The 57,671-nt window shown below is 70.7% G+C and carries 49 protein-coding genes (2 of these 49 only partly in view); 33 read left to right on the top strand and 16 right to left on the bottom strand.

The genetic code is table 11. The features are described from left to right. The 3 genes in view from ACWCPF_RS13030 to ACWCPF_RS13020 are tightly spaced (each overlapping or abutting the next) and all read left to right on the top strand, a layout consistent with a single transcriptional unit that may run on beyond the window. On the top strand, nt 1-113 hold the final stretch of the coding sequence (locus ACWCPF_RS13030; RefSeq protein ID WP_451045054.1) for an aromatic ring-hydroxylating dioxygenase subunit alpha. Its footprint begins 955 nt before the window's first position; 113 of the gene's 1,068 nt are visible here — the last part of the coding sequence; the start codon falls outside the window, past its left edge; it ends in the stop codon at nt 111-113. Next, nucleotides 110-325 carry a hypothetical protein gene (locus ACWCPF_RS13025; protein ID WP_451045053.1) on the top strand — a complete coding sequence of 72 codons (216 nt, stop codon included), beginning with the start codon at nt 110-112 and terminating at the stop codon, nt 323-325. Before ACWCPF_RS13030 ends, ACWCPF_RS13025 begins: the two co-directional genes overlap by 4 nt. Then, complete coding sequence (locus ACWCPF_RS13020) at nt 322-1,260, top strand: PDR/VanB family oxidoreductase (RefSeq protein ID WP_451045052.1); 939 nt, start codon at nt 322-324, stop codon at nt 1,258-1,260. Before ACWCPF_RS13025 ends, ACWCPF_RS13020 begins: the two co-directional genes overlap by 4 nt. Here the strand turns inward: ACWCPF_RS13020 and ACWCPF_RS13015 are convergent. Then, on the bottom strand, nt 1,175-2,026 hold the full coding sequence (locus ACWCPF_RS13015; protein ID WP_451045051.1) for an IclR family transcriptional regulator domain-containing protein: 852 nt from the start codon (nt 2,024-2,026) through the stop codon (nt 1,175-1,177). The two genes, ACWCPF_RS13020 and ACWCPF_RS13015, sit on opposite strands and share 86 nt — an antisense overlap. A gap of 146 nt (nt 2,027-2,172) precedes the next feature. Between ACWCPF_RS13015 and ACWCPF_RS13010 the strand changes: the two genes are divergently transcribed. From ACWCPF_RS13010 to ACWCPF_RS12995, 4 genes are read left to right on the top strand one after another with little or no spacing between them, the layout of a single operon-like run. Then, nucleotides 2,173-3,144, top strand: a complete 972-nt coding sequence (locus ACWCPF_RS13010; RefSeq protein WP_451045050.1) for an ABC transporter substrate-binding protein — start codon at nt 2,173-2,175, stop codon at nt 3,142-3,144. Further along, entirely contained in the window at nt 3,141-3,914 is a 774-nt protein-coding gene (locus tag ACWCPF_RS13005; protein ID WP_451045049.1) for an ABC transporter permease, read from the top strand. Before ACWCPF_RS13010 ends, ACWCPF_RS13005 begins: the two co-directional genes overlap by 4 nt. A gap of 20 nt (nt 3,915-3,934) precedes the next feature. Continuing rightward, on the top strand, nt 3,935-4,714 hold the full coding sequence (locus tag ACWCPF_RS13000; protein WP_451045048.1) for an ABC transporter permease: 780 nt from the start codon (nt 3,935-3,937) through the stop codon (nt 4,712-4,714). Nucleotides 4,715-4,743: 29 nt separating this feature from the next. Beyond that, the gene (locus tag ACWCPF_RS12995) at nt 4,744-5,556 is read left to right on the top strand and encodes an ABC transporter ATP-binding protein (protein WP_451045167.1); all 813 of its coding nucleotides are present in this window, start codon (nt 4,744-4,746) and stop codon (nt 5,554-5,556) included. Between the two features lie 129 nt (nt 5,557-5,685). On the opposite strand, the gene ACWCPF_RS12990 is transcribed toward ACWCPF_RS12995, so the two are convergent. Beyond that, a complete protein-coding gene (locus tag ACWCPF_RS12990) occupies nt 5,686-6,354 on the bottom strand; it encodes an MmyB family transcriptional regulator (protein ID WP_451045047.1) in 669 nt (222 codons plus the stop codon). A 244-nt stretch (nt 6,355-6,598) separates the two neighbouring features. Here ACWCPF_RS12990 and ACWCPF_RS12985 point away from each other — a divergent pair, with 244 nt between their 5' ends. Both ACWCPF_RS12985 and ACWCPF_RS12980 read left to right on the top strand, forming a co-directional pair. Continuing rightward, nucleotides 6,599-7,252, top strand: a complete 654-nt coding sequence (locus ACWCPF_RS12985) for a helix-turn-helix domain-containing protein (RefSeq protein WP_451045046.1) — start codon at nt 6,599-6,601, stop codon at nt 7,250-7,252. 32 nt (nt 7,253-7,284) lie between these two features. Further along, nucleotides 7,285-7,815 carry a toxin-antitoxin system, toxin component gene (locus tag ACWCPF_RS12980; RefSeq protein ID WP_451045166.1) on the top strand — a complete coding sequence of 177 codons (531 nt, stop codon included), beginning with the start codon at nt 7,285-7,287 and terminating at the stop codon, nt 7,813-7,815. A gap of 118 nt (nt 7,816-7,933) precedes the next feature. On the opposite strand, the gene ACWCPF_RS12975 is transcribed toward ACWCPF_RS12980, so the two are convergent. Next, nucleotides 7,934-8,965 (bottom strand): alpha/beta fold hydrolase, encoded by a 1,032-nt coding sequence (locus tag ACWCPF_RS12975; RefSeq protein ID WP_451045045.1) that lies wholly within the window; start codon nt 8,963-8,965, stop codon nt 7,934-7,936. A gap of 240 nt (nt 8,966-9,205) precedes the next feature. On the opposite strand from ACWCPF_RS12975, the gene ACWCPF_RS12970 reads away from it, so the two are divergent. Further along, on the top strand, nt 9,206-9,466 hold the full coding sequence (locus ACWCPF_RS12970) for a hypothetical protein (RefSeq protein WP_451045044.1): 261 nt from the start codon (nt 9,206-9,208) through the stop codon (nt 9,464-9,466). A 726-nt stretch (nt 9,467-10,192) separates the two neighbouring features. Here the strand turns inward: ACWCPF_RS12970 and ACWCPF_RS12965 are convergent. Together ACWCPF_RS12965 and ACWCPF_RS12960 are read right to left on the bottom strand one after the other, a co-directional pair. Continuing rightward, entirely contained in the window at nt 10,193-10,891 is a 699-nt protein-coding gene (locus ACWCPF_RS12965) for a 4'-phosphopantetheinyl transferase family protein (protein WP_451045043.1), read from the bottom strand. Further along, a complete protein-coding gene (locus ACWCPF_RS12960; protein ID WP_451045042.1) occupies nt 10,888-11,772 on the bottom strand; it encodes a metallophosphoesterase family protein in 885 nt (294 codons plus the stop codon). Before ACWCPF_RS12960 ends, ACWCPF_RS12965 begins: the two co-directional genes overlap by 4 nt. Before the next feature lie 352 nt (nt 11,773-12,124). On the opposite strand from ACWCPF_RS12960, the gene ACWCPF_RS12955 reads away from it, so the two are divergent. Then, the gene (locus ACWCPF_RS12955; RefSeq protein ID WP_451045041.1) at nt 12,125-13,264 is read left to right on the top strand and encodes an ATP-grasp domain-containing protein; all 1,140 of its coding nucleotides are present in this window, start codon (nt 12,125-12,127) and stop codon (nt 13,262-13,264) included. Nucleotides 13,265-13,458: 194 nt separating this feature from the next. Next, on the top strand, nt 13,459-15,147 hold the full coding sequence (locus ACWCPF_RS12950; protein WP_451045165.1) for a fibronectin type III domain-containing protein: 1,689 nt from the start codon (nt 13,459-13,461) through the stop codon (nt 15,145-15,147). A gap of 332 nt (nt 15,148-15,479) precedes the next feature. On the opposite strand, the gene ACWCPF_RS12945 is transcribed toward ACWCPF_RS12950, so the two are convergent. From ACWCPF_RS12945 to ACWCPF_RS12930, 4 genes are all read right to left on the bottom strand, one after another. Continuing rightward, nucleotides 15,480-16,730 carry an alpha-L-fucosidase gene (locus ACWCPF_RS12945; RefSeq protein WP_451045040.1) on the bottom strand — a complete coding sequence of 417 codons (1,251 nt, stop codon included), beginning with the start codon at nt 16,728-16,730 and terminating at the stop codon, nt 15,480-15,482. A 93-nt stretch (nt 16,731-16,823) separates the two neighbouring features. Beyond that, a complete protein-coding gene (locus tag ACWCPF_RS12940) occupies nt 16,824-19,940 on the bottom strand; it encodes an alpha-mannosidase (protein WP_451045039.1) in 3,117 nt (1,038 codons plus the stop codon). Nucleotides 19,941-20,184: 244 nt separating this feature from the next. Further along, nucleotides 20,185-21,522, bottom strand: a complete 1,338-nt coding sequence (locus ACWCPF_RS12935) for a 6-phospho-beta-glucosidase (RefSeq protein ID WP_451045038.1) — start codon at nt 21,520-21,522, stop codon at nt 20,185-20,187. Beyond that, complete coding sequence (locus ACWCPF_RS12930) at nt 21,519-22,283, bottom strand: DeoR/GlpR family DNA-binding transcription regulator (RefSeq protein ID WP_451045164.1); 765 nt, start codon at nt 22,281-22,283, stop codon at nt 21,519-21,521. The genes ACWCPF_RS12935 and ACWCPF_RS12930 overlap by 4 nt, the downstream gene beginning before the upstream one ends. Before the next feature lie 165 nt (nt 22,284-22,448). Between ACWCPF_RS12930 and ACWCPF_RS12925 the strand changes: the two genes are divergently transcribed. From ACWCPF_RS12925 to ACWCPF_RS12895, 7 genes are all read left to right on the top strand, one after another. Continuing rightward, on the top strand, nt 22,449-23,468 hold the full coding sequence (locus ACWCPF_RS12925) for a carbohydrate kinase family protein (RefSeq protein ID WP_451045037.1): 1,020 nt from the start codon (nt 22,449-22,451) through the stop codon (nt 23,466-23,468). Between the two features lie 91 nt (nt 23,469-23,559). Then, nucleotides 23,560-24,846 carry an ABC transporter substrate-binding protein gene (locus ACWCPF_RS12920; RefSeq protein WP_451045036.1) on the top strand — a complete coding sequence of 429 codons (1,287 nt, stop codon included), beginning with the start codon at nt 23,560-23,562 and terminating at the stop codon, nt 24,844-24,846. A 1-nt stretch (nt 24,847) separates the two neighbouring features. Beyond that, complete coding sequence (locus tag ACWCPF_RS12915; RefSeq protein ID WP_451045035.1) at nt 24,848-25,810, top strand: carbohydrate ABC transporter permease; 963 nt, start codon at nt 24,848-24,850, stop codon at nt 25,808-25,810. Nucleotides 25,811-25,822: 12 nt separating this feature from the next. Beyond that, on the top strand, nt 25,823-26,659 hold the full coding sequence (locus tag ACWCPF_RS12910) for a carbohydrate ABC transporter permease (RefSeq protein WP_451045034.1): 837 nt from the start codon (nt 25,823-25,825) through the stop codon (nt 26,657-26,659). Then, nucleotides 26,656-29,613, top strand: a complete 2,958-nt coding sequence (locus ACWCPF_RS12905) for a glycoside hydrolase family 2 TIM barrel-domain containing protein (RefSeq protein ID WP_451045033.1) — start codon at nt 26,656-26,658, stop codon at nt 29,611-29,613. The genes ACWCPF_RS12910 and ACWCPF_RS12905 overlap by 4 nt, the downstream gene beginning before the upstream one ends. A 37-nt stretch (nt 29,614-29,650) precedes the next feature. Next, nucleotides 29,651-31,504 (top strand): LamG-like jellyroll fold domain-containing protein, encoded by a 1,854-nt coding sequence (locus tag ACWCPF_RS12900; protein WP_451045032.1) that lies wholly within the window; start codon nt 29,651-29,653, stop codon nt 31,502-31,504. Between the two features lie 21 nt (nt 31,505-31,525). After that, nucleotides 31,526-33,196, top strand: coding sequence for a PHP domain-containing protein (locus tag ACWCPF_RS12895; protein WP_451045031.1), 1,671 nt, complete (start codon nt 31,526-31,528; stop codon nt 33,194-33,196). Between the two features lie 115 nt (nt 33,197-33,311). On the opposite strand, the gene ACWCPF_RS12890 is transcribed toward ACWCPF_RS12895, so the two are convergent. The 4 genes from ACWCPF_RS12890 to ACWCPF_RS12875 all read right to left on the bottom strand — a co-directional run bounded on the left by ACWCPF_RS12890 (nt 33,312) and on the right by ACWCPF_RS12875 (nt 37,200). Beyond that, the gene (locus ACWCPF_RS12890; protein WP_451045030.1) at nt 33,312-33,767 is read right to left on the bottom strand and encodes a MaoC family dehydratase; all 456 of its coding nucleotides are present in this window, start codon (nt 33,765-33,767) and stop codon (nt 33,312-33,314) included. After that, nucleotides 33,764-35,299: an acyl-CoA synthetase gene (locus ACWCPF_RS12885; protein ID WP_451045029.1), complete on the bottom strand. Its 1,536-nt coding sequence runs from the start codon at nt 35,297-35,299 to the stop codon at nt 33,764-33,766. The genes ACWCPF_RS12890 and ACWCPF_RS12885 overlap by 4 nt, the downstream gene beginning before the upstream one ends. A 12-nt stretch (nt 35,300-35,311) precedes the next feature. Continuing rightward, complete coding sequence (locus ACWCPF_RS12880; RefSeq protein ID WP_451045028.1) at nt 35,312-36,187, bottom strand: amidohydrolase family protein; 876 nt, start codon at nt 36,185-36,187, stop codon at nt 35,312-35,314. Nucleotides 36,188-36,282: 95 nt separating this feature from the next. Continuing rightward, nucleotides 36,283-37,200 (bottom strand): SDR family NAD(P)-dependent oxidoreductase, encoded by a 918-nt coding sequence (locus tag ACWCPF_RS12875; protein WP_451045027.1) that lies wholly within the window; start codon nt 37,198-37,200, stop codon nt 36,283-36,285. A gap of 315 nt (nt 37,201-37,515) precedes the next feature. Between ACWCPF_RS12875 and ACWCPF_RS12870 the strand changes: the two genes are divergently transcribed. The 5 genes from ACWCPF_RS12870 to ACWCPF_RS12850 all read left to right on the top strand — a co-directional run bounded on the left by ACWCPF_RS12870 (nt 37,516) and on the right by ACWCPF_RS12850 (nt 42,498). Next, on the top strand, nt 37,516-37,941 hold the full coding sequence (locus tag ACWCPF_RS12870; RefSeq protein WP_451045163.1) for a MarR family winged helix-turn-helix transcriptional regulator: 426 nt from the start codon (nt 37,516-37,518) through the stop codon (nt 37,939-37,941). A gap of 18 nt (nt 37,942-37,959) precedes the next feature. Beyond that, nucleotides 37,960-38,757, top strand: coding sequence for an IclR family transcriptional regulator (locus tag ACWCPF_RS12865; protein ID WP_451045026.1), 798 nt, complete (start codon nt 37,960-37,962; stop codon nt 38,755-38,757). Nucleotides 38,758-38,866: 109 nt separating this feature from the next. After that, on the top strand, nt 38,867-39,304 hold the full coding sequence (locus ACWCPF_RS12860; RefSeq protein ID WP_451045025.1) for an N-acetyltransferase family protein: 438 nt from the start codon (nt 38,867-38,869) through the stop codon (nt 39,302-39,304). A 380-nt stretch (nt 39,305-39,684) separates the two neighbouring features. Then, entirely contained in the window at nt 39,685-40,932 is a 1,248-nt protein-coding gene (locus tag ACWCPF_RS12855) for a L,D-transpeptidase (protein ID WP_451045024.1), read from the top strand. A gap of 171 nt (nt 40,933-41,103) precedes the next feature. Next, nucleotides 41,104-42,498, top strand: a complete 1,395-nt coding sequence (locus tag ACWCPF_RS12850) for a glycoside hydrolase family 16 protein (protein WP_451045023.1) — start codon at nt 41,104-41,106, stop codon at nt 42,496-42,498. A 184-nt stretch (nt 42,499-42,682) separates the two neighbouring features. Here the strand turns inward: ACWCPF_RS12850 and ACWCPF_RS12845 are convergent, their stop codons facing one another. Beyond that, nucleotides 42,683-43,603, bottom strand: coding sequence for a helix-turn-helix domain-containing protein (locus ACWCPF_RS12845; protein ID WP_451045162.1), 921 nt, complete (start codon nt 43,601-43,603; stop codon nt 42,683-42,685). A gap of 188 nt (nt 43,604-43,791) precedes the next feature. Between ACWCPF_RS12845 and tkt the strand changes: the two genes are divergently transcribed. The 8 genes from tkt to ACWCPF_RS12805 are packed head-to-tail and all read left to right on the top strand — an operon-like array spanning nt 43,792 to nt 54,155. Next, entirely contained in the window at nt 43,792-45,867 is a 2,076-nt protein-coding gene (gene tkt, locus ACWCPF_RS12840; protein ID WP_451045022.1) for a transketolase, read from the top strand. Between the two features lie 19 nt (nt 45,868-45,886). Continuing rightward, nucleotides 45,887-47,068: a transaldolase gene (gene tal, locus ACWCPF_RS12835; RefSeq protein ID WP_451045021.1), complete on the top strand. Its 1,182-nt coding sequence runs from the start codon at nt 45,887-45,889 to the stop codon at nt 47,066-47,068. Further along, entirely contained in the window at nt 47,065-48,609 is a 1,545-nt protein-coding gene (gene zwf, locus ACWCPF_RS12830; RefSeq protein WP_451045020.1) for a glucose-6-phosphate dehydrogenase, read from the top strand. The genes tal and zwf overlap by 4 nt, the downstream gene beginning before the upstream one ends. Continuing rightward, a complete protein-coding gene (gene opcA, locus ACWCPF_RS12825; RefSeq protein ID WP_451045019.1) occupies nt 48,606-49,541 on the top strand; it encodes a glucose-6-phosphate dehydrogenase assembly protein OpcA in 936 nt (311 codons plus the stop codon). The genes zwf and opcA overlap by 4 nt, the downstream gene beginning before the upstream one ends. Beyond that, nucleotides 49,534-51,180 carry a glucose-6-phosphate isomerase gene (gene pgi / locus ACWCPF_RS12820; protein ID WP_451045018.1) on the top strand — a complete coding sequence of 549 codons (1,647 nt, stop codon included), beginning with the start codon at nt 49,534-49,536 and terminating at the stop codon, nt 51,178-51,180. Before opcA ends, pgi begins: the two co-directional genes overlap by 8 nt. Before the next feature lie 10 nt (nt 51,181-51,190). Continuing rightward, the gene (gnd, locus tag ACWCPF_RS12815) at nt 51,191-52,072 is read left to right on the top strand and encodes a phosphogluconate dehydrogenase (NAD(+)-dependent, decarboxylating) (RefSeq protein WP_451045161.1); all 882 of its coding nucleotides are present in this window, start codon (nt 51,191-51,193) and stop codon (nt 52,070-52,072) included. Between the two features lie 7 nt (nt 52,073-52,079). Further along, nucleotides 52,080-52,673, top strand: a complete 594-nt coding sequence (locus ACWCPF_RS12810) for a histidine phosphatase family protein (RefSeq protein WP_451045017.1) — start codon at nt 52,080-52,082, stop codon at nt 52,671-52,673. A gap of 42 nt (nt 52,674-52,715) precedes the next feature. Next, nucleotides 52,716-54,155, top strand: a complete 1,440-nt coding sequence (locus tag ACWCPF_RS12805; RefSeq protein WP_451045016.1) for a membrane-associated oxidoreductase — start codon at nt 52,716-52,718, stop codon at nt 54,153-54,155. A gap of 7 nt (nt 54,156-54,162) precedes the next feature. On the opposite strand, the gene ACWCPF_RS12800 is transcribed toward ACWCPF_RS12805, so the two are convergent. Continuing rightward, nucleotides 54,163-55,992, bottom strand: a complete 1,830-nt coding sequence (locus ACWCPF_RS12800) for a bifunctional sugar phosphate isomerase/epimerase/4-hydroxyphenylpyruvate dioxygenase family protein (RefSeq protein WP_451045015.1) — start codon at nt 55,990-55,992, stop codon at nt 54,163-54,165. A gap of 156 nt (nt 55,993-56,148) precedes the next feature. After that, on the bottom strand, nt 56,149-57,033 hold the full coding sequence (locus ACWCPF_RS12795) for a shikimate dehydrogenase (protein WP_451045014.1): 885 nt from the start codon (nt 57,031-57,033) through the stop codon (nt 56,149-56,151). A gap of 201 nt (nt 57,034-57,234) precedes the next feature. Here ACWCPF_RS12795 and ACWCPF_RS12790 point away from each other — a divergent pair, with 201 nt between their 5' ends. Next, nucleotides 57,235-57,671: the 5' portion of a TetR family transcriptional regulator gene (locus tag ACWCPF_RS12790; protein WP_451045013.1), read on the top strand. 235 nt of this gene lie beyond the right edge of the window; the window shows 437 of its 672 coding nt (coding positions 1-437); its start codon is at nt 57,235-57,237; its stop codon lies off the right edge, out of view.

Below are 57,671 nucleotides of genomic sequence, written 5' to 3'. Positions count from 1 at the left end.
GGTCCGGCTACCAGGAGCTGAGCATCAACATCGACACCGGGGGCCTCGCCGCCCGCCGTATCCTCGCCCGGCTGGTGGAGGAGGGCGACAAGCCGATGGAGAAGGTCGGATGAGCTCCCCGACGGGCGAGATCTACCGCGTCGACTGGCTGCCGGGCACCGATGTCCTGCACGGCACCTGTCACTGCGGCGCCGAGCACGCCTCGCAGGACCCGATCGAGATGTGGGAGTGGATGCTCGGCCACCCCGAAGGACACGAGCCCCAAGGGCACGAGTCGCAAGAACATGAGCCGCAAGGAACCGAACCGCGAGGAAGCACGCCATGAGTGACGTGTACGAAGCCGAACTCGTCGTTGAGTGGCGGGAGTTCGCGGCCGACGGCGTGCTCGCCCTCACCCTGCGCCATCCGCTGGGCGAGCCGCTCCCGGCCTGGGAGCCGGGCGCCCACATCGACGTGGTCCTCGGCCCGGGTCTGGAGCGGCAGTACTCGCTGTGCGGCGACCCGGCCGACCGTGCCGCCTGGCGGATCGCGGTGCTGCGCGAGCCGGCCGGGCGGGGCGGCTCCGCGCAGGTGCACGAGCAGGTGCGGCAGGGGGACAAGGTCCGGGTGCGCGGCCCGCGCAACCACTTCGCGCTGCGTCCGGCGCCCGGCTACCGCTTCGTCGCGGGCGGGATCGGGATCACCCCCGTGCTGCCGATGCTGGCGGCGGCCGAGGCGGCGGGCGCCGAGTGGAGCCTGCTCTACGGCGGTCGCAGCCGCGCCTCCATGGCGTTCACCGGGGAGTTGGCGGGCTACGGCGACCGGGTCACCGTAGCCCCGCAGGACGAGAGCGGCCTGCTCGACCTCGGTTCGGTGCTCGACACGCTACCGGAGGGGACCCTCGTCTACGCCTGCGGTCCCGGGCCGCTGCTGGACGCCGTCGAGGAGCGCTGCCCGGCCGGCGCGCTGCATGTGGAGCGGTTCCAGGCAAAGGAGCAACCAGCGGGCCAGGACGGCGAGTTCGAGGTCGAGCTCGCGCAGAGCGGCCACACGCTGACGGTCGCGCCGGGCGTCTCCGTGCTGGACACCGTGCGCGCGGCCGGTGTCGAGGTGCTCTACTCCTGCACGGAGGGCACCTGCGGCACCTGCGAGACCGACGTCCTGGAGGGCGAGCCGGAGCACCGGGACTCCGTCCTCAGCCCGGAGGAACGGGAGGCCGGGGAGACGATGATGATCTGTGTGTCCCGGTGTCGGGGGAAGCGGCTCGTGCTGGATCTGTGACCCGCAGATCGGCCTCGATCCGTGCCACGGCCGCCAGCAGCGGCGGGAGCAGCTCGCGGCGGGCCGAGGCCGCCGAGGTCCGGCCGGCGTGGACGGCTATGTTCACGCCGGCCACCACCGTGCCCTCCCGGCCGCGCACCGGGGCGCCGACCGACCGCAGCCCCTCCTCCAACTCCTGGTCGACGAGGGCGTATCCCTGCCGTCGCACCCGGACCAGTTCCGCCCGCAAAGCGTCCGGCGTGACGAGCGTCCGCGCGGTGAGCGGGCGCAACTGCGTGCGGGCGAGCCGGACTTCGAGCTCCGCCTCCGGCAGGGCGGCGAGCATGACCCGGCCCACCGAGGTGACGTGCGCGGGGAAACGGGTGCCGACGGTGATGACCGCGGACATGATGCGGGCGGTCGGCACCCTGGCCACGTAGACGATGTCGTCGCCGTCGAGGACGCACAGCGACGACGACTCCTTCACCTGTGCGACGAGTTGCTCCAGGTGCGGCTCTGCGACCTGAGGAAGCGTCAGGCCCGCCAGGTAGGCGTAGCCGAGTTCCAGCACGCGCGGGGTCAGCCGGAACAGCCTGCCGTCGCTGTGCACATAGCCCAGGTCGGCGAGGGTGAGCAGGAGGCGGCGGGCGGCCGCCCTGGTCAGGTCGCAGGCGCGGGCCACCTCGCTGAGCGTGCGCTCGGGATGCTCGGCGTCGAAGGATCGGATGACCGCGAGACCCCGCTCGAAGGACCTCACGAAGTGCGGTTCTCGGGCCGTTCCGGACATGCCGCCCCCCAACTGTCAACAATTTCGTCAGCCAAGCCCATTGACCCCGTCGGACGGCGGGCTCTACGTTCCCTGCACGCCAATTGAGCACTACTGTGCGGTGTGCGCACAGCCTGTCGGAACCCGTTGTCTGCACAGGAGGAGCCTTGCGTCGTCTGCTCGCCGGTCTCGCGACCGGCACCATCCTGCTCGCCACGGCGGCCTGTGGCTCGTCCGACGACTCCGGTACGTCCACCGGGAGTTCGTCGTCCGGAGGCGTCACGACCGTCAAACTCGGCCTCATCCCCATCGTCGACGTGGCGCCCGTCTATCTGGGCGTCAAACAGGGGTTCTACGAGAAGCACGGCCTGAAACTGTCGATCACCACCGCGCAGGGCGGCGCGGCCATCGTGCCCGGAGTCGTCAGCGGGCAGTTCCAGTTCGGGTTCAGCAACATGACCTCGCTCATGGTCGCCCAGTCCAACAGCGTTCCCGTGCAGGCCGTTTCGAACGGCATCGCGTCAACGGGCGTGCAGGGCAAGGACTTCGGGGCGATCACCGTGAAGAAGGACAGCCCGATCAAGTCCGCGAAGGACCTGGAGGGCAAGAAGGTCGCCATCAACACCCTGAAGAACATCAACGAGACCGCGGTGCGCGAGTCCGTGCGCAAGGCGGGCGGCGACCCGGACAAGGTGGACTTCGTCGAGCTGGCCTTCGACCAGATGGCCGCCGCCCTGGACGGCGGGCAGATCGACGCCGCGATGGTGGTGGAGCCGGCGCTCGCCACCGTCAAGAGCCAGGGCGGTGTGGAGATCGCCTCGCCGCTGGTGGACGTGGCCCCGAACCTCACCGTCGCCATGTACTTCACCTCCACCCAGTACGCGCAGCAGAACCCGGAGGTGGTGAAGAAGTTCCAGGAGGCCACCGCCGAGTCCCTCGCCTACGCCGACTCCCACCCCGACGAGGTCCGGCAGATCGTCACCACGTACACCAAGATCCCGGCGGCGGTCCTGGCCCAGGTGACGCTGCCCAAGTGGCCCGCCGAGGCGAACCGTTCGTCGATCGAGGCGCTGGAGAAGCTGGGCGAGCAGGACAAGCTCTTCAAGACGACCCCGGACCTGGACAAGCTGCTGCCGTGAAGGGAGCGAATCTCGCACTCGGTGCGACCGGGCTCGCGGCCTTCCTCGCCCTGGGCGAGGCGGTGCCGCGGCTCGGCCTGGTCAAAGAGGCCTACTTCCCGCCGACGAGCCGTATCGCCGGCGCCCTCGCCGACGAACTCGCCGAACCCGCGTTCTGGACCGCGCTCGGCGACACCCTCACCGGCTGGGCGCTGGGCCTGACGATCGCGGTGTGCGCCGGGATCCTGACCGGCGTGACCGTCTCGGTCGTCCCGCATCTGCGCGCGGCGACGGCCTCGACGATCGAGTTCCTGCGCCCGATCCCGTCGGTCGCCCTGATCCCCCTCGCTGTGCTGCTGTACGGCACCGAACTGCGCTCGGTCCTCCTGCTGGTCGTCTACGCCTCCTTCTGGCAGATACTGATCCAGGTCCTGTACGGCGTCCAGGACGTCGACCCGGTCGCCGAGGAAACCGCCCGCTCCTACGGGCTCGGCCCGTGGGCGCGCGTGAGGTACGTGCTGTGGCCGACCGCGCTGCCGTACGTCATGACCGGCGTGCGGCTCGCGGCGGCCGTCGCGCTGATCCTGACCATCACCACCGAACTCGTCATCGGCGCCCCGGGGTTGGGGGCGCGCATCGCCGTCGCACAGACCTCGCAGGCGGTGCCCGAGATGTACGCGCTGGTCGTCGTCACCGGAGTGCTCGGGCTGCTGATCAACGTGGGCGCCCGGACGGTGGAGCGGCAGGCGCTGGCCTGGCATCAGTCGGTGCGCGGGGAGGTGGCGGTGTGAGGTCGCGGGGAGGTGTCGGTGTGCGGCGGTTCCTGCTGCGGCTGCTGCTCACGCTCGGTCTGCCGGCCGTCCTGGTCACGGCGTGGTGGCTGGCGTCCGACGGCAGCACGAACGTGTACTGGCCGCCGCTGCGCACGATCCTGGAGGCGTTCCCCGACGTGTGGACGCGCGAGCGGCTGCGCACGGACGTCCGGCCCAGCGTGCTGCGGCTGGCGGGCGGTTACGCGACGGCGGCCGTCGTCGGGATCGGGCTGGGCACGGTCATCGGCTCCTACCGGCGGGTGCGGGCGGTGTGCGAGCCGGTCCTGGAGTTCCTGCGGGCCGTGCCGCCGCCGGTCCTGGTGCCGATCATCATGCTGTTCGCGGGCATCGGCGACACCATGAAGGTCGTCGTGATCGCGAGCGGCTGTGTGTGGCCGGTGCTGCTCAACACGGTCGAGGGCGTGCGGGCGGTGGACCCGGTGATGGCGGAGACGGCCCGCAGCTACGGCATCACGGGCGTCGCCCGGCTGCGCCACGTGATCCTGCCGTCGGCGAGTCCGCAGATCTTCGCGGGGCTGCGCCAGGCGCTGTCGATCGGGATCATCCTGATGGTCATCAGCGAGATGTTCGCCGCCAGCAACGGGCTCGGCTTCACCATCGTGCAGTTCCAACGGGGGTTCGCCATCCCCGACATGTGGACCGGGATCCTGGTGCTCGGTCTGCTGGGCTTCGTGCTGTCGGTGCTGTTCCAGGTCGTCGAGCGTCGGGTGCTCGGCTGGTACCACGGTCTGCGCGCCTCCACCCGGCGGTCCCCGTGACCGACGTGAACCTCGCGAAAGGGCGGTCCATGCTCGACGTACGCGGCTTGCGGAAGGTCTACGAGGGGTCCGGGCGCCGGGTCGAGGCGGTGCGCGACCTGACCTTCACGGTCGAAGCGGGCGAACTCGTGTGCCTGGTGGGCCCGTCGGGCTGCGGCAAGACGACCCTGCTGAAATGCATGAGCGGACTGCTCGCGCCGTCCGGCGGCGAAGTGCTCCTGGCGGGACGGCCGGTGACCGGACCGCCGCCCGGCATGGCGTTCGTCTTCCAGGAGTACGGGCGGAGCCTCTTCCCCTGGATGCGGGTCGGCGAGAACATCGAACTCCCCTTGAAACAGAAGAAGTTGGCGATGTCACGGCGGCGGGAGCTGGTCGCCGACGCCCTGGAGTCGGTGGGGCTGGCGGACGCGGCCCACGCCTATCCGTGGCAGTTGTCCGGCGGCATGCAGCAACGGGTGGCGATCGCCCGGGCGCTCGCGTACGAGCCCCAAGTCCTGCTGATGGACGAGCCGTTCGCGGCGGTCGACGCGCAGACCCGGGCCGACCTGGAGGACCTCGTACGGGGCCTGTGGCGCGAGCGCGGGATCACCATCCTGTTCGTCACGCACGACATCGACGAGGCCGTCTACCTCGGCGAGCGGGTCGTCGTCCTGTCCGCCTCCCCGACGGTCGTCCAGGAGCAGCTGAAGGTCGATCTCCCGCCGGAGCGCGACCAGTTGCACACCCGGGTGGCCCCGCGCTTCGCCGAACTGCGCACCCATGTGTACGAGCAGATCCAGGCGGCGAAGCGAGGGACTCCCGTGGACCGCGTCACGAAGACGGACGCGCCCCCGCCGCACTGAACCCGCGCGCGCTGAGCTTGGGCGCGCCGGGCGGGGGTCGCCGAGCGTGAGCCCGCCGGGCGGGGGTCGCCGACCAGGCGCCGTCGGCGACCTGAACGCCGACGGTGCCCGGTCGGGCCTCGGGGGACGTCAGGCCTCGGGAGCCGGCACCACGCTGAGGTGGGTCGCGATGCGCCGCGCGGAGCGCGTTCTGCGCGGCGCGAGCGCCGGCCGGTTGTCGCGCAGGACCATGGTCAGCCGGGTGTACCCCATGTCCTGAAGGGTCCGCGGCGTGTCGCCCACGATGCGGCACTCGGTGGCGCCCCAGCGCGGGTCCGGGTGCTGCACCAGGCGCACCGCCCCGTCGTGCTCGACGGCCGTCTCGCCGACCGCGCGGATCCAGTGCGGAAGCCCGTGCCGGTAGGCGGCCTCCATGATCGGGTCCTGTGCGATGTCGCGGCGGATCGCCTGGAGCCCGTGGTCGTGGCCGTTGCGCTCCACCGCCGCCGCGAAACCGGCGAGCATCGGCAGGCACCAGCCGGCCTCGTGGTCGCCGAGGACCGAGGACGCGTCGGGATGGAAGAGGACGAACCGCAGGAAGTTCTCGCCCGGCAGAGCCGTCGGATGCGGGCTGACGTCGCGGAAAAGTGACGCGAAAGCGGTGTTGGAGAGCACGACGTCCCAGCGGTGGTCGAGGACCACGGACGGGAAGGGGACGGCTTCCAGATATGTGGCGTAGTCCTGCAGATACGCCTGAGCCTCGAGACTCTCGGGGACGGGCCGCGGTACGGACCGCTGCCTTCCTGCCTGATATGCCATCGGGAGGTCACCCCTCTTGCCTATGCGGCCTTCACGCGGCGCCCCGATCCTGCTGCCCGGACGCTCGGCGTGTCAACTATCGTGGCATTCCGTGCTCGTTGACGGCTGAAATTGGCCACAGTTGTGGCGAGACCTGGATGTGAGTTCGAAATAACCGTTACTCTCCACGCAGTTCACCGCGACCGTCTGTACGGTGAGCGAGTGCCTGTGTGAGAGGGACGTGAGAGACCTAGGAGACCTGACGGTGTCGGAGGATGGCTTCGAGGTTCCGGGCGCCACGGCGACGGTGCTGCTGTCGGCCGTCGTCGCCCGTGTCGCCGCGCTCGCCGACCGGCTCGGCGTACCGCACGCGGAGGTCTTCGGCACCGGGCGGCTGTCCGTCGCCTCCGGCGTCCCGGAGTCCGTGGTCAAGGCCCTGCTGAGCGGCCGCGCCGCCGGCGAGCCCGATGTACAGGCCCGCTTCCTGCAGCGCCTCGACCTGCTGCGCCGCACCCGGCTCAAGCCGAACGGCCGCAAGTACACCCAGCAGGAGATCGCCGACGGCGCCGGCATGTCGCGTCAGCAGGCGGGCGCCCTCATCAACGGCGACCGGCGTCCCACGATGGAGCACTGCGACGCCCTGCAGCGGTTCTTCCGCGTCCACGCGGGGTTTCTGACGGCCGAGGACCCGGAGGCGCTCGCGGGGGCCCTGCAGCACACCGAGCAGGAGCTGCTGCAGAAGCTCGCCGCACGCGAGGCGGCCGCGGCGGCCGAGGACCCGCTGGAGCGGCTGCTCCAGGACCACGGCGTCCGCGGCATCGCGTGGCGGGCCGCTCAGCTGCCCACCGACCAGCACCGCGACAAGGTCGCCGAGTGGCTGGACATGCTCCTGGAGAGCGTGAAGCGGCCCGAGTCGTGATCGGGGGGAGAAGGGTGAACATCGCCAAGGAAATGCGCCGTCTCAGCGGCGAACTGGTTGCGGAACTGGCCCTCGCGGCCCCGGCCGCGCCCGCCGAGCTGTACACCGCCCTGTGCGACGGGATGAGCAGACGGCGCGGTCGCCCCGTCCACTTCCGGATGGCCCCCTTCCCCGCCGACACGGCCAGCGGGCTGTGGCTGGACATGGCCGACCAGGACCTGGTCGTCATCGAGGAACGCACCGCACCCGACCACCAGTTGGTCATCCTGGGCCACGAACTGTGGCACATGAAGGCGGGGCACTGCGGTCATCACGTCAAGGGCGCCGCGGTCGCGGCCCGGTTGCTCACCGACGGCGCGGACCTCCAGGCGACGGTGCGCAGCGTCGCCGCGCGCACCCGGTTCGACCTGGCCGACGAGAGGGAGGCCGAGAGCTTCGGCCTGCTGCTGGCCAGCAAGTGCCGTACCTGGCTGCCGGGTTCGTCTCCGCGGGGGCGCGGGCAGCGCGATCACCTGGCGGGCCGGATCGGGACGTCGCTGGGCTACCTGGGGCCGCAGAACTGACCTCCCGGCGGGTCGGATCCCCGACGCGGTGTCCCCGACGCGGATCGTCGAAGCGGGTCGCCGAAGGGGATCGCCGAAGGGGATCGCCGAAGGGGATCGCCGACGCAGGTTCGCCCGGTCAGGTCGCGCTGCGCTCGCTCGCCTCGCGCAGGTCCTGTCCCGCGCCGTCCGGCAGGCCCGTCGGCCCCGTCCCCGGACGGCCCTCGCGCAGAAGTTCGCGCCAGCGGTCGCGGCTCCAGTCGGCCGGGGCCGTCGTACGGGTGAACTCCTCGACGAGGGCGCGGAATCGGGCCGGGTCGCTGTGGAACGGGAAGTGGCCGGCGCCCTCGAAGATCTCCAGTCGGCTGCCCGGCATCGCCTCGTGGGCGCGGTACGCGTGCCGCACGGGCACCACGCTGTCCCGGTCCCCCCACAGCAGCATCGTCGGCATGCCGGCCGTCAGATAGCAGCGGTCGAGCATGGTCACGACCTGGCCGCGCCAGTCGACGACCGCGCGCAGAGTGCGGATGAAGGCGCTGCGGGAGGTTTCGTCCGGCAAGGCATCTACCAGGTGGAGCAAGTCGGGGGCGTCCTGGCCGAGATCGGTGTCCAACAACTCCATCAGCTTGACGACGAGACCGACTTGGAGTCGGGCACCGGGCAATCGCAGGGCGGACAGCGCCAGTTGCGCGCCCGGCAGTGAGACCAGCCGTAGCGCGGGGTTGACCTCGCGACCGACTCCGCCCGCGCTGACGAGGATCAGCCGCTCGGTGCGCTCGGGGAACTGGTAGGCGAACTGCATCGCCACTCCCCCGCCCAGCGAGTGCCCGACCAGGGTCGCCGACTCCACGCCGAGCGCGGACAGCAGATCGCGCAGGCCGTTGGCGTACGCGGCCACCGAGTAGTCGGCACGCGGCTTGTCGGACGCACCGTGGCCGAGGAGGTCGGGGGCGATGACGGTGTGCGTTCGCGCCAGATCGGGAATCAGCTCGGCCCAGGTCGCCGAGGAGTCGCCGATGCCGTGGATGAGGACCAGCGCCGGTCCCTGGCCGGCCATCCGGAAGGCACGTCGGTAGCCGTGCACCACCCGGTGGCGCAGCTCCAGTTCTCCGTCGCCCACCGGGCGCAGCCGTGCGGCGCGCGCCGGGCGCCACTGCGGGACGTCGACCACCCGCTCGCCTCCTGTTCCACCGGCCTGCGGCGGTCCGCCGAAGGCCCTTCCGATCAGCGTAGGACGCCTTTCCCCCAGGGGATTTCGGACAGGTTTCGCCTCCGCTAAGCGGGCGAACCGACGTGGAGGACGGCCGGATTGTCAGTGGTGCCCGGCAAGCTGGGGAGTGCGCCGCCGCACGGGGGCGTACGCGCCGTCGGGGCGCGTGGGAGACGACGCCGACGCGGGGAGAGCCGACCGATGCCCACTGCCGTACTGACCGACCGCGAGCGCACCGCCGTACAGGCCTACCTGCGGCTGCTGCACACCGTACGGGCCGCCTTCGGGGACGAGGGAGCCGACCAGGGCGTCGGCGCCGCCGGGCCCCCGCACGACCGGCTGCCGCCCGTGGTCCCGCCCGCCGTCCTGGCCGAGGCGGAACAGGCCCTGGCGGAGGCGGGCCTGGCCGGAAACGAGCAGGAGTTCTTCCACCTGCTGCACCACTGGTGCCCCGGCCCATGACGCCTCGGCCCATGACACCCCGGGCCGTCGCCGCGGGCCTGACAGATCGTGCCTGCCCCGGCCCGTGACGCCGTCGTGCACCCGCCCTCGTGCGTGGTGGACCGTACCGCCCTGGCTCGGTCCACCACCCGCGCAGCCCCGGCCGAGGCATCGCCACGGCCGACGACGACCGGCGGTCTTTCCCGCTGCCGCGCCGTGACACCGCCGGGCGCGCCTCCGGCGTGAGGGACCGTCGCCGACGAGCCTGGGCCCGCCGCGGCGTCCGGCCGGTCGCCTCCCGGCCCGGGCAGGCCAGCAGGTGGTCGCCGCAGGTGTGTGTGGACGACGGCCGCGCCCAGATCCGTCGGGGCTGGGCCGAACGCCGAACGCCGCCCCAACCCGACCCGGGCCGCTACGGCGGCCGACCGGCGGTCGCCCCCCGGCCGAGGCCCGGCAGCCTGCGGGAGGTCGCCGCAGGCATGGGGCTGCGACGGGCCGCGCCCAGATCCGTCGGGGTGCGGCCGGACGCCGCTCACCGCCCCGCCCCGACCCGGGCCGCTGCGGCGGCCGACCGGCGGTCGCCCTCCCGGCCGAGGCCCGGCAGCCTGCGGGTGGTCGCCGCAGGCGTGGGGCTGCGACGGCCGCGCCCAGGTACGTCGGGGCTCGGCCGAACGCCGCCCCGCCCCGCCCCGCCCCGGGCCGCCCCGGCCGGGGGCCGGGCGGGCTGACAGGCGGTGGTCGGGCTCCTCAGGCGTGGTGGATGGTGACCGCCGTGGCCACCAGGCCGTGGCGGACGGTCCAGCGGCCGTCGAAGTGGCCGAGCCGGCGGTCGCCGACCACGGGTCCGGGCACGAGGAGCCGGGCCCGGAAGGCACCCTGCGAGAGGCCGGCGGGGCCGGCGGCCTCGGCGGTGATGTCGATGTCGGCCTCGCTGAAGTCCAGCCACTTGCGGGTGAGGGGGAACCACGCCTTGTAGACGGACTCCTTGGCGCTGAACAGCAGCCGGTCCCAGTGCACCGCGGGACGCTCCGCGGCCAGCCGGCCGAGCCGCTCCGCCTCCGCGGGCAGGGCGACGGCGGACAGCACGCCCTCCGGCAGCGGTGCGTGGGGCTCGGCGTCGATGCCGAGGGAGGCCAGATCGTCGGCCCGGACGAGCGCCGCGCCGCAGTAGCCCTCGCAGTGGGTCATGCTGCCGGTCAGGCCGTCCGGCCACTGCGGGGCGCCGCGCTCGCCGGGCAGCACGGGCTGCGGTGGCACGCCGAGCTTCTCCATGGCGCGCCGGGCGCAGGCGCGCACGACGGTGAACTCGCGCCGCCGCTTGTCGACCGCCCGCGCCACCAGCGCCTCCTCCTGCGGGTACAGCGGGCTGTCCCCGAACTCCCGGACGCCCTCCTCGCCGAAGGCCTCCACCGCCACCGCCGACGCCGGCAACAGTTCCTCGATCACTTCGCCTCGGCCTCCCTGGGCAGGATGCGCCGCAGCCGGCCCGGAGGCCGCGACCGCTTGCGCCATTCGCGGGGGTAGCCCACCGACACCTCCTCGAAGCGGACGCCCTCGTGCCAGGTGGTCCGCGGAATGTGGAGGTGGCCGTAGACCATGGTCTCGATGCGGAACCGGCGGTGCCAGTCCGCGGTCAGTTCGGTGCCGCACCACATGGCGAACTCGGGGTGCCACAGCACGTCCATCGGATGCCGGTGCAGCGGGTAGTGGTTGACCGGGACGACGGGCAGGTCGTCCGGGAGTTCGGCGAGCCGGCGTTCGGTCTCGGCGACCCGCGCCCGGCACCACGCCTCGCGGGTGGGATACGGGTCGGGGTGCAGCAGATACTCGTCGTTGCAGACGATCCCGGTGCCCTCCGCGTACGCGAGCCCCTCCGCCTTGGTCGTGCAGCCGGCCGGCAGGAACGAGTAGTCGTAGAGCAGGAACAGCGGTGCGACGACCACCGGGCCGCCGGGCCCCTCCCACACCGGGTAGGGGTCCTCGGGCGTCGTCACGCCCAGGTCGCGGCAGACCTCGACGAGGTGCTCGTAGCGGGCGACCCCGCGCAGGGCGACCGGATCCTTCGGATGGGTCCACAGCTCGTGGTTGCCGGGCGCCCAGACGACCTTGCGGAACCGGCTCGCGAGCGTCTTCAGCGCCCAGCGGATGTCGGCCACGTTCTCCGAGACGTCGCCGGCGACGAGCAGCCAGTCCTCGTCCGACTCCGGGGCCATCGCCTCGACCAGAGCGCGGTTCTCGGGATATCCGATGTGCAGATCGCTGATGGCCAACAGTTGTCCGCCGGATGGTCCGGCTCGTCGCTCTGCGTCACCGGCCGTCGTCTTCACCCTGCGCCCCCGCTCACGTCGCCCACGCTCCGCATCCTCACGAACACACCAGTGTCACCACGAGAACACATTCACGCCTGCGGTTCAAGGTCGGATCGGACCGCCCGCCCGGCCCGCACCGGCCGCCACCTGCGCCGGAGCACGTCACTACCCGACGGGACGCCCCACGTGAACAAGATCGGAAAATCCGTAACACGCGCGTTGCACGCCGCACCCCCGAGACACCGTATGATCGCCCCAACACCACCGCCATGGACGTCCCTTCCGCAGGGCGGTTTTGGTGACCCACCATTCCCCCTGCCCGGGCCGGGCCTGCTTCGCCCTGCCCGCGAACCGTGAAAGGCGGCCTCGCATGGTCTCTCGCGTACGCGTCTGGCTCAACCGCACGTACGCGGAGAACGTGTTCTTCACGGATCAGCTGCGACGAAATCCCAGCGATCGAGCCGTCGAGATCCATGCCACGCACGGTGACGCCGACTCTCCCGTGCTGGCCGCCGCCGACACCGCCGAGCTGGAGCCGGAGGGCCTCTCCCCGGCCGCGTACGTCGAGTACGCGCTCGCCCAGTGCAAGCGCCGCCGCATCGACGTGTTCGTGCCCCGGCTGAACCAGTCGGCCGTCGTGGCGCACCGCGCCGACTTCGAGGCGATCGGCACCGCGCTGCTGGCCCCGCCGCCGGAGGCCGTCGCCGTCTTCCACGACAAGGTGATCGCGTACGAGGCCGTGCAGGCGATCGGCGTGCCCGTGCCGCCGTGGTACCGGGCCCGCTCGGCGGACGAACTCGTCGCCGCCGTCGAGGAGTTGGAGGGGGCCGGACACAAGCCCTGCTTCAAGCCGGCGTCCGGCGCGGGCGGCGTGGGCTTCCGCATGATCACCCGGGCCCCGTTCTCGCTCATGCACCTCAACGGGTTCCCGAGCGCGTACGTCCAACTGGACATGGTGGTCGAGGCGTTGAAGCAGTCCGACGAGCCGGTCGACCTGCTGGTCATGCCCCGTCTGGAGCAGCCGGAGGTGTCCGTGGACTGCCTCACCGGCCCCGACAACGTCCTGCGGATGGCCATCGGCCGGACGAAGAACGGCCGTCGCCGCGGCTTCACGCTGCACGAGCAGTGGCTGGAGCCCGCGCGTCTGATCGCCGAGGGCTTCGGGCTGCACTACCTGTCCAACATCCAGTTCCGGATGTTCGGCGACCGGCCGGTGCTGATGGACGTCAACACCCGTCCGGCCGGCGGGCTCCACCAGCTGTCGCTGTGCGGCGTCAACGCGCCCTGGGCGGCCGTGCAGTTGGCGCTCGGCGAGGACCCGGGCGAGATCGTGCCGCCGTTCCTGGGGCAGGACTACACGGTGGTGTCGGGCCCGCGGCCGCTGCGCGCGGTCTCGCTTCCGCACCAGCGGATGGACGAGACCCCCGAGCCGCGGCTGCCCGCCATGCCCGCGCCTGCCGACTCCGTCGAGGTGACGACCGCGGGCGCGGCGGAGGCCCTGCAGCACTAGGCAACACGCCTCAGCACTAGGCAAACGCCTCAGTACCAGGCAGCACGCCTCAGAGAACTGAATCTCCTCTCACCGGTATGGACCAATTCCGTCTGTCGTCTTGACAGGCGGATTGGTCCATACCAACTTTGTTGCGCACCCTCCTGCACACTCCCCTGCACTCCCGAACACCCCCATACCTTCAGGGAGATCGCCTGCGCACCACATCTCTCGGACGCCCCTGGCGTCGATTCCTCGCCCTGCTCGGCACCGCCGGACTCGCCCTCGCCGGGGCCGTCGCCCTGCCGGGCACCGCTCAGGCCGCGAACGTGCTCACCAACCCCGGCTTCGAGTCGGGCGCCGTCTCGCCCTGGTCCTGTACCGGCAACCTGGGTTCGATCGTCTCCACGCCCGTGCACGGCGGCTCCAAGGCCCTCGCGGGCGCGGTGAGTTCGAGCGACCTCGCCAAGTGCAGCCAGACCGTCGCCGTCCGGCCGAACACCGCCTACGCGCTGACCGGCTGGGTGCGCGGCTCCTACGTCTACCTCGGCGTCGACGGCGGCGCCTCGACCTGGACGTCGTCGCCGTCGGCGTACAGCCCGCTGTCGGTGTCCTTCACCACCGGGGCCGCGCAGACCAGCGCCACGATCTATGTGCACGGCTGGTACGCCCAGGGCACGTACCAGGCCGACGACATCAGCCTCGACGGGCCCGGCGGGGGCGGCGGTTCGGACACCCAGGCGCCGACCGCGCCCGGCGCGCTGACCTCGACCGGCAAGACGTCGTCCAGCGTGTCGCTGTCCTGGAGAGCCTCGACCGACAACGTCGGCGTCACGGCCTACGACGTCTACCGCGGGTCCGCGAACGTCCTCACCGTGTCCGGTACGTCCGCCACGGTCAGCGGGCTGTCCGCGAGCACCGGCTACACCTTCACGGTGAAGGCGCGCGACGCCGCCGGGAACACCTCCGCGGCCTCCAACTCCGTGTCCGTCACCACGAACGCGGGCGGCGGGGGCGGCACCGGGTTCAAGCAGGCGGCGCCCTATCTGTTCGAGGGCTGGGGCGATCCGCCGAGCGCGACCACGGTCATGAACGCGACCGGCGTCAAGTGGTTCACCATGGCGTTCATGCTGGACGGCGGCGGCTGCAACCCGATGTGGGACAGCACCCGTCCGCTGACCGGCGGGGTCGACCAGAGCGTCATCAACCAGATCCGCTCGGCGGGCGGTGACATCGTGCCGTCGTTCGGCGGCTGGCAGGGCAGCAAGCTCGGCGCCAACTGCTCCTCGGCGAGCGCGCTCGCGGCCGCGCTGCAGAAGGTGATCAACGCCTACTCCCTCAAGGCGATCGACATGGACATCGAGAACACCGACGAGTTCGAGAACGAGGCCGTGCAGGCGCGGATCCTCACCGCGCTGAAGACCGTCAAGGCGAACAACCCCGGTCTGAAGACCATCGTCACCTTCGGGACGACCACGACCGGGCCGACCTACTACGGCAACCGGCTCATCGAGCAGGCCAAGTCCATCGGCGCCGACATCGACGTCTTCACCATCATGCCGTTCGACTTCGGCGGCGGCGCCGACATGTACGGCAACACCGTGAACGCCACCGAGGGACTGAAGAACAAGCTGAAGTCCACCTTCGGGTGGGACGACGCGACCGCCTACGCGCACATCGGCATCTCGGGCATGAACGGACTGTCCGACCAGCAGGAAACGACGTCCCCGGCCACCTGGACCCAGATCCGTGACTGGGCCAACGGCCGCCACATCGCCCGGCTCGCCTTCTGGGCCGTCAACCGTGACCGGCCCTGCCCGGGCGGGGGCGTGGTGAGCAACTGCTCCGGCATCAGCCAGAGCACCTGGCAGTTCACCTCGATCACGGCGGGCTTCACCGGCTGACCGACCCGCCGTCCGAGCGACCCGCCGGCTGAGCAACTCGTGTGCTGAGCAACTCGTCTGCTGAGCGACTCGCGTGAGCGAAAAGTCCCCCGGGCTGCGGCCCGGGGGACTTTTCTTCGGTGGGGGTGTATCAGCGCCGGGGGTGGCTGCTCATAAGTGTGTAGGGCCCACCGGGGAACGGCTGGGGGAGCGCGAGGCCCCGGGGGAAGCACAGAGATCAACGGGGGAAGAACGGGAATCGACGGGGGATTCCCGGGGGAACGGGGGATCGGGTCGGTCGGCCGCTGTCACGGGGAGCGGCCGACCGACCCGACCGGGAGACCAGGTGGCCGTCAGAAGCGTCCCGAACCCCGGTACAGCTCCAGTTCGCCGTCCAGTTCGACCGCGAGGACCGTGGCGTGCGGGTCGAGGTCGGAGCCGGCCGGCGGGTCGATCCACAGCACGCCGACCGCCTCGTGCAGACCGCCGACGACCCGATGGGCGAGCTCCGTGCCGGTGCCGAGCACCGTGACCCGGCGGACCGGCGTGACCAGACCGCGGACGCCGATCTCGGCACGCGGGATGTCGAACAGGGTGAGGTAGAGGGTGCGGCCGTCGGCGGAGAGGGTGCTGGGCCCGTAGTGGTGCCCGGCGGGCAGTCCCCGCACCGTCCCGTACACGGCCTCGGAGTGCTTGCGGATCCACTCCCCCAGACCTTCGAGGCGCTCGACCTGCGGCTGCGGGATGGTGCCGTCCTCCATCGGGCCGACGTCGAGCAGCAGGTTCCCGCCGCCGCCGATGGTCTCCGCGAAGTAACGGACCAGCTGGCTCAGCGACTTGTGGTTGTCGTCGTGGTGCTGGTAGCCCCACGAGTCGTTGATGGTGAGGCACAACTCCCAGGGCCCGGCGGGCGGTTCGATGGGCGCGCCCTGTTCGGGAGTGGCGTAGTCGCCCTCGCTGAGCATGCGGGCGTTGAAGACGACGTGCGGCGAGTACGAGCGGATCAGCGCGGCGAGTTCCGGGATGCGCCACTGCTCCTCGCTGCGGTCCCACTCGCCGTCGAACCACATCAGGTCGGGCCGGTAGCGGGAGGCCAACTCCTGGATCTGGCCGTCCCGGTAGACGATGAACCGCTCCCAGGCGTCCAGGTCCTCGTCCTCGGCGGAGCACTCGGAGTAGCGGTTGTCCTCCTGCTCCGGCGGGCGGCCCGGCTTGCGCGTGGAGGCGTAGTCGGGGTGGTTCCAGTCGGAGTGCGAGTAGTACAGGCCGACCTTGAGGCCCTTCTCGCGCAGGGCGTCCGCGTAGCCGGAGAGGTAGTCGCGGCCCAGGTTGAGGTCGCCGTACGCCGTGTCCCACAGGGCGACGCCGTCGTGGTGGCGGCTGGTGAGGACGGCGTACTTGGCGCCGGCGCGCTCGAACAGGTCGGCCCAGGCCTTCGGGTCGTACTTGGCGCCGGTGAAGCGGTCGAGCTGGGACATGTACCGGTCGTGCGGGACGATGTCGTCGTAGAACGACCAGGACTCCTGGACGCCGTCGACGGCGTAGATGCCCCAGTGGACGAAGATCCCCAACTTGGCGTCGGTGAACCAGGGTTGCATGGACACTGCTGAACTCCTCCGCAGGGCAGGGCACTTCATGGCGGGGACAGGGGCCGGGGGCGGGCGCACGGAGTGCGCGCCCGCCCCCGGGGGCCGCTGCTAGCGGCTGGTTGCGGCGCGCTCCAGACGGAGCGTCAGGATCTGGAAGGGCCGCAGGCCGATGTCGACGGCGCCGTCCTCGCCGACGACCGCCGGCTCCAGCGGTCGCTCCAGCAGGTCGGTGATCTGCGCGCCCGCGAGCGGGAAGCTCGTGCGCAGGGCGCCGGCCGCCCGACCGCCGCTGGACTCGTAGAGCCGGACGACGACGTCGCCGGACTCGTCGTCGGCGAGCTTCACGGCCTCCACCGTGATGCCGTCGCCGTCCACCGAGACGACCGGCTCGGGGGCCTGAGCCGCGTCCGCCACGTCCGCCACCCGCAGGGGGAGGTTCAGGGCGTAGCCCTCGGCGACCGCGTCCTCGATGCTCGCGCCGGGCAGCAGCGCGTAGTTGAAGCGGTGGCGGCCCTGGTCCGCCTCGGGGTCCGGGATGCGCGGGGCGCGCACCAGGCTGAGCCGGACGGTGGTGGTCGTGCCGCCGTCCTCGCGGACCGTGCGGGAGACGTCGTGGCCGTAGGTGGAGTCGTTGATGACCGCGACGCCGTAGCCGGGTTCGCCGATGCGCACCCAGCGGTGCCCGGAGACCTCGAACCGGGCCGCCTCCCAGCTGGTGTTGGTGTGGGTGGGGCGCTGGATGTGGCCGAACTGGATCTCGGCGGAGGAGTGCGCGGCCCGGACGTCCACCGGGAAGGCCGCCTTGAGGATCTTCTCGGCCTCGTGCCAGTCGATGTCGGTCTCGAAGTCGATGCGGGGGCTGCCCGCGCGCAGGCGGACGGTCTGGGTGATCGTCGAGCCCTTGCCGAAGGAGCGGGTGATCCGGATCGCGCCGACGAGCGGGTCCTCCTCGACGACCGTCACCGCATCCGGCTCCAGCAGGTCGGTGTAGCGGTTCTGGTAGTGCTTGTCGATGTCCCAGGCGTCCCAGTAGTTGGGGAGGTCGGTGTGCAGACGCAGCAGGTTGCCCTGGTCGGCGAGGACCTCACGGTTCGCCCGCAGATCGTATACAGAAGACAGTGTGCCGTCTTCTGCGATCTGTACACGGACCAGCCCGTTGTCGAGGACACGGTCGGAAACGGTCACCGGCTGCGGCGACTCAGCGCCGTCCGCCGAACCCGCCGGCCCCGCCAGAGGTGCGCTGCCGTTCGCGGGCACCTCGACGTACGCCGGCCGTCCCTCGGGCGTGCGGACCACCTCGGCGCGGCCGAACGGGCTGGTGTTGAACACCCGCGCCGTTCCGTCGCCCGAGTCCGCCCCGCCCGCCGGGCCGCCGCCCAGCGCGGCGACCGCTTCGGCCGTCAGGACCTCCAACTCCTCGGCGACACGCGCGTATTCGGCCTCCGCCTCGCGGTGCACCCAGGCGATCGAGGAGCCCGGCAGGATGTCGTGGAACTGGTGCAGCAGCACCGTCTTCCAGAGCCGGTCGAGCTTCTCGTACGGGTAGGCGTAGCCCGGCGCGTGCAGTGCGGCCGTCGTGGCCCACAACTCCGCCTCGCGCAGCTTGTGTTCGCTGCGCCGGTTGCCCTGCTTGGTGCGGGCCTGGGTGGTGTAGGTGGCGCGGTGCAGCTCCAGGTAGAGCTCGCCGACCCAGACGGGCGCGTCCGGGTACTCCTCGCGGGCCTTGGCGAAGAAGGTGTCGGGGTGCTCGACGACGACCTTCGGCGAGCCTTCCAGGTCGGCCAGTCGGCGCGCCCGTTCCATGATCTCGCGGGTGGGGCCGCCACCGCCGTCGCCCCAGCCGAACGGGGCGAGCGAGCGCGTGCCGGCGCCCTTCTCGGAGTAGTTGCGGACCGCCCGGTCCATCTCCTCGCCGCTGAAGCGCGCGTTGTAGGTGTCGACCGGCGGGAAGTGCGTGAAGATGCGGGTGCCGTCGATGCCCTCCCACCAGAAGGTGTGGTGGGGGAACTTGTTGGTCTGGTTCCAGGAGATCTTCTGGGTGAGGAACCAGTCGTTGCCGGCGAGCTTGGCGAGCTGCGGGTAGGCGGCGTTGTAGCCGAAGGAGTCCGGCAGCCAGACGCCCTTGGTCTCGATGCCGAAGTGCTCGATGAAGAACCGCTTGCCGTGGACCAGTTGGCGGGCGATGGCCTCGCCGCCGGGCAGGTTGCCGTCGGACTCCACCCACATGCCGCCGACCGGCGCCCACTGCCCGCGCCGCACCGACTCCTGGATCCGCGCCCACACCTGCGGGTAGTTGTCGCGCACCCACTCGTACTGCTGGGCCTGCGAGCAGGCGAAGATGAAGTCGTCGTACTCGTCGGCGAGCGAGGTGACGTTGGAGAAGGTGCGGGAGGTCTTGCGCTTCGTCTCGCGGATGGGCCACAGCCAGGCGGAGTCGATGTGCGCGTGGCCGACGCCGGAGACGGTGTGGGCGCTGGCGTGGGCGGGCCTGGCCAGCACGGGGGCGAGGACCTCGCGGACGGCGGCGGCGGTGCCGGAGACGTCGTCCAGGTCGAGGGCGTCCATGGCCCGGTCCAGGGCGTGCATGATCTCGTGGCGGCGCGGCTCGTGCTCGCCGAGGTGGACCATGAGCTCGCGCAGCACCTGGAGGTCGAGGTCGAGGTGCCAGACCTCCTCGTCGAGGACGGCGATGTCGGCGCGGCGGAATGTATACAGTGGACGGTCGCCTGCCGTCAGTACATCGCCCAGCGGGGTCGGCGCAGCGAAGTCGTTGGCCAGGATGTCCGGGTTGGAGGCCGCCTCGACGAGGTAGTCGATGCTCTCCCCGCCCGTCGCCGGGTTGCCGATCGGCACGTACTGGTTGAGCGGGTTGACCGCCTTCAGCGGCGTCCCGTCGGTGAGGTGGACGAGGGCCTCGGCCTGGTTGCCGGGCCAGTCGCCCACGAAGCCGAGGTCGATGACGGCCTCGACGCGCTTGCCGGCCCACTCGGCGGGCACCTGGCCGCGCATCCGGAACCAGGTGGTGCCCCAGGGCGGACCCCACGGGGTGTCCATCGCGAAGGGCTTGTACGGGGCGGCCGCGGCCTCCGTGAAGGGGACCGGCTCCCCCGGCGCCTGCCAGGCCTCGACCTCGAAAGGCACGGTGGCCGCGTAGATCGCGGGCTTGATGCGCTGGTTGTGGACGCGCTCGACGCGCTCCTCGATGCGGCGGCGTTCGTCATGCATGGGGAATCTCCAGAGAGGGACCACGGAGGGCGGGAAGGCAGTGGATGCGGGAATCCGGGGAATCAGGGACTCCGGGGATTCCGGGAAGGCGGGAGAGGCGGGGACGGCGGGAAGGACGGAGACAGCGGGCGAGGCGCGGACAGCGGCGGGGACGGCGATCGGGGCGGAGACGGCGGGCGGGCCCGGCGGGGCCGGGGTCGGGCGAGCCGAGAAGGGGGAGAAAGCGCTTTCCCCCTCCCGACGGCTACTTAAGGTACGCCAGCCCCGGGTGCACGTCCGTATACCCCTCGACCAGCCTGCGGGCCACGTTCACCGAGTCGACCAGCGGGTGCAGCGCGAACGCCTTCACGGCCGTCGTCCGTGAGCCGGACTCGGCGGCGGCCAGCACCTCGCGCTCGACGCCCTTGACCGCGCAGACCAGCCCGGTGGCGTGGTCGGGCAGCGGGGCCACGGCGACCGGGTGCGCGCCGCCCGCGTCGACCAGGCAGGGCACCTCGATGACGGCGTCCGTGTCGAGCGCCGCGAGGACGCCCTGGTTGCGGACGTTGAGGATCAGGGTCGTGCGCTCGTCGCGGGCGATGGCCCGCATCAGGGCGAGGGCGACCTTCTCGTAGCCGCCGGAGAGGTCGTCGGCGTCGCGCTCGCCGGCGCCGGCCGTCTCGCGGTTCTCGGCCATGTAGGTGGCCTCGCGTTCGGCGCGGGTGCGGTCCCAGGCGGTCAGGGCCGCCGCGTCCGGGCGCTTCATCTCCTCGTAGAACCTGGCCTGCTGGTCGGCCAGGAACGCGCCGCGGGTCTTCTCGGCCTGCTGGTAGGCCCGTACGGCTTCGCGGTTGAAGTAGTAGTAGTGCAGGTACTCGTTGGGGATCGCGCCGAGCGACTGCAGCCAGTCGACGCCGAAGAGCTTGCCCTCCTCGAAGGAGCCGAGCAGGTCGGGGTCGGCGAGCAGCCGGGGCAGTTCGTCGCGTCCGGCGACCCGCAGGCCGCGCACCCAGCCGAGGTGGTTGAGACCGACGTAGTCGATCCAGGCCTCCTTCGGGTTGGCGCCGAGGACGCGGGCGATACGGCGGCCGAGGCCGACCGGCGAGTCGCAGATGCCGATGACGCGGTCGCCGAGGTACCGGGACATGGCCTCGGTGACGAGTCCGGCCGGGTTGGTGAAGTTGATCAGCCAGGCGTCCGGCGCGAGACGGGCCACCCGCCGGGCGATGTCGACGGCGACGGGGACCGTCCGCAGACCGTAGGCGATGCCTCCGGCGCCGACCGTCTCCTGGCCGAGGACGCCCTGCGCGAGGGCCACCCGTTCGTCGTTCGCCCGGCCCTCCAGGCCGCCGACCCGGATCGCGGAGAAGATGAAGTCGGCGCCGCGCAGTGCCTCGTCGAGGTCGGTGGTGGCGGTCACCCGGGGGGCGTCGGGGACGGCTGCAGCCTGTTCGTCCAGTACACGGGCGACTGCATACAGTCGACTGTCGTCCAGATCATGCAGAACGACTTCCGTGACCCGGCCCTCGCCGCGGTCCGTCAGCAGCGCCCCGTACACGAGCGGCACCCGGAACCCGCCGCCGCCCAGAATCGTCAGTTTCACACTTGCACCTTTCCTGCCACGACCACCCCGACGCCCGCCTCCTCGAAGGAGGACCGCGTCACCGGATCGACCGGCGTGTTGGTCACCACCACGTCCAGGTCCTCGGGACCGCAGACCTTCGCCATGCCCGTGCCCGGGAACTTCGCCGAGTCGGCGAGCAGAACGACCTTGTCACCGGCCTTGATCATGGCCCGTTTCACCGGCACCTCGACGACCGTCGTGTCCATCACCTGCCCGCCCGGGCGCACTCCGCTGGTACCGAGGAAGAGCCAGTCGGCATGCAGCTGGCGCAGGTTGTCCTCGGTGAGGAAGCCGACCAGGGAGCGGTACTCGCGGCGGACCATGCCGCCGAGCAGCACCAGCTCGATGCCCTCGTCGTCGGCGAGCTCCTCGTAGACCACCAGATTGCTGGTGATCACCGTGAGCCGGCGGCCGTGCAGCTGCCGGGCGAGCCGGTAGGCCGTGGTGCCGATGTCGAGCAGCACCGACTGGCCGTCCGCGACCATGGCCGCGGCCCGGGCCGCTATCGCGTCCTTCTGGGCCACACGGACCTCGGCGACCTCGGCGAAGGGCTGGTCGCCCTCCTCCGCGACGGCGCCGCCGTGCACCCGGGTGAGCAGGCCGTCCTCCTCGAGTTTGACCAGGTCACGCCTGATCGTGGCCGGGCTCACACCCAGTTGTTCGGAGAGATCCGTCACGGCCGCGGGACCACCGGAGCGCAGGGCCCGCAGGATGAGTTGATGTCGTCGTTCTGCCAGCACGACCTGAACACTACTCGTCATCTTCAATCAAATCTATGCTCACTTCTGCTGAGGTATTGACCAATGTCGCCGATGGGCGCACGATTCCGGTCACGAAATGAAGAGTTTTGACGAGTGACCCAGCCGGGCGAGCTCGCCCGGCTCTTGCGACGAGAGGGATCTGTGGTGGACGACGACCGGCCCGAGGTACTGCTCACCGGGCTGCTCTTCTACGACCTCGTCCTGACCGGGCTCGGCGGGCCGCCGAAGCCGGGCGAGGAGATCTGGACGGCAGGCATGGGCTGCGGCCCCGGCGGCATCGCCAACCTCGCGGTGGCCGCGTCCCGCTTCGGGCTGCGCACCTCGCTGGCCACGGTCTTCGGCGACGACTTCTACGGCGCCCACTGCCACCAGGTGCTGGCCGGCCAGGAGGGCGTCGACCTGACGCTCTCCCGGGTGGCGCAGGACTGGAACACGCCGGTCACCGTCGCCCTCGCGCACGGTCACGACCGGGCCCTCGTCACCCACGGCCAGGAACCGCCGTACTCGCAGGACACCCTGATGGGCGACCCGCCCGAGGCGCGCACGGCCCTGGTGCACCTGGAGGCCGAACCGGTCGCCTGGATCGCCAAGGCGGCCGCGAACGGCACGCAGATCTACGCCGACGTCGGCTGGGACCCCACCCAGCAGTGGTCGACCGACCTGCTCGCCCAGCTCGCCCTGTGCCATGCCTTCCTGCCCAACGAGACGGAGGCGATGGCGTACACCCGCACCGACAGCGCGGTCGCCGCGCTCGGCACGCTCGCGGAGCTGGTGCCGGTGGCCGTGGTCACCCGGGGCGCGGACGGCGCGGTCGCGGTCGATCAGACGAGCGGGGAGTACGCGGAGGTCCCCGCTCTTGACATCGATGTCCTGGACGCCACGGGCGCCGGCGACGTGTTCGGCGCGAGCTTCGTCGCGGCCTCACTGCGCGGCTGGCCGCTGGAGGAACGGCTGCGGTTCGCGGTGCTCGCCGCCGGGCTGTCCGTACAGCACCACGGCGGCGCGCTGGCGGCCCCCGGCTGGTACGGCGTCGACCGCTGGTGGCGCTCGGTGACCGACCCCGAACTGAAGCGGGCGTACGGCTTCCTCGCCGACCGCATCCCGGCGGACGTGGGGCCGCCGGTGCGGTACGCCCCGGTCACCCCGCCGGTCCTGCGGCCCTGACCGCGGCCCGGCGAGGGCGACACCCACGTATGCCCCACGAATTGCACCCCGTCTGCAAAGACGCGAACAGATCCGAAAGGCGGTGGGAGCTGTGCAGCTCTCACGTAGAGGCCTGCTGCGCGCCGGCCTCGCCGGCACGGCGGCCACGGCGCTCGGCGGCCTGGCGACCGGCTGTGGCGTTCCGACCGGCTCCACCGGCAGGAACATGGTCATGTGGTACTGGAGCGGCGGACTGAGTCCGAAGGTCGTCGATCAGGCCAAGGCGCGCTTCGACAGCAAGGTGAACTTCCAGGCGATCCAGATCGGCGGTTACTACCGTTCCAAACTGATGACGACGATGACCGGGCGGGCACACATCCCGGACATCGCCGGGCTCAAGGGCGAGGACATGGCCTCGTACCTGCCCAACGCCGACCAGTTCGTCGACCTGCGCACGCTCGGGGCGGACAAGCTCAGGGACCGTTACCTGCCCTGGAAGTGGAACGAGGGCATCGCCGAGGACGGCTCGATGGTGGGCTTCCCGATCGACTGCGGTCCGGTCGCGCACTACTACCAGCCGGCCGCCTTCGAGAAGGCGGGACTGCCGTCCGAGCCCGAGGACGTCTCCCGGGAGCTGGCCACCTGGGACCAGTTCATGGCGGCCGGTGAGCAGCTCAAGAAACGCGTTCCCGGCTCTTTCATCCTCACCGACGCCCTCAGCATCTACGGCATCTCGATCAACCAGACGACCAAGCGGTTCGTCGACAAGGACCGGCACTTCATCGGCGACCAGGAGCATGTGCGCACCGCCTGGGCCCGTGCCGTCGAGGCCACCCGTCGCGGACTGGTCTCGAAGATCGTCAACGGCACGCCGGACAACATCTCGGCCACCGAGCGCGGCCTGCTGCCCAGCCAGCTGAACGCCTCCTGGGCGGCCGGCGACATCAAGCTCAACACGCCGAAGACCAAGGGCAAGTGGCGGGTGGCGAGCTGTCCGGGCGGGCCGTCGAACATCGGCGGCTCGTTCCTGGCGATCACCAAGGCGTGCCGCGAACCGGAGCAGGCCTTCGAGATGATCACCTGGATGCTCGACGCGGACAACCAGGCCCAGGGCTTCGTCGACTCGGTCCTCTTCCCGTCGACGCCGGCCTCGTACGAGCTGAAACAGCTGCGCGAACCCGATCCGTTCTTCGGCGACCAGATCACCATGGACGTCTTCGGGCCGGCGGCGGAGAAGATACCCGTCGCCTTCAACAGCCCGTTCGACGTCGCGCTGAAGACCCCGATCGACGACGAGCTGAAGAACTTCTCCATCCTCGGCAAGGACGAGAAGCAGGCCTGGAAGGACGCCATGAGCAAGTGCCGGCGCATCGCCGACCACCTGGGGGTGAGCTACTGACATGGCTACCGCACCTGTGCTGGACACGCCCCCGCCGCCCGTCGCGGCGCCCCCCGCCGTCCGCCCGTCGAAGGGCATCCTGAGCCACTGGCGGCTGTACGCCGCTATCTCGCCCTTCTATCTGCTGTTCCTGGCCTTCGGGCTGATCCCGGTCGGTTTCTCGCTGTATCTGTCCTTCCACCGCTGGGACGGACTCGGCTCGATGGAGTACGCGGGACTCTCGCAGTACCGCTATCTGGTGTCGGACAGCCAGTTCTGGGGCTCGGTCGGCAACACGCTCGTCATCTGGGCGCTGGCCACCATCCCGATGATCTTCCTGTCGATGGTCACGGCCGTGATGCTCAACTCCGCGGTCCGTTTCAAGAACTTCTACCGCTTCGCCTTCTTCCTGCCGAACGTCACCTCGATCGTGGCGGTCGCGATCATCTTCGGCTCGGTCTTCTCCACCAACTTCGGCCTGATGAACGCCGTCCTGCAGGCGGTCGGCCTGGATCAGGTGGCGTGGCTGAACACGCCCTGGGGCATCAAGGTCGCCATCGCGACGCTGATGACCTGGCAGTGGACCGGTTACAACGCGATCATCTTCCTGGCCGGTCTGCAGACGATCCCCGGCGAGCTGTACGAGGCCGCGCGGATGGACGGCGCCGGGCCCGTGCAGACCTTCTTCAAGGTCACGCTGCCGCTGCTGCGGCCGACGCTGCTCTTCGTGCTCGTCATCTCGACCGTCACCGGGCTGCAGACCTTCTCCGAGCCCCAGGTGCTGCTGCAGACCACGGACAACAACTCGTCGTTCGCGGGCGGCCCCGGTCACTCGGGCCAGACCATGGTCCTGTACTTCTTCCAGCAGACCTTCGACAACAACGACTACGGTTACGGCGCCGCCGTGGCCTGGGGCGTCTTCCTCGTCGTCATCATCTTCTCGATCATCAACTGGCGCCTGGTGCAGCGCCGGGGCGAAGACTAGGAGGCCCCGACCATGTCGTCCATCAAGGGTTCGAACCGCCGGGGCATCGCCCTGCACATCTCGCTGATCCTCGGAATGCTGCTCTCGGTCTTCCCGTTCTACTGGGCCGTGATCATGTCGACGCACTCGTCGACCGAGATCTTCTCCTATCCGCCGAAGCTGCTGCCGGGCTCCCACTTCCTGGAGAACGCCCGCAATCTCTTCGACAACGTCGACTTCTTCGGGTCGATGTTCAACTCACTGCTCGTGGCCTGCTCGGTGACCTTCCTGGTCCTGTTCTTCGACTCGCTGGCCGCGTTCGTCTTCGCAAAGTTCGAGTTCCCGGGCCGACGCGTGCTGTTCACGCTGATGATGGCGATCTTCATGGTGCCGGCCCAGCTCTCGGCCATCCCGCAGTTCGTGATCATGGCGAAGATCGGCTGGATCGGCTCGATGACCGCGCTGATCGTGCCGGCGGCGGCCAACGCCTTCGGCATCTTCTGGATGCGGCAGTACATGAAGAGCGCCATCCACGACGAGCTGCTCGACGCCTCAAAGATCGACGGGGCCGGCTTCATGCGCCAGTACTGGCACGTGGCCCTGCCGGTCGTCCGGCCCGGTCTGGCGTTCCTGGGCATCTTCACGTTCATGGGCCAGTGGAACGACTACGCCTGGCCGCTGATCGCCCTCACCAACCCGGACAACGTCACCCTCCAGGTCGCCCTCTCGCAGCTGAACGGCGTCCACGGCACGACGGACTACGGAATGGTCATGACGGGCGCGCTGCTGGCGCTCATCCCCCTGCTGATCGTCTTCGCGATCGGCGCCAAACAGATCATCGCCGACCTCGGCAAGGGAGCAATCAAGTGACTGACCCGCTGCTGGCGCTCCGCCCCTGGAAGGCACCTGAGGTGACCTCCTGGGGGCGGTTGCCCATGAACGCCGTCGACCGGCGCTCCGGAGCACACTCCCTGGACGGCGACTGGCGCTTCCAGCTGCTGTCCGCCCCGGACGCGCCGGTCGGCGGTGCGTGGTCGTCGACGACCGTGCCGGGTGTATGGACCATGCAGGATACGGACGACCCGCTGCGGGCGACGGTAGACCTTCCGCAGTATCTGAACATCCGTATGCCGTATACAGAATTCCCTCCACTGTCGCCCGCAGACAATCCGACGGGCGTCTACGAGCGGGAGATCGACGTCCCGGCCGAGTGGGCCGGGCGCCGGATCGTGCTCCAGGTGGGGGCCGCCGAGAGCGTGCTCCTCGTGCATGTGGACGGGCAGCCCGTCGGCATCTCCAAGGACTCCCATCTGGCCGCCGAGTTCGACCTGTCGGGCGTCGTGCGCCCCGGCGGCCGGTCCGTCGTACGGCTGACGGTCGTCAAGTGGTCGGACGCCTCGCACATCGAGGACCAGGACCACTGGTGGCACGGCGGCATCACCCGCTCGGTGCTGCTCTACGCCACCGACCCGCTGCACCTGGCCGACGTCAGCGTGCGGGCGTCGGCGGACGGGGAACTCCAGGTCGACTGCCAGATCCGCGACGCGGGCGGGGCGCTGCCCGAGGGGTGGTACGTCAGCGGGGAACTGGACGGACTGGCGCTGACGCAGGACGCGGAGTTCGACCTGGCCAACGCCGAGGACGAGCGCGTCTCCGACTTCCTCGGCGAGGCGCGGCTGCGCGCGAGCGTGCCCGAGGTGCGCACCTGGACGGCCGAGACGCCGGAGCTGTACGGGCTGACGGTGCGGCTGCACCGCGCCGACGGCTCCGTCGCGGACACCTCCTCGCACCGCATCGGTTTCCGGGACGTGGCGATCGTCGGCCGGGATCTGCTGGTCAACGGGGAGCGGGTCTACATCCGCGGGGTCAACCGGCACGACTTCCACCCGCTGACCGGGCGGACCGTCTCGGCCGACGACATGCGGGCCGACCTGGCGCTGCTCAAGCGTTTCGGCTTCAACGCCATCCGCACCGCGCACTACCCGAACGACCCCGGGCTGTACGACCTCGCCGACGAAATCGGTTTCTACGTGGTCGACGAGGCGGACATCGAGTCCCACGACCACGCCCATGAGATCGCCGACGACCCGCGCTATCTGAACGCCTTCGTCGACCGCGTCTCACGCATGGTGCTGCGCGACAAGAACCACCCGTCGATCATCATCTGGTCGCTCGGCAACGAGTCCGACTACGGCGCGAACCACGACGCGGCCGCCGGCTGGGTGCGCCGGCACGACACGACCCGGCCGCTGCAGTACGAGGGGGCCGCCAAGCGCGGCTGGGCGGATCCGAAGGTCGCCTCCGACATCGCCTGCCCGATGTACGCGCCGCTGGAGGACTGCGTGGCGCACGCGCTGTCCGGGGAGCAGACCAAGCCGCTCATCCAGTGCGAGTACTCCCACGCGATGGGCAACAGCAACGGCACGCTGGCCGACCACTGGGCTGCCATCGAGGCCACCCCTGGTCTTCAGGGCGGGTTCATCTGGGAGTTCTGGGACCACGGCATCCTCCAGGGTGTGAACGACGGACGACCGGTCGGGCGTGGGGGCGCCGGACTCTACGACAACGGTGTCACCGCACCCGGCTACCGCTGGGCGTACGGTGGCGACTTCGGCGAGAAGGACCACGACGGAGCGTTCATCGCGGACGGCGTCGTCTTCCCCGACCGCACCCCGAAGCCGGTGATGTACGAGCACCGTGAGCTCGCCGCGCCGCTGCGGCTGCAGGACTTCCGGCACGAGGGGCTCGTCCTCTCCAACCACCAGCACTTCCGCGGCCTGGAGTGGCTCGCGGGCGAGTGGCAGCTGTCCCTCGCGGACGGCCCGACGCTCACCGCGACCGCCGAACTGCCCGACCTGCGGCCGGGCGAGACGGCCGTGGTGCCGGTCCCGTTCGCGCTGCCGGAGGACGGCGGCGAGGCGTGGCTGACGCTGCGGGTGACGACGGCGGAGGACCTGCCGTGGGCCCCGCGCGGCACGGAGATCTGCGCACCCCAGGTGCAGGTGCGGGCGGCCGTGCCGAACGAGGACGCCGAGCCTCTCGGCCAGGTCCGGGCTCCTGGGCAGGTCGAGCTCGACGACGACGGGCTCCTCGTCCACCCCCTGCTGGCCGTCGCGCCGACGCTGTCGCTGTGGCGGGCGCCGACCGACAACGACGAGTTGGGCGGGATGGCGCTGCGCTGGCGGACCTGGGGCCTGGACTCCCTGGTGCGCAAGCTGGTGTCCGTCCGCCGCGACGGCGACGGGGTGAGCGTCTTCTCCGAGTACGCCGGCGCCACCGGCGTCGTGCGGCACCGGCAGGTGTTCACGCCGGTCGAGGGCGGCATCCGGATCGACGAACAGGCCGAGCTGCCCGCGGAGTTCGACGACGTGGCACGGGTCGGCACGGTCTTCGAGACGGTCGCCGGGCCGGACCTGCTGGAGTGGTTCGGACAGGGCCCCTGGGAGTCGTACCCCGACCGCAGCGGCGGTGCGCCGGTGGGCCATCACTCCGTCCCCGTCGACGAGTTGTTCACTCCGTACCTGCGTCCGCAGGAGAGCGGCGGCCGGCACGGTGTGCGGCGCTTCACGCTCTCGGCGCCGGACGCCACCGGCCTCGCGGTCACGCTGGACGAGCCGCGCCAGGTCTCCGTCACGCGCTACCGCGCGGCGGACCTGACCGCCGTCGCCCACCATGACGAACTCGTGCCCCGCGCCGGCTGCGTGGTGCACCTCGACGCGGCGCACCGCGGCCTCGGCACGGCCTCGTGCGGCCCTGACACCTTCCCCTCCTACCTCGTGGCACCGGGAGTCCATCGCTGGAGCTGGACCCTGCGCGTCCTGTAACACCCGTTCTCTACACGGACTTTCCTACGGAGCACATGTGTGTACTTCGCATGCCCAGAATCAGGGCGAGGCCGCGCAGGCCGGTGCCGGAAGACGCGGATTCCTGCGGGCCACGGCCCTGCTCGGAGCCGCCGCCACGGCCGGCGTCGCCCTGCCGGCCACCGCTGAGGCCGCCTCCCCGGAGGCGGCTTCCGCCAAGTGGCGGCCCGATGCCGACAGTCGCCGCTTCACGCTCGCGGTCATGCCCGACACGCAGTACCTCTTCGACGGTCCGAGCATCGACAAGGAGCCGGTCGAGGCGTCCCTGCGCTATCTGCTGGAGCACGGCCGGGACGAGAACATCGTGTTCCTGTCCCACCTCGGCGACCTCACGGAGAACGGGGCGAAGGACGAAGTCACCGCGATCAGCGAGGCGTTCGGGTTGCTCGACCGGCGCGGGGTCGGCTACAGCGTGCTGGCCGGCAATCACGACGTGAAGTCGTCGACGACCGACCAGCGCGGCCCGACCCCGTACCTGGACGCCTTCGGTCCGCAGCGCTTCAAGGGGAAGTCCACCTTCGGCGGGGCCTCCCCCGACGGCTACAACACCTTCCATCTGTTCCAGGCGGCCGGCCGGGAGTGGATGGTGCTGGCGCTGGACTGGCGGCTGTCGGACCAGGGTTACGCCTGGGCCGCCGACGTCCTGGCCCGGCACCCGAGGACGCCCGTCGTGCTGACCACGCACGAGCTGGTCGTGGAGGACGACGCCCTCTCCGCGTACGGCCAACAGCTGTGGGAGCGGCTCATCGCGAACCACGACCAGATCTTCCTGACGCTCAACGGGCACTACTGGCCCGCCGGTCGGGCAACGCGCAAGAACGCGGCGGGACATGACGTCCATCTGCACCTGACGAATTATCAGAACCGGTACTTCGGCGGTGCGGCGATGATCCGCCTCTACCGCTTCGACCTCGACCGGAACGTCATCGACGTGGAGACGGTCTCCCCGTGGATCCTGGGCCGGGCCGCGAAGGGGCTCAACGAGCTGGAGCGGCAGGAGATCGAACTCAGCGGCGACGCCGACCGGTTCTCGGTCGACATCGACTTCGCCGACCGCTTCTCCGGCTTCGCCCCGGTGCCGCCCAGGGCGGCGCGTCCGGTGTCGTCGATGCTGGTGCGGGGCACGGTCGCCTACTGGCGGTTCGACGGCCACGACGACGGCACGGCGGTCGCCGGCACGGTCCGCGACCTGTCCGGGCGCGGCAACGACCTCAGCCTGGTCAGTGTCGGCGGCGGCGCGCTCACCTGGTCGTCCGACCACCACCCCGACCAACCCGGCCACGGCAGCCTGGAGTTCCAGGGCTACAAGTCGCCGCTGAAGGGCGCGTACCTGAAGACGGTCGACGACGCCCCGCTCAACTCGACTACTTTCAAGGCCGGTTACACCATCGAGGCGTTCTACCGGCTGCCCGCCGACTGGGACCCCTCGCACCACGCCTGGTCCGGTCTGGTCAGCCGCACCGGAACGGGCGGCGCCGCCGGCAAGACCGCCGGCGATCCGGACGAGCCGATCGCCACGCTGTCCCTCTCCGACGGGCCCGGCCCGCAGTGGGCGGCCCGCCCGCTCAACCAGGAGGGGATCGCCACCAACTGGGGTGACGAGACGGCCCGGGAGAAGTGGTGGCACGTCGCCGTCGTCAACGACGGCAGGCACACCACGATGTACGTCCAGGGCTGCCCGGTGGCCCGCAATCCGCACGCCGTCGCCGTCGGGCTCGCCTCGGTCGGGCTGCCCTGGCTGCTCGGCGGCTACGAGTACGCGGGCAAGATCGATCAGATCCTGCACGGCCGCCTCGGCGACGTCCGCATCGTCGAACGTGCGCTGCCCATCACCTCCTTCATGAACCACTGACCCCCTTTCACGAGGATCACCGTGACCGAGCAGCAGCTGCCCGCCTGGGCCGATCCGTCCGTCTCCCCCGCCGCTCTCGACGCCCAAGGCGTGTCGAGGCGCGGACTCCTGCGCAGCGCCGGCCTGTTCGGCGCCGCGTTCGCCCTCGGCGGGGCGGCCACCACCCCCGCCGTCGCCACCGCGGGCCAGGGCCACGGCGGGGAGGACCCTCGTCTCGCCTACCTCGTCGGCGACCACCACGTCCACTCCGTCTACAGCCACGACGCCAAGTACACCTTCTCCCAGCTGGCCAAGGCCGCCGCCGAGTACGGCCTCGACTGGATGGTGTTCAACGAGCACTCCAACTTCGGGCACGCCTCCTACGGAGCCGCGCTGGAGCACAAGGAGATCCTCAAGGCCCGCGCCGAGAACCCGCGCCAGCTGATCTTCCAGGGGCTGGAGTGGTACATCCCGGCCGCCGAGCACTGCACGGTGTTCGCCGCGCCCGGCCCGCACGAGGTCGACCTGCTCACGCGGTTCGAACTCGCCTACGACGGCAAGCTCCTGGGCTACACCGAGGGCGCGGCCGGCGCGGCCGACACCGCCCGCAACGAGGCGCACGCGGTCAAGGCCGTCAAGTGGCTGGCCGAGCAGCGCCGCAAGGGTTACGTGGACGACGTCCTCGTCATCGCGAACCACCCGCTGCGGCTCGGCATCGACTCCCCGCACGAGATGCGGGCCTGGCGCGACGCGGCTCCCGAGATCATGATCGGCATGGAGGGCGCGCCCGGCGCCCAGGGCGCGGCGATCCCCGGCTGGCGCGGCAACACGTCCATCCGCGGCGAGTACGAGAACAAGCCCTCGGCGCAGTCCTGGGCGGGCTATCCGGCGAACGCCTACCTCACCTACGGCGGCTTCGACTGGGCGACGGCGACGGTCGGCGGGCTGTGGGACTCGATGCTGGCCGAGGGCCGGCTGTTCTCGATCACCACCAACTCCGACAACCACCGGACCGTCTTCGACACCTGGAAGAACGGCGACTGGCCGGCCGGGCAGAACTTCGACAACACCGGCAAGCTGCCCGACCCGGTGAACACCGACACCCCGCAGGCCGGCAGCGACTTCTGGCCGGGCCAGTTCAGCCGCACGCATGTGGGCGTGACCCGCTACGGCTACCGCGCGGTGATGACGGGCCTGCGCGAGGGCCGGGTGTGGCTGGACCACGGGCATCTGCTCGACGGCCTCGAGGTCCGGCTGCGGCGGGAGCACAGCAACGGCCGGGGCGTCACCCTCGGCGGCCGACTGCGGGTCCGCAAGGGCGAGAAGCTCACCCTGAACATCACGGTCACGAGCGCCTCCCGTCCCAACCCCCAGGGAATCCTGCCGGAGTTGGCGCATGTGGACGTGATCCGGGGCGCGGTGCGCGGCGCGGAGTCCGACCGCGACGCCTGGCAGGCGCCCGACACGAAGGTCGTCCACACGACCGACGTGAGCGGCCGCAAGGGGACGTACACCCTGCGCGTGACGGTGCCGGTGGGCGACGAGTCGTTCTACGTCCGGCTGCGCGGCAGCGACGGCAACCGGAACGGAACCGGTTACCTGGGCGCCTCCGTGGACCCGCACGGCCCGATTCCCCACGACCCGGGCAACGGCGACCCGTGGGCCGACACCTGGTTCTACTCCAACCCGATCTTCGTGGACGTCGTGCGCTGAGGCGCATCCCGGAGGGCGGGAGCGCCGAACGGGTGTGGGGAACCGCGCGACCGGTCAGGACGGTCGCGCGGTTCGCCACGGCGGCAACGCCTACGGCGCGTTGTAGAAACCGGTCTCACACATAGAACCGCGAAAGGCTCTGCAGCACGGCCGCCGGCTTCGCGCCCCCCTCGATCTCGATCGCCCCGTCGACGGTGATCTGCACGCCGCCCGGCACGTCCTCGACCTCGGTCAGCCTGCCGGCCAGACGGATGCGTGAGCCGACCTTCACCGGCGCGGGGAACCGCACCTTGTTCAGCCCGTAGTTGACCTTCGTCGTGACGCCCTGGACGTCCAACAGCTCGGTGAACAGCGGGATGAAGAGGGAGAGCGTCAGATAGCCATGGGCGATGGGGGCGCCGAACGGTCCGTCCTTCGCGCGCTCGGGGTCGACGTGGATCCACTGGTGGTCGCCGGTCGCGTCGGCGAACGTGTCGATGCGCTCCTGGGTGACCGCGATCCACTCGCTGGTGCCCAGGTCGCTGCCGGCCAGCTTCTTCAGCTCGTCGACGCCGTTGACGGTGATGCTCATGTTCCGTTCCTCACAGGTGAGTTGCCTTCAGGAGTTGTGCCGAACCGGGAGCGCACCCGGGACTTCAGGAGTTTTCCGGAGGCGGTGCGCGGGAGTTCGTCCGCCACCACCACGGACTTGGGGATCTTGTACTTGGCGAGCCGTCCGGACAGCGAGGCCAGCACCTCGTCGGGGTCGAGCGACGCACCCTCCCGGGGCACGACGACCGCGCGCGGGACCTCGCCCCACTTGTCGTCCGACACCCCGATGACCGCGCACTCGACGATGTCGGGGTGGGCGAGGAGCAGATCCTCGATCTCGGCGGGGTAGATGTTCTCCCCACCCGAGATGATCATGTCTTTTATGCGGTCGACGATATGCACGTAACCGTCTTCGTCGATCCGGGCCGCGTCCCCGCTGCGGAACCAGCCGTCGGCGAAGGAGGCGGCCGTCTCCTCCGGCAGCCCCCAGTAACCGGGCATGACGTGCGGCCCGCGCACGACGACCTCGCCGGTCTCGCCGACGTCGACCGGGGTGAGGTCGGGCCGCAGTACGCGCACATCGCTGAAGAAGTGCGGGACGCCGGCCGAGCCCGCCTTGCTGATCGAGTGCTCGGCGTCCAGGAACAGGGTGCCGGGGGCGGCCTCGGTCATGCCGTAGCCCTGGAGGAAGGTGAGCCCGCGCTGCTGGTAGGCGGCGATCAGCGGCGTGGACACCGGCGAGCCGCCGCAGGTCAGGATCCGCAGGGAGGACAGGTCGGCGTCCGGCCAGCGTGGATGCCGGGCCACCTGCTCGAACATCGTCGGCACCCCGAACATGAAGGTGATCCGGTGCCGGGCGATCAGGTCGAAGGTGGCCTCCGGGTCGAAGGCCTCGACCAGGACGCAGCAGCCGCCCTTGAGGAGCACCGGGAGCGTCAGCATGTTCAGGCCGGCCGTGTGGAACAACGGCGCGGAGACCAGGGCGCGTTCGTCGGCGATCAGGTCGGTGTCGACGAGGACGTTGATCGCGTTCCAGGTGAGGTTGCCGTGCGTGAGCATGGCGCCCTTGGGACGGCCGGTGGTGCCCGAGGTGTACATGATGATGCAGGTGTCGTCGGGGGCGACGGGCGTGTCGATCGGCTCCTCGGGGGCCTCGGCGAGCGCCTCCTCGTATTCGGCGCCGACCTCGACGTACGTCCGGACGTCCGTGTTGCCGGGCAGTCCGGCGACCAGGCCCGCGTGCCCGGGGCCGTAGACCAGGGCCTTGGCTCCGGAGTCGGCGATCTGGTAGGCGATCTCGGGGCCGGCCAGCCGGGTGTTCAGGGGGACGAACACCGCGCCGAGCGTGCCGGCGGCGAACAGGTTCTCCAGGTAGGAGGGGTGGTTGGGGCCGAGGTAGGCGATGCGGTCGCCGCGCCGCACGCCCCGGGCCCGCAGGGCGTGGGCCAGGCGCGTGGTGCGTGCATACAGTGTGCGATAGTCCGTCGACTGCTCACCGTGTACCAGGGCGGTGCGGTGCGGGGTCTTGCGGGCCCGGCGTGCGGGCCACGACCCCAGTCCCTCGTTGCGCATCTTCCACGCCCCTTACGGTGTGGTCAGCCCGAGCAGCCGGGCGGCGTTCTCCTTGAGGATCTTCGGCTTCACGTCGTCCTTGATCGTCAGCTTGTCGAAGTCGGCGAGCCAGCGGTCGGGGGTGAGGACGGGGAAGTCGGAGCCGAAGAGGACCTTGTCCTTGAGCAGCGTGTTGGCGTACTGCACGAGCTGCGGCGGGAAGTACTTCGGCGACCAGCCGGACAGGTCGATGTGCACGCCCGGCTTGTGCGTGGCGACGGCGAGGGCCTCGTCCTGCCAGGGGAAGGACGGGTGCGCCAGGATGATCTTGAGGTGGGGGAAGTCGGCCGCCACGTCGTCCACATGCAGCGGGTTGGAGTACTTGAGCCGGATCCCGCCACCGCCCGGGACACCGGCGCCGATGCCCGTCTGACCGGTGTGGAAAAGGGCGATGGAACCGGTTTCCTCGATCACCTCGTACAGCTCGTACGCGACCGCGCGGTCGTTGGGGAAGAAGCCCTGGATGCTGGGGTGGAACTTGAAGCCCTTGACCCCGTACTCCTCGACCAGGCGCCGCGCCTGCCGCACGCCCGCCTTCCCGCGGAAGGGGTCGATGGAAGCGAAGGGGATGAGGACGTCCGCGTTGGCGGCCGCCGCCTCCGCGACCTCCTCGTTCGGGACGGGGGCGGTGCCGGTCGCGGACTCGGCGTCCACCGTGAAGATCACGGCGGCCATCTTCCGCTCCCGGTAGTAGGCCGCCGTCTCCTCGATGGTCGGCTTCCGCTTGCCCTCGATCTTGAAGTAGGCGGAGGACGCGTCGTGCAGATCGTCGTCCAGCGAGGAGTGCCCCTTGGAGGACACCTCCGCGTGGGTGTGGACGTCGATCGCGACCAGTTCGTCGACGTTCATGGAGGGGTTCGGGGTAGGGCTCGGGGCTGGGGTCGGGGAAGGGCCCGGGGAGGGATTCGGGACGGGGCCCGGGGAGGGGTTCGCGGTGGAGCTCATCACGCCTCCGGGAACTTGGGGGCCGGGATGCCGACCGTCTGGAGCTCGGCGCCGACCGAGGTGGAGAAGACGTCGGCCAGGCTCTCGGGGGTCCAGCCGCCGTCGGCGTAGGCCGCGCGGATCTCCTGCGGATGCGACCAGAGTGCCACCTTGTCGCCGCCGATGCCGATGGCCTGGCCGGTGATGCCCCGGGCGGCCTCGGAGGCCAGGAAGGGCACGAGCGCGGCGCAGTCCTCGGGGGTGCCGAAGCCCTCGCCCTTGCGCAGGAAGTCCGGGAACGGCTCGCCGTTCTTCAGCGCCTCGACGTAGGGCGCGAACGCGGGGATGGTCTCGGTCATCGCGGTCGCGGCGACCGGGACGATCGCGTTCACGGTGATGCCGGCGCGGCCCAGTTCCATCGACCAGGTGCGGGCGAACGCGGCGATGCCGGCCTTGGCGGCGGCGTAGTTCGTCTGGCCGAAGTTGCCGCGCTGACCGGCCGGGGAGCCGACGAGGATCAGCGTGCCGCCCTCGCCCTGCTCGCGCATCCGCACGGCGGCGGCGCGGGCGCAGGTGAAGGTGCCCTTGAGGTGGGTGGCGATCACCGCGTCGAAGTCGTCGTCGGTCATCTTCCACAGCACCTTGTCGCGCAGGATGCCCGCGTTGGTGACCAGGACGTCGAGCCGGCCGAACTCCTCCACCGCGCGGCTCACCAGCCGGTCCGCGGCCTCGGCGGTGCCGACCGGAACCACCTCGGCGACCGCCTTGCCGCCGGCCTCGACGATGGACTTCACGGCCTGCTCGGCGACCGCCTCGTCGACGTCGTTGACGACCACGGAGGTGCCGCGGGCGGCCAGGGCGTGCGCGTAGGCGAGGCCGAGGCCCCGGCCACTGCCGGTGACGACGGCGACCTTGCCGGAGAGATCGATGCTGGGCACGACGGTGTCCCTTCACATGGGGTGCGGCTGCGAGTCCCATCGGGTGGGGCTTCAAGTCACATCAGGTGCGGCTTCGAGATCGAAGCTAAGAGCAATAATTGTTGTCGTCAATAGTTGTCGCCCACCTACGGGTGCGCCATGCTGGAATCTGTACGACGAACGACCGCCGAGAATGACGTCGAGAACCACCCCGAGATCCACCCCTAGAACACCCCGAGAACCCTCCCCCGGAAGGGGACCGAGCCCAGGGAGCCCGCCATCGCCCGCCAGGACAACGCAGTGAACGCCGCCCCCATCGACGCGGACGAGCCGTGGATGCGCGCGCTGCACGCGGATACCGGTTACCTGCTGTATCGCCTGGGGCTGCGCTCGGGTCAGGTCTTCAACACGTTCCTCCAGGAGTCGGGGCTGCGGCTGCGCCACTACGCGGTGCTGCGTTTCCTCGCCACCTCCGAACGCGCCCTCCAGCGTGAGCTGAGCGCGCGGCTCGGCTACGACCCCAGCGCGATCGTCGGCCTGGTGGACGACCTGGAGAAGCTGGGCTTCGCCGAGCGCCGCCCGGCCCCGGACGACCGTCGCAGCCGCATCGTCGCCCTCACCGAGGACGGCCGCGCCTTCCTGCGCGGCACCGACGAGGCCGGCCTGCGCGTGACGAACGAACTGCTGGACCCCCTGGACCCGGCCGAACGCGAGACGCTGCACAGGCTGCTGCTGCGGATCGCCGAGGACGGACTCGCCTGACGCCGTGAGAAGGACCTAATGAGTCAGATGGGTCAGTTGGGCGAGGGCGTACTCGCCGGGCACTCCCGCTCCGCGCCGGACCGGCTCCTCGCCGTGCTCGCCGCGTTCGACCACACGCATCCCGCGCTGTCCCTGACCGACATCAGCCGCCGCGCCGGGCTGACGCTCTCCACCGCGCACCGGCTGGTGGCCGCGCTGACCGAGTGGGGCGCTCTGGAGCGGGACCCGTCCGGGGCGTACCACGTGGGGCTGCGGCTCTGGGAGGTCGCGGCGCTCGCCCCGCGCGGCCTGGCGTTGCGGCAGGTCGCGCTGCCCTACCTGGAGGACCTGTACGAAGCCACCCACGAGAACGTGCAGTTGGCGGTGCGGGACGGATCCGAGGTCGTCTACATCGAGTGGCTGTCCGGGCGTTCGGCGGTCGGCGTGCACATCCGGGTGGGTGCCCGCTGGCCCCTGCACGTCACCGGCGTCGGACTCGCGCTGCTGGCGCACTGTGGCTCCGATCTCCAAGAGACCTACTGTGCCGGGACGTTGGCGTCCTACACCGCGCACACCATCAGCGATCCGGTGCGGTTGCGCAGGGTGCTCGCCGAAGTCCGGCGCACAGGAGTCGCGGTGAGCAGTCGTCAGGTCACGGAGGACGCCCTGTCGGTGGCCGCTCCGGTGCGCGGTCCTGGCGGCGCGGTGGTCGCGGCCGTGTCGGTCGTCGTGCCGCACGCCGACGCGCAGGTCCCGGTACTGGCGCCCGCCGTACGCCTCGCGGCCCGCGGGATCTCGCGGGCCCTGGGCTGGCAGCCGGAGGGCAGACGGGAGTGAGTCCCGGGCCGCGAGCCGGGTCCCGGTGGGCGGTAGGCGGTAGGCGGTGGTCTGCGGGTACGAAACGAGGGTTGGCGATCTCGGGACCGTCCGGCGAGAATGCGCACCCATGATCGAGATAGGTTCGCTGGGTCCGGAGGACCGCGCCGCCTGGGAAGTGCTGGCGCGCGGCTACAAGACGTTCTACCGCACAGAGGTGCCCGACGAGGGCTACGAGGAGATGTGGCGGCGCCTGCTCGACGGCGGTGAGGTGCACGCCGTCGGCGCCCGGGTGGACGGGAGGCTGGTGGGCATCGCGCACTACCTGTTCCACGTCTCGGGCTGGACGGCGGACCACTGTTACCTCCAGGACCTCTACGTCGACGAGGCCATGCGCGGCCAGGGTGTGGCACGGGCGCTGATCGAGCGGGTGGCCGACGCGGCGCGCGAGCGGAGCGCCGCGCGTCTGTACTGGAGCACCCAGGAGAACAACGCCACCGCCCGCGCCCTGTACGACAAGGTCGCGAACTTCAACGGCTTCATCCGCTACGACTACCCGCTCACGTAGGAGTCGCGGTCACCGTCACCGTCGCGGTCGCGGTACCGGTCCCGGTAACAGTCGCGTAGGACTCGCGTCGGAGTCTGGCGCATGCCTCCGGCGTCGTCCGCATGCCGTCGCATCGTCCGCCTGCCGCTGGTGCCGACTGCCGTGGCCCGCCCGGAGCGGCGCACCACGTGAGACCGGTCACGCAGCTCGGACGCGCCCCCGGCACACGGCCGGCGCGCGTCCGGCGCCGCCCTCGGCCCGCGTCCGGCACCCACCGCCGACAGCGTCTCTCAGGCCGTCCTCACAGGAATCTCAGACAGCGACCGGCTGATTCAAAGGATCGCCCCATCTAGGAGGCGCAGTATGCACGCGCAAAGGTGGACAACTCAGGAAGGCGTGCCGTGGGCGTCTCGCACATATCCAACCGGTCCGAGCAGCAGTCGCAGAGGTGGTCCCGGCGCGGGATCCTGGCCGCGCTCGGGGCGGTGCCGGCCGTCGCGCTGACCGGGTGTTCCGGGTCGGCGGACGCCTCGGAGAACCCGACCGGGGCGTCGGCCTCGGCGTCCACGAAGGCCTCGGCGGCGGCCCCGCAGCCGGTGATCTCGGTCACCCCCGCCGACGGCACCACGAAGGCCGCCTTCACCAGCCCCGTCGAGGTCACCGTGACCGGCGGCACACTCGCCTCGGTGAAGGTGACGGGCAACGACGGCTCGACGCTGGCCGGCTCCCTGGACGCGGCCGGGACCACCTGGACGTCCACGGACAATCCGTACTCCGGCACCAAGTACACGGTTACCGCGCAGGCGCAGGGCGCCGCCGCGCAGACGGCCACTTTCACCACCAAGTCCCCCGGCGAGACCTTCGTCGGCTACTTCACCCCCGAGGCGAACTCCACCTCCGGCGTCGGCATGCCCGTCTCGATCAACTTCTCGCACGCCGTCTCGGACAAGGCCGCCGTGCAGAAGGCGATCACGGTGACCGCCGAGCCGGCCGTGGACGTCGTCGGGCACTGGTTCAGCGACACCCGGCTCGACTTCCGGCCTCAGACGTACTGGGCGGCCGGCACGAAGATCACCCTCGGTCTGCGGTTGAAGGACATCGAGGGATCGGATGGTGTCTACGGTATGCAGTCGAAGGACGTCACCTTCCACATCGGGCGCGCACAAATCAGCACAGTGGATCTGTCGAGCAAAGAGATGGTGGTCAAGCGGGACGGCGCGACGCTGGCCACCTATCCGGTCTCCGGCGGCGACTCCGACCACACCACCTGGTCCGGGATCATGGTGATCAGCGAGCGGTTCCAGCAGACCCGGATGGAGTCCTCCACGGTCGGCCTCGGCGACGAGTACGACATCTCCGACGTCCCGCACGCCCAGCGGCTGACCACCTCCGGCACCTTCGTCCACGGCAACTACTGGGCCTCGACCTCGGTGTTCGGCAGCCAGAACACCAGCCACGGCTGCATCGGCCTGCACGACGCCAAGGGCGCGAGCGACAGCTCCGTGGCGGGCTACAAGTACTACGAGAGCTCGATGCTCGGCGATGTGGTGATCGTGAAGAACTCGGGCGAGAAGACCGTCGACCCGGCCAACGGCCTCAACGGCTGGAACCTGTCCTGGGCGGACTGGAAGGCCGGCAGCGCGCTTTAGTTCGTTTGCCCGGTTCACACCGTGAACTTCCTTACCCCGAAAGGACTTTCTTCGCTTTAACTCTTGACGCCTCTCGGGACGGAGAGCACATTGGGCCCACTTTGAGAGCGCTCTCAAACGCTGTCGAAGGCACCCGCGCCCATCACTCCGTACCCGAGAGGCACCCCCCCCATGAGTGCAACCTCCGGCATACCCAGAAGGCGACGCGCGCTCATCGCCGTACTCAGCACGCTAGGCCTGGCGGCCGCCGCCGCGGCGCTCGTCACCCTGCCCGCGAACGCCTCCGCGCCCACGCCCCCGGCCGGCTGGACGCAGGTCTTCCTCGACGACTTCACCGGCGCCGCCGGCACCGGCGTCAGCACCTCCAACTGGCAGTACAGCACCGGGACTTCATACCCGGGCGGGCCCGCGAACTGGGGGACCGGCGAGGTCGAGACGATGACCAACAGCACCAGCAACGTCTCGCTCGACGGCAACGGCAATCTGCGCATCACCCCGCTGCGCGACGCGGCCGGCAACTGGACCTCGGGCCGCATCGAGACCAATCGCACCGACTTCCAGCCCCCGGCCGGCGGCAAGCTGCGCATCGAGTCCCGACTGCAGATGCCGAACGTGACCGGAACCGCCGCAGAGGGCTACTGGCCCGCGTTCTGGGCGCTCGGCGCGCCGTACCGCGGCAACTACCAGAACTGGCCGGGCGTCGGCGAGTTGGACATCATGGAGAACGTCCAGGGCCTGAACAAGGTGTGGGCGACGATGCACTGCGGCACCAACCCGGGCGGCCCGTGCAACGAGACCACCGGCATCGGGAACTCCCTCGCGTGTCCCAACACGACCTGCCAGTCCGGCTTCCACACCTACACGATGGAGTGGGACCGCTCGGTGACCCCCGAGACGATCCGCTGGTACGTGGACGGGGTCAACTTCCACACCGTCACCGCCAACCAGGTCGACGCGACCACCTGGACCAACGCGACGAACCACGGCTACTTCATCATCCTGAACGTGGCGATGGGCGGCGCCTTCCCGGACGCCTTCGGCGGCGGGCTGGACAGCGCCACCGTGCCGGGCCACCCGATGGTGGTGGACTACGTGCAGGTGCTGCAGGCCGCGGGCAGTGGAACCGGTACCACAACACCTCCGCCGACCGGCAGCCGTGACGCCTACGGCACGATCCAGGCCGAGTCGTACAACAGCCAGTCGGGCACGGCCACCGAGACCACCACGGACACCGGCGGCGGTCAGGACATCGGCTCCCTCGCCAACGGCGACTGGGCGCTGTACCAGGGCGTCAACTTCGGCTCCACGGCCGCGACCCAGTTCAGCGCGCGGGTCGCCAGCGGCGCGGCCGGCGGGGTGAGCGGACTGGTCGAGGTGCGCCTCGACAGCCGTACGAGCACGCCCATCGGCAGCTTCGCGGTGGCCAACACCGGCGGCTGGCAGACCTGGCGGACGATCCCGGCGAACATCAGCTCCGTCACCGGCGCCCATGACGTCTATCTGACCTTCACCAGCGGCCAGCCGGCCGACTTCGTGAACGTCAACTGGTTCACCTTCGGCCACTGAGCCACCGAGTTACCGAGTTACCGAGCACCTGCAATACCCCTGGCGGCGCCGGGCGGTTGACCCCCACGCACACGTCAACCCCCCGGCGTCACCGCGCTGCTGCGCAGCGGGTGGCACGGCACCGGTGAGGCGAGTCCCGGCGACCTTGCGGAAAGCGGCCGGCATCAGCACGCTCCGGTCCCCCTCAGCGCAGTTCCGCGCGGAAGGCCACCGGGGTGTGTCCCGTGTGCAGTTGGAAGAACTTGGAGAAGTTCGCCGCGTCGGGGAAGCCCACCGCCACACCGACCCGGCCGATCGGCAGATCCGTGTGGGCCAGGAGCCGCTTCGCCTCCAGGACGACCCGCTTGTCGATGAAACCCTTGGGCGTCTCGCCGGTCGCGGCGCGGACCGCGCGCACCAGGGTGCGGCGGGAGTAGCCGAGGGCGTCGGCGTAGGCGCTGACGCTGTGGTTGGTCGCGAAGTCCTCCTCCACGGCGTCCCGAAACAGCGTGAAAGCGGTTCCCGCCTCGCGTCGCGACGCCTCCTCGCTGCTCGCCGCGAGGTGCGCCAGCCGCAGCAGAAACGCGGTGAGCGAGTGCCGCAGCACCGCCGTGTGCAGGCTCACGGGCAGGGTGCCGTCGGCGCCGCCGTCGTCGTACTCCCTCTGCAGATACGTCAGAGCCGCGCGCAGACCGGCGAGCTGAGCCTCGTCCGGGCGCAGCAGCGGCGGCAGGTCGTAGCGGTACAGGCCGGTGGCCTCGACGGTGGCGCGCGGCAGGAAGCCGGGCTGCATGGTCAGGACCGTCCCGCGGTAGCGGCTCGTCCTCGAGAAGCGGTGGACCTGGCCGGGGCGGATCCACAGCAGTTCGCCGGCGGTCGGCCGGTGCTCCGCGAAGTCGATCATGTGGCGGACGGGACCCTCGTCGAAGAGCATCACCACGTGGAAGTCGATGCGGTGGACGCGGTCCAGCGGGGCGTCGGTGGGCCAGGGGCGGCCGGTGCCGCCCTCGCCCAGCGGCCCCATGGGGCCCACCTGCATGCCGACGCCGCCGACGCTGTGCTCGACGGGGAAGGGCAGGGTTCTGATGCCCTCACCGGCTCCGCCTTGGATGGTTGTGTCCACGATGTCCCTCTTTTGCCGCACGATCGCCGTCCGGTATCGCTCGGTATGGCTCCGCGCCGCTCATCTGTCACCTGCGGGTGTCCCACTTTCACCACAGGCTGACACAGGAAGACCTTCCACCATAAAAGTCAGACTTTTACTTTTGAACACGTCAGACCAGCTGAACCGTTTCCATCGAGGATTTCTTGAAGATGAGCACGCAGACACCGAGCAGTTTCGAGTGGACCGACAGAGACCGGCGCGCCGTCGACACCGCACGTCTGCTGGCGGCGGACGCCGTGCAGCAGGTGGGCAACGGCCATCCCGGAACCGCGATGAGCCTGGCGCCGGTCGCGTACACGATCTTTCAGAAGGTGATGCGGCACGATCCGGCGGATCCGGAGTGGACCGGTCGCGACCGCTTCGTGCTGTCCCCCGGCCACACCTCGCTGACCCTCTACACCCAACTCTTCCTCGCCGGCTACGAACTGGAGCTGGCGGACCTGAAGCGCTTCCGCACGCACGGCTCCAAGACCCCCGGTCACCCCGAGTACGGGCACACCGCCGGCGTCGAGACGACGACCGGCCCGCTCGGCCAGGGCGTCGCCAACGCCGTCGGCATGGCGATGGCCGCCCGCTACGAGCGCGGCCTGTTCGACCCCGAGGCCCCGCAGGGCGAGTCGCCCTTCGACCACACCGTCTGGGCGATCGTCTCCGACGGCGACCTGGAGGAGGGCGTCTCCGCGGAGGCGTCCTCGATGGCCGGCCATCAGAAGCTCGGAAACCTCGTCTTCGTCTACGACGACAACCACATCTCCATCGAGGGCGACACCGCCACCGCGTTCTCCGAGGATGTGCTGAAGCGCTACGAGGCCTACGGCTGGCACACCCAGCGCGTGGAGCCGACCGAGGACGGCGACGTCGACGTCCGCGCCCTGTACGCCGCCCTGCGGGCCGCGCAGGCCGAGACCGGGCGTCCCTCGATCATCTCGCTGCGCACGATCATCGCCTGGCCCGCGCCGAACGCGCAGAACACCGAGGCCTCGCACGGCTCCGCCCTGGGCGCCGAGGAGATCGCGGCGACCAAGCGGGTCCTCGGCTTCGACCCGGAGCAGTCCTTCGAGGTCTCGGACGCCGTCCTCGCCCATACCCGGGCCGCTCTCGACCGGGGCGCCGAGGCGCACGCGGCCTGGGACAAGCAGCTCGCCGAGTGGCGCGCGGCACAGCCGCAGCGCGCGCAGCTGTTCGACCGGGTCGTCGCAGGTCAGCTCCCCGACGGCTGGGAGAAAGCGGTTCCGGTGTTCGATACCGGAAAGTCCGTCGCGACCCGCGCCGCGTCCGGCAAGGTGCTCCAGGCGCTCGGCGCGATCATCCCCGAGCTGTGGGGCGGCTCCGCCGACCTCGCCGGGTCGAACAACACCACCATCGACAAGACGTCGTCGTTCCTGCCCACGGGCAACCCGCTGCCGGAGGCGGACCCGTACGGCCGCACGATCCACTTCGGCATCCGCGAGTTCTCGATGGCCGCGGAGATGAACGGCATCGCGCTGCACGGCAACACCCGTGTCTACGGCGGCACGTTCCTGGTGTTCTCCGACTACATGCGCAACGCCGTGCGCATGTCGGCGCTCATGCAGTTGCCGGTGACGTACGTGTGGACGCACGACTCGATCGGTCTCGGCGAGGACGGCCCGACCCATCAGCCGGTCGAGCACCTGGCCTCGCTGCGCGCCATCCCCGGTCTGAACATCGTCCGCCCCGCCGACGCCAACGAGACGGCGATCGCGTGGGCCGAGATCCTGAAGCGGCACGCCACGCGTCCCGCCCCGCACGGCCTGGCCCTCACCCGTCAGGGCGTCCCGACCTACGCGCCCGACCCGGACGCGGCGAAGGGCGGTTACGTCCTGAAGGACTCCTCGACCGAGACGCCCGATGTCGTCCTGATCGCAACCGGTTCCGAGGTGCATCTCGCCGTCGCGGCGCGCGAGGCGCTGGAGGCGGAGGGGATCGGCGCCCGGGTGGTGTCGATGCCGTCCGTGGAGTGGTTCGAGGAGCAGCCGCGCGAGTACCGCGACCGGGTCCTGCCGCCGTCGGTGAAGGCCCGCGTCGCGGTCGAGGCGGGCATCGGCCTCACCTGGCACCGGTTCGTGGGCGATGCGGGACGCATCGTCTCCCTGGAGCACTTCGGCGCCTCCGCCGACGCCGGGACCCTGTTCGCCGAGTACGGCTTCACCGCCGAGAACGTCGCCGCGGCGGCGCGGGAATCGCTTTCCGCAGCCCGTGGTTGATCCGAACGCACGAAAGAAGATGACTACTGTGAACGAAGTGACCGGGACAGAAACCGCTGTAGCAACCGCTACCGCAACCACGACGCCGGGAGCGCTCCAGCGTCTGTCCGACGAGGGCGTCTCCATCTGGCTGGACGACCTGTCCCGGGGGCGGATCGCCTCCGGCAACCTCGCCGAACTCGTCGAGACGAGGAACGTCGTCGGCGTCACCACCAACCCGTCCATCTTCCAGGCCGCCATCGGCTCCGGAGCGGGCTACGAGGAGCAGCTCGCCGACCTGGCGGTGCGAGGCGTCACGGTCGACGAGGCCGTCCGGATGATGACGACCGCCGATGTGCGTGCCGCAGCCGATATTCTGCATTCTGTATACACGGCCACGGGTGGTCGTGACGGCCGGGTCTCCATCGAGGTCGACCCCCGGCTGGCCCATGACACGGCCGCCACGATCGCCGAGGCCAAGCAGCTGGCCTGGCTGGTCGACCGGCCCAACGTCATGATCAAGATCCCGGCGACGAAGGCCGGGCTGCCGGCGATCACCGAGGTCATCGGCCTCGGCATCAGCGTCAACGTCACGCTGATCTTCTCGCTGGAGCGCTACCGCGAGGTCATGGACGCCTACCTGGCCGGCCTGGAGAAGGCGCAGGCCAAGGGCCTGGACCTGGCTCCGATCCACTCCGTGGCGTCCTTCTTCGTCTCCCGCGTCGACGCCGAGATCGACAAGCGGCTGACCGCCCTCGGCACGGACGCGGCCCTCGCCCTGAAGGGACGGGCGGCGCTCGCCAACGCCCGGTTGGCCTACGAGGCCTACGAGGACGTCTTCGCCGGTGACCGCTGGATCGCGCTGGCCGGGGCCAAGGCGAACAAGCAGCGTCCGCTGTGGGCATCCACCGGTGTGAAGGATCCTGCATACAAGGACACGCTGTATGTAGACGATCTGGTCGCACCGGGCACGGTCAACACCATGCCCGAGGCCACGCTGAACGCCACCGCCGACCACGGCGACATCACCGGCGACACGGTCACCGGCGGCTACGCCCAGGCCCGCGCCGACCTGGCCGCGGTCGAGGCGCTCGGCATCTCCTACGACGAGGTCGTCACCCGGTTGGAGGACGAGGGTGTCGCCAAGTTCGCGGTGGCATGGCAGGACCTTCTGGACGCGGTCACGAAGTCGCTGACGATCGAGGGAGTTGACGCGGAATGAGCACCAGCAGTGTCGGCACTGACTGGGAGAACCCCCTGCGGGACGCCCGCGACAGGCGGCTGCCCAATGTGGCCGGCCCCTCCGGCCTCGTCATCTTCGGCGTGACCGGCGATCTGTCCCGCAAGAAGCTGATGCCGGCGATCTACGACCTCGCCAACCGCGGTCTGCTCCCGCCGGGCTTCTCGCTCGTCGGCTTCGCCCGTCGCGACTGGGCGGACCAGGACTTCGCGCAGGTCGTCCACGACGCGGTGCGCGACCACTCCCGCACGCCGTTTCGCGAGGAGGTCTGGCAGCAGCTCGCCGAGGGCATGCGGTTCATCCCGGGCGACTTCGACGACGACACCGCCTTCGAGCAGCTGCGCAAGGCGGTCGACGAACTGGACGCCTCCCGGGGCACCGGCGGCAACTTCGCCTTCTATCTCTCCGTGCCGCCGAAGTTCTTCCCCAAGGTCGTCGAGCAGCTCAAGAAGCACGGGCTGGCGAAGGCGGCGGAGGGGTCCTGGCGGCGGGCGGTCATCGAGAAGCCGTTCGGCCACGACCTGGTCAGCGCGCGTGAGCTGAACGCCGTCGTGCACGACGTGTTCGAACCGGACCAGGTCTTCCGCATCGACCACTACCTGGGCAAGGAGACCGTCCAGAACATCCTGGCGCTGCGTTTCGCCAACACCATGTTCGAGCCGATCTGGAACCGGTCGTACGTCGACCATGTGCAGATCACGATGGCGGAGGACATCGGTATCGGCGGGCGTGCCGGTTACTACGACGGCATCGGCTCGGCGCGTGACGTCATCCAGAACCATCTGCTGCAGCTCATGGCCCTCACCGCCATGGAGGAGCCGGCCTCCTTCGACGCGGCCTCGCTGCTCACCGAGAAGCTCAAGGTGCTCAAGGCCGTCAAGCTGCCGGAGGATCTCGGGAAGCACACCGTGCGGGCGCAGTACGCGGGCGCCTGGCAGGGCGGCGAGCGCGTAAGCGGTTACCTGGAGGAGGACGGCATCGATCCGTCCTCCACGACGGACACCTTCGCCGCCGTGAAGCTGAACGTCGACAACCGCCGCTGGGCGGGCGTCCCGTTCTATCTGCGCACCGGCAAGCGGCTCGGCCGCCGGGTCACCGAGATCGCCGTCGTCTTCCAGCGGGCGCCGCACTCCCCGTTCGACTCCACCGCCACCGAGGAGCTCGGCCAGAACGCCATCGTCATCCGCGTGCAGCCGGACGAGGGCATCACGGTGCGGTTCGGCTCCAAGGTGCCGGGCACCTCGATGGAGATCCGGGACGTCACGATGGACTTCGCGTACGGCGAGTCCTTCACCGAGTCCAGCCCGGAGGCGTACGAGCGGCTCATCCTGGACGTGCTGCTCGGCGACGCCAACCTGTTCCCGCGCCACCAGGAAGTGGAAGAGTCCTGGAAGATCCTCGACCCGATCGAGGAGTACTGGGCACGGCACGGCAGGCCCGCGCAGTACGCCTCGGGCAGCTGGGGACCCGAGGAAGCCGACGAGATGCTCGCACGAGACGGACGGAGCTGGCGCAGGCCATGAAGATCGACCTGACGGACACCACGGCAAGCAAGATCAACAAGGCGTTGGTGCAGGGTCGCCGCGCCATCGGCACACCCGCCGTGGGCATGGTCCTGACGATGGTCATCGTCACGGACGAAGAAAACGCTTACGACTCGATCAAGGCGTCCGAGGAGGCCTCGCACGAGCACCCCTCGCGCACCCTGGTCGTCATCAAGCGGCACGCCCGCTCGCCGCGCGACCGGACCAACTCCCACCTCGACGCCGAGGTCCGGGTGGGCGCCGACGCCGGCACGGGCGAGACGGTCATCCTGCGGACCTACGGCGAGGTGTCCGAGCACGCCGACTCCGTCGTCCTGCCGCTGCTGCTGCCGGACGCGCCGGTCGTCGTGTGGTGGCCGGTGGACGCGCCGGAGAACCCCGCCAAGGACCCGCTGGGCGCCCTCGCGCAGCGCCGGATCACCGACATGTACGCCGTCGAGCGGCCGCTGACCGCCCTGGACGCGCGTGTGCGGTCGTACGCCCCCGGCGACACCGACCTGGCCTGGACCCGGCTCACCCCGTGGCGCTCGATGCTCGCGGCGGCCCTGGACCAGGCCCGGGTGCCGATCACCTCGGCCGCCGTCGAGAGCGAGGCCGAGAACCCCAGCGCCGAACTGCTCGCGCGCTGGCTGCAGGCCCGCCTCGGCGTCACGGTCGAGCGGGTCGTCACCGCGGGACCGGTCGTCACGGCCGTCCGGCTCGGCACCGCGAACGGCGAGATCGTCATCGACCGCCCCGAAGGCCCGCTGGCCACCCTCACCCTGCCCGGCCAGCCCTCGCGCACCCTCGCGCTGAAGGTCCGCCCCACCTCCGAACTCATCGCCGAGGAGCTCAGGCGCCTCGACGCGGACGAGATGTACGCCGTCGCCCTGCGGGGCGAGGCTCCCAAGGAGACCCCCTCTCATGTCTGACTCCCTCCGCCTCGACCAGCGGCCCGAATGGGCGGCTCTGGAGGACCACCGCGCCGGCCGGCAGGCGCATCTGCGGGAGCTGTTCGCGGCCGATCCGCAGCGCGCCGAGCGGTACGTGGTGCGCGTCGGCGACCTGCGCATCGACTACTCCAAGCACCTGATCACCGACGACACGCTCGCCCTCCTGCAGCAACTGGCCGCCGCCACCGACGTGTTCGGGCTGCGCGACGCCATGTTCCGCGGCGAGCGGATCAACCTCACCGAGGACCGGGCGGTGCTGCACACCGCGCTGCGCGCCCCCGCCGGCGCCGTCGTCGAGGTCGCCGGCGAGAACGTCGTACCGCAGGTCCACGCCGTGCTCGGCCGGATGGGCGACTTCGCCGAGCGGGTGCGCAGTGGCGCCTGGACCGGTCACACGGGACGCCGTATCCGCAATGTCGTCAACATCGGCATCGGCGGCTCCGACCTGGGTCCGGCGATGGCGTACGAGGCGCTGCGAGCCTTCACGGACCGCTCGCTGACCTTCCGGTTCGTCTCCAACGTGGACGGCGCCGACCTCCACGAGGCCGTCCGGGACCTGGACCCCGCCGAGACGCTGTTCATCGTCGCCTCCAAGACGTTCACCACGATCGAGACGATCACCAACGCGACCTCGGCCCGCTCCTGGCTCCTCGACGGTCTGGGCGGCGAGGAGAAGGCGGTCGCCAAGCACTTCGTCGCGCTGTCCACGAACGCCGAGAAGGTCGCCGGCTTCGGCATCGACACGGCCAACATGTTCGAGTTCTGGGACTGGGTCGGCGGCCGCTACTCCTTCGACTCGGCGATCGGCCTGTCGCTGATGATCGCCATCGGCCCGGAGCGGTTCCGGGAGCTTCTCGACGGGTTCAGGATCGTCGACGACCACTTCCGCACCGCGCCCGCCGAGGCCAACGCCCCGCTGATCCTGGGCCTGTTGGGCATCTGGTACGGCAACTTCTTCGACGCCCAGTCGCACGCCGTGCTGCCCTACAGCCACTATCTGTCCAAGTTCACCGCCTATCTCCAGCAGCTCGACATGGAGTCCAACGGCAAGTCGGTGCAGCGCGACGGACAGCCCGTGCGGTGGCAGACCGGGCCGGTGGTGTGGGGCACGCCGGGCACCAACGGGCAGCACGCGTACTACCAGTTGATCCACCAGGGCACGAAGGTCATCCCGGCCGATCTCATCGGGTTCGCCCGCCCGGTCGGCGAGCTGAGCGGCGAACTGGCCGCGCAGCACGACCTGTTGATGGCCAACCTGTTCGCGCAGGGCCAGGCGCTCGCCTTCGGCAAGACCGCGGACGAGGTCCGGGCGGAGGGCGTCCCCGAGGAGCAGGCAGCGCACCGCACCTTCCAGGGCAACCACCCCACGACCACGATCCTGGCCCGTGAGCTGACCCCCTCGGTCCTCGGCCAGCTCATCGCCCTCTACGAGCACAAGGTGTTCGTGCAGGGCGCGATCTGGAACATCGACTCCTTCGACCAGTGGGGCGTCGAGCTCGGCAAGGTCCTCGCCAAGCGCGTCGAACCCGCCCTGACCGAAGGCGCGTCCGTGCCCGGTCTGGACCCCTCCACCACCGCTCTCGTGGCCGCGTACCGCGAGCTCAAGGAAGTGAACTGACATGGCACCGGTGCAGCTCGGCCTGATCGGCCTCGGCAAGATGGGCGGCAACATGCGCGAGCGGATCCGCCGCGCCGGCCACACCGTCATCGGCTACGACCGCAACCCCGAAGTCTCCGACGTGGCGAGCCTGGCCGAACTCGTCGACGGGCTGCAAGCCCCGCGCGTGGTCTGGGTGATGGTCCCGGCCGGCGCCGCGACCCAGTCGGTCGTCGACGAGCTCGGCGGACTCCTCTCCCCCGGCGACACGGTCGTCGACGGCGGCAACTCCCGCTGGACGGACGACGAGAAGCACGCCCTGGAGCTCGGCGCCAAGGGCATCGGCTTCGTCGACGCCGGCGTCTCCGGCGGCGTGTGGGGCCTGCAGAACGGCTACGCCCTGATGGTCGGCGGCGACAAGAAGCACGTCGAGCCGCTCCAGCCGATCTTCGACGCGCTCAAGCCGGAGGGCCCGTACGGCTATGTCCACGCCGGCAAGGTCGGCGCCGGGCACTTCTCGAAGATGGTCCACAACGGCATCGAGTACGCCATGATGCAGGCCTACGCCGAGGGCTGGGAGCTGCTCGAGAAGGTCGACTCGGTGGAGAACGTGCGCGAGGTCTTCCGGTCCTGGCAGGAGGGCACGGTCATCCGGTCCTGGCTGCTCGACCTGGCGGTCAACGCCCTCGACGAGGACGTGCACCTGGACAAGCTGCGCGGCTACGCCGAGGACTCCGGCGAGGGCCGCTGGACGGTCGAGGCCGCCATCGACAACGCCGTCCCGCTGCCGGCCATCACCGCCTCGCTCTTCGCGCGGTTCGCGTCCCGGCAGGACGACTCGCCGCAGATGAAGATGATCGCGGCGCTGCGCAACCAGTTCGGCGGCCACGCCGTCGAGTCGGCGCAGGACTAGTCCGGCCGTGGGGGATCTTCTGCTGGTCCGCCACGGGGAGACACGGTGGAGCAGGTCGGGACAGCACACCAGCTGGACCGACCTGCCCCTCACCGAACGCGGCGAGGAACAGGCCAAGTCCCTCGCCCCGCTCCTCTCCGGCCGGACCTTCGCACTGACCCTGACCAGCACCCTGCAGCGCGCGATCCGCACGGCCGAACTCGCCGGTCTCACCGGGGCCGTGGCCGAACCCGACCTGCACGAGTGGGACTACGGCGGCTACGAGGGCGTCACCACCGTCGACATCCACCGCACCCGCCCCGGCTGGGACCTGTGGACCGACGGCGTGCCGCCCGGCCCCGACGGCCACCTCGGGGAGTCGCCCCCGGCGGTCGGACAGCGCGCCGACCGGGTGCTCGCCCGGGTGGACGCGGCGCTCGCGCACGACGACCGTGACGTCCTCCTCGTCGCCCACGGCCATTTCCTACGGGCCCTGACGGCCCGTCGGCTCGGACTGCCGCCCGCCGAGGGCCGGTTGTTCCAGCTGGCCACCGGCACGGTCTGCAGGCTGTCGACGGAACACGGGCGACCCGTGATCGCCGAATGGAACGTACGGGCATAGGCGGTTGACACCGCTCGACGGGGCCCGCCAGAGTCGCGGCTGATGGAGATCAACGATCTGACACCGGCCGAACGACGCGTCTGGCGGGCCTTCGCCACGGGGGCGACCGTGGACTTCCGGACGCAGGGCGAGGAGAACGGCACCGAACGCGCCGTGCGAGCCGCCGTGTTGCGGGCGCTGCTCCTCAACGGGCCCCGGGAACCAGGGGAGATAGCCGCTCTGCGGATCGCGGGGGCGCGCATCACCGGCGTCCTCGACCTGCGGTACGCGGTCGTCGACAGCATGATCCGGCTGATCCACTGCCGCTTCGACGAGCCCCCTCGACTGGTCGGCGCCCAGCTCAGCTACGTCAGCCTGCGCGACTCCGAACTGCCCGGGCTGGACGCCTCGCACACCCGGATCGACGGCGGACTGCGGCTGACCCGCTGCCGGGTCGGCGGTCCGGTCCACCTCAGCAGGGCGCAGATCTCGGGCGCGCTGTACCTCGACGGCGCGGAGGTCGCCACGACCGACCCCGCACAGCCCGTCCTCCAGCTCAACCAGGTCTCCATCGACGACGACCTCTGTGCCCGCGGACTGCGCGCCCGCGGGCTGATCAGGCTCGACGGCGCCCACGTGGCCGGCTCGATCGACCTGGAGGACGCCGAGTTGAGCAATCCCGGCGGCTTCGTCCTGGAGGCGGAGGCGCTCGACGTGGGCGCGAACCTGCTGGGCCGGCGGATGCGCGCGCAGGGCCGGATCGATCTTCGCGGCGCCCGTATCCCCGGCCGGGTCGACCTGCTGCGCACCACGCTGTCCAACCCGGGCGGCACCGCCCTGCGCGCCAGCAGCTGCGTCATCGGCGAGATCTGGCTGCGCGAGGGCCCGCCGATCGAGGGCCGGCTGAACCTGCGGCGCGCCGAGGTGGGCCAACTCCAGCTGGAGCCGGAGATGTTGCCCGACCAGGTGCGGCTGCTGGACCTCACCTACACCTTCCTCACCCCGCACGAGCCCGCCGAGCGGCGGCTGCCGATGCTGGAGCGCGACGAGGACTTCGACCCGCACGCCTACGAACAGCTGACGGCCGCCTACCGCCGCACCGGCGACGACCGGGCCGCCCGGGTCGTGCAGTTGGCCAAGCAGCGCCGTCATCGCGGCACGCTGCCCTGGTACGGCCGGCTGTGGGGCCATCTCCAGGACGCAGCGGTCGGCTACGGCTTCCGCCCGCTGCGCGCGGCGGTGTGGCTGCTGTCGTTGCTGGCCGTCGGCTCGGTCGCGTACGCCGGGCAGCACCCGCCGCCGCTCAAGGCGGGCGAGGCGCCCGAGTTCAACCCGGTCTTCTACACCCTCGACCTGCTGCTGCCGGTGATCTCCTTCGGTCAGGAGAGCGCCTTCGCGCCGACCGGCGGCTATCAGACGCTGTCGTACGTCCTCATCGTCACCGGCTGGATCCTGGCCACGACGGTGGCCGCCGGTGTCACCCGGACGGTCAGCCGCCAATAGGGCCGGGTCAGCGCACGGCGTGCTGGGCGGCCAGCCGCACCGGCGCGTTGCCGGCGCCGTAGCCCTGGTAGCCGCCGTCGCGCTGGACGAGTTCGAAGAAGACCCGGCCGACCGTGTGCGTGTAGCAGTGCCGGAAGACCCCGTGCGCGTCCCGGTCGTAGAGGATGCCGAGGTCGCGGTAGGTCTCCAGCTCGCCGTCGGCGAACTCGAAGCGGGCCGCGAGGTCGTCGTAGTAGTTCGCGGGGATGGGCAGCAGGCGGCCGCCGGCCGCGGTGAACCGGCGGGCCGCGGCGATCACGTCGTCGGTGGCCAGCGCGATGTGCCGGGCGTGCGCGGTGCCGTCGCCGGGGGCCGCGCCGACGGTCAGCGGGAAGCGGACGCTGCCGTCGGCGTTGGCGACGGCGCGGCTGCGCAGCAGCCCGTAGGGGTCGGCGACGTCGACGGACTCCTGGGCGTCGAGGCCGAGGACACCGCGGTGGAAGAGGACGGCCTCGTCGAAGTGGTGCCAGGGCTGGGTGAGCGCCACATGGTCGACGCGGCAGGCCCCGAGCGTGGCGGCGGTCGCGGTGGCGGGGGGCGGGACGTCCTCGAAGTCGGCGCGCCAGTTGGGGAGTTCTGGCCGGTTCGTCGCGCACAGGAAGAGTTCCGTGCCGTCGGGTGCGGCGACCGCGTCGAGCGGGGCGTCCTCGGCGGCGCGGCGGCGCGGCAGTACGGGGGCGAGCAGGGCCTCGGCGCGGCGGGCGGCCGCGGCCGGGTCGGGTGACTCCAGGCCGATGGCGGCGAGCGTGGCGCCGTCGGCGGGGCTCCCCCCGCGCGAGCGGAACCGGGCCTGCGGGAGGGCGGCCGGGCCGGTGTTGACCAGGACGCGGGCCTCGCCCTGCTCCCAGAGTTCGACCGGTTTGCCGCGGTGCCGGGCGGTGCGCGCGAAGCCCAGTCCGGCGAGGAGGGCGACGACGGGTTCGGCGTCGTGGGTGACCAGTTCGGCGAAGGCGATCCCGGTGGGCGCGGCGGGCGCGGGCAGGGCCTCGATGCCGGCCTCCTCCTGGAGGATCAGCAGGGAGCGGCGGGCGTCGACGGCGGTCAGGCCGGCCTCGGCCTGCCGGAAGACGTCGTTGAAGATCTCCAGGGAGAGCGGACCGTCGTAACCGGTGCGCAGGACGTGTTTCACCAATCCGGCGACGTCGAAGCCGCCCTGTCCGGGGAAGCAGCGGTGGTGGCGGCTCCACTGCAGGACGTCCATGCCGAGCAGCGGGGCGTCGGCGAGTTGCAGGAAGAAGATCTTCTCGCCGGGGATGTCCTCGATCGGCTTGGGGTCGGAGCCCCGGGAGAGGATGTGGAAGCTGTCGAGGCAGGTGCCGAGCGCGGGGTGATCGGCGGTCTCGACGACATGCCAGGCGTGGTCGTAGGTGCTGACGTGCCGCCCCCAGGCGAGCGCCTCGTAGGCGACGCGGACGCCGAAGTCCTGGGCCAGGTCGGCCAGTTGGCTCAGCTGCTCGGCGGCGAGGGCGTCGTCGTCCACGGCGAGCGGGGAGACGCTGGAGCAGACCAGGACGGTGTCCGCGCCGAGCCGGTTCATCAGCTCGAACTTGTGCCGGGCGCGGCGCAGGTTGCGGGCGAACTCCGCGGGCGGCACGGCCTCGATGTCCCGCATCGGCTGGTACAGGTCGATGCCCAGGCCGAGGTCGGCGCAGCGGGCGCGGATCTCCTGCGGGGTCAGGGGGCTGGCGAGCAGGTCGCTCTCGAAGATCTCGACGCCGTCGAAACCGGCCCGGGCGGCGGCCGTGAGCTTCTCGGTGAGGGATCCGCTGAGGGAAACGGTTGCTATCGACGTGCGCACGGTGGCGTCTCCTGGTCTTCGGCGGGCTTCGACGGGGCGGCGATCGCTTGCGGCGCGCGCCGCCACTGCGTGCGGGGCGGCGGCTGGTCGCGGGGCTGCGGATGCTCGCGTGGGCGGCGGCTGCTCACGTAGGCGGCGGCTGGTTCGGGGCGGCCGCTACTTCGGGGCGGCGACCGGTCCGGCCAGTGCGGCGAAGTGCGCGAGCATCTGCGTGCTGTCGGGTTCCCGCCCGGTGAACAGGCGGAACGCGTCCACGGCCTGGAAGACGGCCATGCCGCCGCCGTCGAGGGTGGCGCAGCCCAGCGCGCGGGCGGTGCGCAGCAGCTCCGTCTCCAGGGGGCGGTAGACGACCTCGGCGACCCACAGGTCGGGCCGCAGCAGCTCCGCCGGGAAGGGCAGGCCGGGGTGGGCGGCCATGCCGGTGGGGGTGGCGTGCACGATGCCGTCGGCCGCGGTGAGCAGCTCGGCCAGCCGGTCGGGGGTGGCGGCCGTGGCCCGGCCGGGCCCGAAGTGGCGGTTCAGGGAGCCGGCGAGATCCGCGGCCCGGTCGGGCAGCGCGTCGACGACCGTGACCTGCCCGGCGCCGAGGGTGAGCGTCGCGTGCGCGACGGCCGCGCCCGCGCCTCCGGCGCCGAGCTGCACGACCCGCTCCAGCGGGACGTCAGGCAGACCGCGCGCGAAAGAGGCGGCGAAACCGGTTACATCGGTGTTGTGGCCGATGGCGCGGCCGTCCTCGAAGACGACGGTGTTGACCGCGCCGAGCGCCTCGGCCTGCGCGGAGAGCGCGTCGAGGTGCGGGATGACCAGCTGCTTGCACGGGTGCGTGATGTTGAGCCCGTCGAAACCGAGGTCCCGCGCGGTGCGCACCAGATCGCCGACCGCCTCGGGCCCGACGCCGAGCACGTCGATGTCGACGAGGCGGTACAGGTAGCGCAGCCCCTGGCGGTCGGCTTCCCGCTCGTGCAGCGCCGGGCTGAGCGACGGACCGATGCCGGAACCGATCAGCCCGACGAGATACGAGTCCTTGAGGACGACGGCCACTGCGGACCTCCTGATCGGCTGGATCGACTGAAGTCACTGAGCCGGAGGGCGACTGCAGCGACCGAGTCGGACGACTAATGTACGAACTGGTGAGTTAGTCATAACACCGGAGCGGGTCTCAAGGGAAGCCCTCTCACGTCACAGGGCGGGAGCGGGCTTCTAGAATCTCGGCACTGCATTCACGCCGCCCGAAGGAACCCGATGACCAGCGTCGACGAACCGGCACGACCCCACGGCAACGGGCGCATCCGCGACGCCGCCCGGACCCAGGCCGAGATCCTCGACGTGGCGACCCAGGAGTTCGCCCGGGCCGGGTACGCCGGGGCCCGGGTGGACGACATCGCCGCCCTCACCAGCACCACGAAGCGGATGATCTACTACTACTTCGGCGGCAAGGAGCAGCTGTTCACGGCCGTCCTGGAGCGGGCCTACGGCGTGATCCGCGAGGCCGAGCAGGGGCTGGACGTCGAGCATCTCGACCCCGTCGCGGCGATCCGCCGGCTGGCCGAGGTCACCTTCGACCACCATGAGCAGCATCCCGACTTCATCCGTCTGGTGAGCATCGAGAACATCCACGAGGCCGAGCACATCGCCGGCTCCGAGAAGCTCGGCCGGATGGGCTCCCCCGCGCTCGACGT

This window comes from Streptomyces sp. NPDC001858 (genome assembly GCF_053594615.1).
This window is presented reverse-complemented; position numbering and strand designations above follow the sequence as displayed.

Excerpts from the sequence above, each read along its gene's own strand:
- ACWCPF_RS12995 (WP_451045167.1), top strand. The coding sequence starts at position 4,744 with ATGCTCGACGTACGCGGCTTGCGGAAGGTCTACGAGGGGTCCGGGCGC.
- ACWCPF_RS12805 (WP_451045016.1), top strand. The coding sequence starts at position 52,716 with ATGGAGATCAACGATCTGACACCGGCCGAACGACGCGTCTGGCGGGCC.
- ACWCPF_RS12880 (WP_451045028.1), bottom strand. The coding sequence starts at position 36,187 with ATGAACGTCGACGAACTGGTCGCGATCGACGTCCACACCCACGCGGAG.
- ACWCPF_RS12860 (WP_451045025.1), top strand. The coding sequence starts at position 38,867 with ATGATCGAGATAGGTTCGCTGGGTCCGGAGGACCGCGCCGCCTGGGAA.
- ACWCPF_RS12850 (WP_451045023.1), top strand. The coding sequence starts at position 41,104 with ATGAGTGCAACCTCCGGCATACCCAGAAGGCGACGCGCGCTCATCGCC.
- ACWCPF_RS12890 (WP_451045030.1), bottom strand. The coding sequence starts at position 33,767 with ATGAGCATCACCGTCAACGGCGTCGACGAGCTGAAGAAGCTGGCCGGC.
- ACWCPF_RS12970 (WP_451045044.1), top strand. The coding sequence starts at position 9,206 with ATGCCCACTGCCGTACTGACCGACCGCGAGCGCACCGCCGTACAGGCC.
- ACWCPF_RS12885 (WP_451045029.1), bottom strand. The coding sequence starts at position 35,299 with ATGCGCAACGAGGGACTGGGGTCGTGGCCCGCACGCCGGGCCCGCAAG.
- ACWCPF_RS12980 (WP_451045166.1), top strand. The coding sequence starts at position 7,285 with ATGCGCCGTCTCAGCGGCGAACTGGTTGCGGAACTGGCCCTCGCGGCC.
- tkt (WP_451045022.1), top strand. The coding sequence starts at position 43,792 with ATGAGCACGCAGACACCGAGCAGTTTCGAGTGGACCGACAGAGACCGG.
- ACWCPF_RS13020 (WP_451045052.1), top strand. The coding sequence starts at position 322 with ATGAGTGACGTGTACGAAGCCGAACTCGTCGTTGAGTGGCGGGAGTTC.
- ACWCPF_RS12865 (WP_451045026.1), top strand. The coding sequence starts at position 37,960 with ATGAGTCAGATGGGTCAGTTGGGCGAGGGCGTACTCGCCGGGCACTCC.
- pgi (WP_451045018.1), top strand. The coding sequence starts at position 49,534 with ATGTCTGACTCCCTCCGCCTCGACCAGCGGCCCGAATGGGCGGCTCTG.
- ACWCPF_RS12910 (WP_451045034.1), top strand. The coding sequence starts at position 25,823 with ATGTCGTCCATCAAGGGTTCGAACCGCCGGGGCATCGCCCTGCACATC.
- ACWCPF_RS12955 (WP_451045041.1), top strand. The coding sequence starts at position 12,125 with ATGGTCTCTCGCGTACGCGTCTGGCTCAACCGCACGTACGCGGAGAAC.
- ACWCPF_RS12870 (WP_451045163.1), top strand. The coding sequence starts at position 37,516 with ATGCGCGCGCTGCACGCGGATACCGGTTACCTGCTGTATCGCCTGGGG.
- tal (WP_451045021.1), top strand. The coding sequence starts at position 45,887 with ATGACTACTGTGAACGAAGTGACCGGGACAGAAACCGCTGTAGCAACC.
- ACWCPF_RS13015 (WP_451045051.1), bottom strand. The coding sequence starts at position 2,026 with ATGTCCGGAACGGCCCGAGAACCGCACTTCGTGAGGTCCTTCGAGCGG.
- ACWCPF_RS13025 (WP_451045053.1), top strand. The coding sequence starts at position 110 with ATGAGCTCCCCGACGGGCGAGATCTACCGCGTCGACTGGCTGCCGGGC.
- ACWCPF_RS12915 (WP_451045035.1), top strand. The coding sequence starts at position 24,848 with ATGGCTACCGCACCTGTGCTGGACACGCCCCCGCCGCCCGTCGCGGCG.
- ACWCPF_RS12990 (WP_451045047.1), bottom strand. The coding sequence starts at position 6,354 with ATGGCATATCAGGCAGGAAGGCAGCGGTCCGTACCGCGGCCCGTCCCC.
- opcA (WP_451045019.1), top strand. The coding sequence starts at position 48,606 with ATGAAGATCGACCTGACGGACACCACGGCAAGCAAGATCAACAAGGCG.
- zwf (WP_451045020.1), top strand. The coding sequence starts at position 47,065 with ATGAGCACCAGCAGTGTCGGCACTGACTGGGAGAACCCCCTGCGGGAC.
- ACWCPF_RS12940 (WP_451045039.1), bottom strand. The coding sequence starts at position 19,940 with ATGCATGACGAACGCCGCCGCATCGAGGAGCGCGTCGAGCGCGTCCAC.